This is a genomic window from Streptomyces sp. NPDC055632 (assembly GCF_053618675.1).
On record NZ_JBSHHY010000001.1, the window covers coordinates 543,056 to 599,375 of the forward strand.

Below are 56,320 nucleotides of genomic sequence, written 5' to 3' on the forward strand. Positions count from 1 at the left end.
ACGGGAGCACCTGCTGACCGTGATCGACGGGCGCCGCCCCGGCGACGCCATCCCCTCCGAGCGCACCCTCTGCGCCGCCCTGGGCGTCTCACGGCCCACGCTGCGCGCGGCCGTCGACGAACTGGTCGCGACGGGCCTGCTGGTGCGGGAGCACGGACGGGGGATGTTCGTCGCGCCCGACAAGGTCACGCAGGAACTGGTCGCCGAGGACCGGGCGGCGGGCGTGCCCCGGAGCCGGGGCGACTGGACGAGCACGGTGCTCGACCTGCGCACGGTACGGGCCGGTGCCCGGATCGGCCGGAAGCTGGCGGTCTCCCCGGCGGCGGAGCTGGTGCACGTGACCCGCCTCCGGCACGTCGACGGCGCCCCGATCGCCCTGGAGCACCTGCACGTCCCCGCCGATCTGGTCCCCGGCCTCACCGCCGCCGACATGGAGGGCGGCTTCTACGCCCATCTGCGCGAGCGGCGCGGCATCCGCACGGCCCACGCGGTCCAGTCCATCGAGCCGACCGTCCTGAGCGAGGAGGAGGCCGCCCTCCTCGACGTCCCGGTCCTCTCCCCCGCCCTGCTCTTCGACCGGACCACCTCCGACACCACCGGCCGCCCCGTCGAGTACGTCCGCTCCCTCTACCGCGGCGACCGCTACCGCATCGTCTCCCGCCTCGCCCTGGACACCCGCCTGCCCGACCGCCCGGAGCCCGGGACGGAGCGGACGGGGACGTGGTGGGGGACGGTGGAGTGACCGGCGCGGGGCGGACGGGAGCAGGTGCGGGGGCGGCGGAGTGACCGGCGCGGGCCGGCCGGACGCCGGCAACCGCCCCCGGAGCCGCTCGCGGCGATTTCGCTCAGGATGGTGGCCCGTTTCATACGAGGAAGGCAACGCGGTCGGACCGCCCGGACGGCCGGGGCCCCGGGGCGAGGCCCGGACCCGCCTCCGGTGACCGCCCGGGGGCACCGCGCTCCGGCCCGGGCGGGAAAGCCCCGGTCACCTCGGGGAACGTCCCGCGAGGGGGAGGGCACGCGCCTGCTTCGCTCCCGGTTCATGGAATGTGCGCGGGAAGGATCGTTCCGTTCCGGAGGCGAACCTGTTCTGATTGGTGGTCAGCAACTGTTGGGTGATTGCCGGCCGTTCACGACGGGCAGGTTTGGAGGGTTGTGGGGCGGGCACCGCCCGGCCTCGCGGCCGGGGACGGTTGCCGTCACGTAAGAGAAGGAGGTCGGTCCTCATGACCGTGCGCACCGTCGAACTCCCGCAGCTCTGGATGCCCCACCCGCTGCGGGTGAACCCGTACCTGTCGAACCTGCACGAGGAGAGCGAGACCTGGGCGCGCGAGATGGGGATGCTGGAGGGGCACGGGGAGCTGCCCGGTCACCGGGCCATATGGTCCCGGGACAAGTTCCACGCCATGACCGTCGACCAGCTCACCGCCTGGACCCTCCCCGACGCCTCCCTGCCCGCCCTCCGGCTCAACCACCGGTTCAACATCTGGGCCCTGGCCTGGGACGACTACTTCGCCGCCGCCTTCAAGCAGACCGGCGACCTGCCCGGCGCGCGGCTCTTCACCGCCCGGCTGCACGCCTTCCTGCGGCCCGAGCCCGACGCCCGGCTGCCGGAACCGGTGAACGCCGTCGAGCGGGGCATCGCCGATCTGCAGCGGCACCTCTTCCCGCCCGGCCTCGCCCACTGGCGGCACGACTTCAACCGGGCCCTGGCGAGGTACGTCGACGCGGGCGTCGAGGAACTGGCCAACAGCCGCACCGGCCGCGTCCCCCACCTGATCGACTACGCGCCGTTCCGGCGGGAGAGCTTCGCCGCCCACACCGCCCCCTACTCCGTCGAGCTGGCGACCGGCGCCCGCATACCCGAGCAGATACGGCACAGCCGCACCGTCCGCGCCCTCCTCGACGCCTTCATGGACTTCATGGGGCTCGCGAACGACATCGCCTCCTACGAGCGGGAGGTCCACGAGGAGAACGACGTCAACAACCTGGTCGTGGTCGTCGGGACGTCCCTCGGGATCGCCCTCCACGACGCCGTGCCCGCCGCCCTGAACCTGGTGAACGCCCGGCTGCGGGACTTCGAGCACCTGAGGCGGAACGAGATGCCGCTCCTCGTGCGCCGGGCCGGTCTGGACCGTGACGAGCAGGCCGAGTCGGAGGCCTGGCTCCGGGGGGCCTGCGGGTTCCTCTCCGGGATCCACGCCTGGTACACCGGCGCGCCCCGCTACACCTCCTCCCCGGACGTCCCGTTCCCGGGGTGACGGCGGCGGGGACCGGCCCCGCCGCCGTCACCTCCGTCACGCGGAAGGACGGTCCTACCGCCCGCGCAGCAGGCGCTTGACGCGCGTCCACCACGAGGCGCGGGCCTCGGGCCGGCGCGCGCCCCCGGGCCCGCCCACCGGCATCGGCGGCACCGGCGGGACCCCGTCGCTCCGGACGGGCGGGGCCGGGAGCGGGGCCGGACCGTCGTCGACCCGGGGAGCGCGCGGCGAGAAGCTCACGGGCAGCGCCGTCAGGTGCCGGGCCCAGGTGCTGGAGCGCCAGGCGAGGCTCTCCTCCGGGACCGAGAGGACGATGTCGGGCAGCCGGGTGAGCAGGATGTCGATGCCGGCGTCGGCGATGATGCGGCCGATGTCCTGGCCGGGGCACTCGTGCGTGCCGGCGCTGAAGGACAGGTGCGCCCGGTTGTGGTGGACGGGGGCCGCGGGGTCCGGGCGGATCGCCTGGTCGACGTTCCCGGCGGCCAGGCCGAGGAGGAGCATGTCCCCCGCCTTGATCTCCTGCCCGCCGAGGGTGGTGTCGCTGTTGGCCCAGCGGCCCGGGCACACCATCAGCGGCGGCTCGTCCCACAGGACCTGCTCCACGGCCTCGGGCAGGGTCATCTGGCCGCCGGCCAGCGAGCCGCGGAACCGGGGGTCGGTGAGGACCATCCGCAGGACGTTGGACATGAGGTTGGCGGTCGTCTCGTACCCGGCGAGCAGGATGAGGCGCAGGTGGTGCTTGACCTCCTCGTCGGTGAGGCCGGCGGGGTGGGCCATCAGGGCGGAGGCGATGTCGTGCCCCGGGTGGGCGCGCTTGGCGGCGACGAGCCGTTCGAGGCTCTCCAGGACGAAGGCGTTGCTGGCGAGCGACGTCTCGGTGGCCTTGAAGAGGTCCCGGGCTGCGTGCACGAGTTCGGGCGCGTCCTCGTCGGACATGCCGAGGAGGTGGATGAGGGTGAGCATGGGCAGGTGCTCGGTGAACTGCCCGACGAGCTCCGCCTCGCCCTTCTCGCAGAACCCGTCGATCACCTGGTGGGCGAAGCGGATGATGTGGCGGCGGACCCCCCGGTGGTCGAACTGGCCGAGGCCGGCGGTGAGCGCGCCGCGCAGCCGCTGGTGCTCCTCGCCGTCCGCGCAGACGCAGTCGGGGCGCCAGCCGATCATCGGCATGAGCGGCGAGGTGGCGGGGTCGATCTCGCCGGTCCGCCAGCCGTGCCAGACGCGGGGGTCGCGGGAGAACTGGGTCGGGCGGCTGGCCACGTCGCGGTTCTCCAGGTACCCCAGGACGAGCCAGGCGCGCACGTCGCCGTCGAGCAGGACGGGCGCCACCGGGCCGTGGGCGGCCCGCAGTTCCTCGTACAGGCCCATGGGGTCCGTGGCCGCCGCCTCGCCGTAGAGCCGGGTCGCTCCGCCGGCTCCGGTGGCGGCGTGGGCCGGGCAGCCGGGGGGCGGGACCCGGCCCGCCTGCGCGGTGGCGTGTTCGGCGGGTGGGAAGGTCATGCGGTCTCCTGGGCGGCGACGAGGGTGTGCAGGTAGTCCATCAGCGAGAGCAGGGCGTCGCGGCAGGACGCCCGGTCCCGTGCGTCGCAGGCGACGAGGGGCACGGAATCGCCGAGGGCCAGGGCGGTGCGCAGCTCCTCCACGGGGTACTGCGGGGCCTCCGGGAAGGTGTTGACGGCCACGACGAAGGGGACGCGGCGGTCCTCCAGGCGGGTGATGACCTCGAAGCAGACCTCGATCCTGCGCGTGTCGACGAGGACCACGGCGCCGAGCGCCCCTTCGAAGATGCCGTTCCACAGGAACCAGAAGCGCTCCTGCCCGGGGGTGCCGAAGAGGTAGAGGACCAGCTCCTGGTTGATGCTGATCCGTCCGAAGTCCATCGCGACGGTCGTGGTGTTCTTGCCCTCGGCGCCGGGGTTGTGGTCGATCCCGACGCCCGCCTGCGTCATGGTCTCCTCGGTGGTCAGGGGCGGGATCTCGCTCACCGCCCCGACCATGGTGGTCTTGCCGACGCCGAAGCCGCCGACGATGACGACCTTGACGCCCCTGGCGCTGTGCGGCAGCGGCATGCCGGCGCCGCGCGGGCCGGGAACGAGCGTGTCAGAGTTTGCGTAGTCCATGGATCACCGCCTCCAGTAGGCCGCGTTCGGGATAGGCCGCCACCGGCACGGGCGCGATGGCCTCGACCCGCTCGTTCTCGACGAGTTTGGAGAGCAGGACGGTGACGACGCTGAACGGAAGGCTGAGGTACGCCGAGAGCTCGGCCACCGAGAGCGGATAGGCGCACATGGTGAGGATGGACGCCTGCTCGGGCTGCATCGAGGGGTCGGGTGCGGCCCGCGCCACGATGAGGGTGACCAGGTTGAAGCCCTTGGCCGAGGAACCGGAGCCGCCGGTGATGACGTAGAGCGGAACGGGGTTGCCTTCATTCCAGGGGCCCGGATTCTCCGATGTCACATCGCCTGCCTGACGTCCTGCCGGGGCGGGCTGGTCATGTGCTGGCCGATCCGGGCCACCAGCGTCCGCATGCGGTCGCCGAGGAGTCCGGCGTCCACCTCCTGGTCGGCGAGGACCGCGAGGTAGGCGCCGGGGCCGGCCGCCATCAGGGAGAAGTACCCTCCGTCGGCCTCGATGCCGACCATCCGCGTCGAGCCGTCGCCGTGCGGGAACATCTGCGCGATGGCCCTGGCCAGGCTCTGGATGCCGGAGCAGGCGGCGGCGATGGCGTCGGCGGTGTCGGGCGCGGTGTTCGCCTGCCCGATGCTCAGGCCGTCCGCCGAGAGGACGACCACGTGGCGCACGAACGGAACGCTGCTGACGAGCTCCGTGAGCATCCAGTCCATGTTCGGCAGTGGCTGCATGTTAGTCGACCTCATCTGAAGGCTCGTTGGGGGAAGGGGTGGGTTCGGCGGCCGCTCTCTTCTCGCCGTTGAACGCCTCCCACATCAGGCCCGGCTGGGGGGCGGGCCGGGAGGAGGCCGGTGTGGCGGGGGGCGTGGGGCCCGTCACCACGACCGGGATCGGGACGGGCGACTCGCGCCGCCGCTGCGGGAGGCCGTTGGGGGCCCTCCTGATCTCGCCGGTCTCCGCGGCGAGGGCGGGCGACGGCATGGGCGGGGGCGTCGGCGTGGGTGCGGGCACCGGAGCGGTCCGGGTCGGGCCGCCCAGGGTGCGGTGCGGGCCGGCCGCGCGCCGCTTGGCGAAGTCGTTGGGCCGCACGGCGGGCCGGGGCATCGTGGTGATCAGGCGCCGGGGGACGAGCACGACGGCCCGTACGCCTCCGTAGGCGGAGGTGCGCAGGTGGACCTCGCAGCCGTGCTCGCGGGCGAGGCGGCTGACGACGGGCAGGCCGAGCTGGGTGACCTCGCCCAGGCTGGCGAGCTGGATGGTCCGCTGCGACTGCGCCATGACGCGCTCGACGCGCTGCCGGACCTCCTCGGTGAGGCCGACGCCCCGGTCCTCGATCTCGACCACGATGCCGGAGGGCACCTCGTTGGCGGTGACCTCGACGGGGGCGTGCGGCGGCGAGAACGACGTCGCGTTGTCGAGGAGTTCGGCGAACAGGTGCATCAGCGGCTCGGCCCCGGGGCCGACCACGGCCACCTCCGCCACCGCCTGCAGCTTGACGCGGGGGTAGTCCACGATCCGCGACATGGCTCCGCGCAGGATGTCGTAGAGCGGGATCGACTTCGACCACTGGCGTCCGGGGCGGGCGTCGCCCAGGACCGCGATGCTGGCCGCGAGGCGGCCGATCAGGGCGTTGCGGTGGTCGACGTCCTGGAGGCCGCGGGAGACCACGATGTCGTTGCCGTGGAGGATCTGCATGGCGTGCAGGTCCTTGGCGAGCTGGTGCACGATCGCCTGGACGCGGCGCGCGACCGCCACGAGGGCCCGCTGGGAGGCGTCGCGGGTGTGCTCCTCGGCCTCCACCGCCTCCAGGAGGGTCCGCAGGGCGCCCTTGAGCGCTTCGCTGAACTCCTTGTCGAGGTGCCTGCCGAAGTCGACGGCGCGCAGGATGTCCGAGGCGGGGTCGCCCCTCTTGAGGCGGGCGACGGCCGCGGGCAGGAGTTCTTCGGCGAGCCAGACGGTGGTGGCCCGCTGGTCGGCGAGCCGTCCGAGCAGGGCGGCCTCGCGCTGCTCGTAGTACTTCTCCGCCTCGGCGGCCGCCCGCGTGTGGCGGGCCGCTTCCGCCGCGCGCAGCTGGCGCGCGGTCCCGGCCGAGGTGAGGACCGTCAGGAGCACCGCGGCGAGACCGCACCAGGCGACCGGTGTCCGTATCTGTGCAGGGGAGAGGAGGAGTGCGATCAGGGAGGCTCCCGCCAGAACTCCCGGGGGGAGGAGCCATTCCCGGACGACCGGAGTCGGCCGGGCTCTGGAAATCGAACCTGCACGAACCATCAGGGGGTCCCTAAGAAGTCTGGAATGAGCGGACCGTGGGTGTGGTGCGCCGAAAGGAACGAAGGCGGACCTCATTCGGGCACGTGTACGCGTGCCCCGACGAGAACCCGGCGGGCGGAAACCCGGGGGTTCGCTCCGGGAATCGCGCCGGCGGGCGCTTTTCCTCGCGGCCGTACTCCGTCCACGCACTCACGGCGTTCATGACTCGCTGTGAGCGTGTCGCAACACACCGGTGAGCATAGTCAGTTCGGGTTCTCCGTGTGACGTCGCCGAAAGGACAACCTCCACCGGTCATTGCGGTTGCATAAAGCGACGGACGGCCGTACCTGAAATGCAATAAACCGATCAAATTCTGTCGCCCGATCATCAGGGGGCCGAAGGGGGGTGCCCTGCCGGCCGCCGTCGGATCCGCCGCGGGCATTGACAGGTCCATCTCACGCTCCCATCCTTGAGAGCGCTCTCAAGAGAGTTTCCACGAGCTCGATCCCCCATGGATTCCCCCCACACGGAGTCCCCCCACCTCCGAGGAGCCCCACGTGTCCGCACGTCACAGGCGCACGCGCGTCCGACTCGTCCCCCTTCTGGCGGCCGCCGCGCTGATCGGCACCGGCGTCACCGTCGCCGCCTCCTCCGACCCCGTCGAGGCCGCCGTCCCCACGACCATCCCGCTCACCTTCGCGAACAACTCCGGTCGCGGGGAGCAGGTGTACGTCTACAACCTCGGCACCGAGCTCTCGACGGGCCGACAGGGCTGGGCGGACGCGAACGGAACCTTCCACCCCTGGCCGGCCGGGGGCTCCGTCCCCGTCCCCGCGCCCGACGCCTCCATCGCCGGCCCGGCCAACGGGCGGTCGATGACGATACGGCTGCCGAAGTTCTCGGGCCGGGTCTACTTCAGCTACGGCCAGAAGCTGAACTTCAAGCTGGCGACGGGCGGCCTCGTGCAGCCCGCGGTCCAGAACCCGAGCGACCCCAACAGGAACATCCTCTTCAACTGGTCCGAGTACACCCTGAACGACGCGGGCCTCTGGCTCAACAGCACCCAGGTCGACATGGTCTCGGCGCCCTACTCGGTCGGCGTGAAGCGGCCGAACGGCTCCGTCGCGAACACGGGCCGCCTCAAGCCCGGCGGCTACCGGGGCTTCTTCGACGCGCTGCGCGCCCAGCCCGGCGGCTGGGGCGGCCTGATACAGACCCGCTCCGACGGCACGGTGCTGCGCGCGCTCGCGCCGGGCCACGGCATCGAGGCCGGCGGGCTGCCGGCCGGGGTGATGAACGACTACGTCAACCGGGTCTGGAGCAAGTACTCCACGTCGACCCTGACCGTGACGCCCTTCGCGAACCAGCCCTCCGTGAAGTACTACGGGCGGGTCTCGGGCAACGTCATGAACTTCACCAACGGGTCGGGCCAGGTCGTCACCTCCTTCCAGAAGCCCGACTCGGACAGCGTCTTCGGCTGCTACAAGCACCTGGACGCCCCGAACGACCAGGTGCGCGGCCCCATCTCCCGTACGCTCTGCGCGGGTTACAACCGCTCCACGCTGCTCACCAACCCCAACCAGCCGGACTCCTCGTCGGCCGGCTTCTACAAGGACGCGGTGACCAACCACTACTCCCGCGCGATCCACGAGCGGATGGCGGACGGCAAGGCGTACGGCTTCGCCTTCGACGACGTCGGCGCGCACGAGTCCCTGGTGCACGACGGCAGCCCGCAGCAGGCGTACGTGACGCTCGACCCGTTCGACTAGAGCGCGTCCCCTGATCTGCTCGGTCCGCTTGCCGGTTGACCGGGCGTGTCTGTCCGACCGGTCGTCACCCGTGTGACGCGGGACCGGAACCGGCGCTCCGCCCCTCGTCGAAGAAGCCGGTCCCTCCCCTGGGCGGAGGAGGGGCCGGCTTTCGCGGTCCGCGGGAGGGGCGGGGTCAGGAACGGTCGAGCGCGCGGGCGAGGAAGCGCCGCGTGGCCCGCTCCCGCGGAGCGGTGAGCACCTGCTCCGCCGTGCCCTGTTCCACGATCACGCCGCCCTCCAGGAAGCAGACCCGGTCCGCGACCCGCCGGGCGAAGTCCATCTCGTGCGTGGCCATCAGGATGGTGAGGCCGCGCCCCTTGAGGTCGGCGACGACGTCCAGGACCTCGCCGACCAGTTCGGGGTCGAGGGCGGAGGTGATCTCGTCGAAGAGCAACAGCTCCGGCTCGGTGGCCAGGGCGCGGGCGATCGCCACGCGCTGCTGCTGTCCCCCGGACAGCCGGTCGGGATGTTCGTGCGCCTTGTCCGCGAGTCCGAGGCGTTCCAGGAGCTCACGGGCCGATGCCTCGGCCTTCCTGCGCGGGACGCCGTGGACCTGGCGGGGCGCGAGCGTGATGTTGTCCAGCACGCTCAGGTGCGGGAACAGGTTGTACGCCTGGAAGACGATGCCGATCCGCCGGCGGGCGACGTCGGGGTCCAGCCGGGGATCGGTCAGTTCGCTCTCCCCCAGGTGGACGGTGCCGTCGTCGACGACTTCGAGCAGGTCCACGCACCGGAGCAGGGTCGACTTGCCCGAGCCCGAACCGCCGATCAGGCAGACGACCTGGTGCTCGGCGACGTCCAGGTCGATCGAGCGCAGCACCAGCCGCTCCCCGTACTGCTTGCGGAGGCCACGGATGCGCAGCAGCGGCCCGCTCATCGGCCCGCCCCCGCCCGGGTGCGCCGCACGGCCCGCCGCTGGAGCCGGTCGGCGAAGCGGGTGAGCGGGATGGTCACCGCGACGAACAAGAGGGCCGCTCCCAGGTACGGGGTGTAGTTGAAGTCGTAGTCCGCCTTGATCTGCGCGGCCCGCAGCGCTTCGAGCGGGCCGAGGACGGCGACCAGCGCGGTGTCCTTCTGCAGGGCGATGAAGTCGTTGAGCAGGGGTGGGAGCACGTTGCGCACCGCCTGGGGCAGCACGACGTGCCGCAGGGTCTGCCGCTCGTTGAGACCCAGCGCCCGGGCGGCGTTCCGCTGCGCGGGGTGGACCGAGTCCAGTCCCGCCCGGAACACCTCGGCGACGTAGGCCGTGTAGGAGAGGACCAGGGCGATGACACCGAGGACCCACGGCTCGGAGGGGGTGCCCTGGAGCTGCAGCGCCGGCAGTCCGAAGCCGACGAGGAAGACAAGGAGCAGGGTCGGTACGCCGCGGAAGACGTCCACGTAGACGGTGGCGGCGAGCCGCAGCGGCTGGAGACCCGGGGCGCGGGTCACCCGTACCAGGGCGATCAGCAGTCCCAGGACGAGGATCAGCACCTCGGCGACGAGGAACATCTGGATGTTGAGCCAGAAGCCCCGGAGGAGGTCGGGGAAGGCGGAACGGAGCTCGGCGCCGTCGAAGAACAGGCTGTCGACGCGTTCCCAGCCCGGCGAGGCGACCGCGGCCGCGCCCACGGCCGCCAGGCCGAGCAGGGTGCACAGGAGGGAGACCCAGGTGTGGCGGCGCTTGCGGGAGCGGCGGTACCGCTGCCGCTCCCGTTCGTGGTCGCTGGGCCGGTAGAGGGCGTCGGGCGTCCCGGACGCGTCCGAAGGGGTGGCCGGCCGGTCCGGTGCGGCCGTCTTGCCGATGTCCACGGTCTGCCCGTCAGCGCTTCAGCTCGGGGACGTTCGCCGAGGCGGAGAGCCACTGCGTGGTGAGCCTCGCGAGCGTTCCGTCCGCCTTGAGCTCGTCGAGGGCCCGGTTGACGCAGGAGGTGTACCCGCTGTTCTTCGGCAGGAGCAGGCCGAACTTCTCGGGGGTGCCGCCCGCGTAGCCGAACTGGCCGACGATCTCGCCGTTCTCCAGCTCGGCTCCGGCCAGGTAGAAGACCGTGGGCAGGTCGGTGACGATCGCGTCGATCTGACCGTTCCGCAGCGCGGTGACCTCGTCCTTGGTGGTGCTGAAGACGCTCGGCCGCTTCGAGGGCTTGATCTGGTCGAGCACGGCCTGGTAGCTGGTCGTCGCGACCTGCACGCCGATTTCGGCGTCCTTGAAGGCGCTCAGGGACGTGGCCTTCGCGAACGCGGACCCGTCGAGCGTCAGGATGGCCTGATTGGCCGTGTAGTAACTGGTGGAGAAATCGACGGCTTTCGCGCGCTGCGGTGTGATGGAGATCTGGTTGATGTCGAAGTCGAAAGACTTCTTCCCAGGGGCGTAGGAATGGGCGAAGGGCTCGACGACCCATTTCACCTGGTCGCGTTCGAACCCCAGCTTTTCGGCCACCGCATAGGCCACGGCGCTTTCGAAACCCTTTCCGTTGGAAGGGGTGTTGCTGTCGAACCACGGCTCGTAGGCCGGGGAATCGGTCGCGATGGTGAGCCGGCCGCGCTCGTGGAGACTCGGGCTGTCGGTCGTGCACGGGGAGGCCTTCCCGGCGCCGGCCGATCCGGAGGTGCTCTGCGGCTGGGGCGCGCAGCCGACCGCCGCCAGCGCGACGACGGTGACGGCGGAGAACGCCAGAGATGTGCGGGTACGGGACATCAGAGGTCCTTCGAGGGAAGTCCGGGAAAAGTACGGGAAAGGAGGGCCGGTGCTGTGCGCTCAGCGACACAGATCGGCCGCACAGCGCACGTGGTCCACGTGGCGGCGGCGTACCAGCAGGAGAGTTCCGGACATGCTTTTCAGCATTCCGGTTCACGGAGACCGGCGTCAATCTCGAAGACCACTGCCGGGGTAACGCGTTGATAACATGTCAGCCAGTGAGATGAAAGACTCGGTCGCCTTGGTGCAGGCCGAAGACATCTGCCGCGGAACCGCCGCGGATTACCAGTTCGGCGAATCCGACCCCGGAGCTCCCGACGGTGATTCCGGGTTCGCCGAGCGGGACGTCGGGGAGGCGGTCGTAACAGCGCACCGGGACGTCGCGGCCGTCGAGCCGGTTGCGCACGAGAAGGCTCTCGGCGGTGTCGTAGCCGGGCAGGTCGGCGGCCGGGCGGTCCAGCTTGCAGTTGCCGAAGTTGTCGACGACGGCGATCCGTACGTCGTCGTCTACGGGCGGGCGCACTGCCGACGCCCGGCCGGGGACGGGGTGGCCGTCCACCAACCAGCGGGCCAGCAGGGGCGCGTACCACAGGCTGCGGAACTGGGTCCGTACCATCTCCTCGATCTCGGCCGTCGTCAGCTCGGCCCAGTCGCCGGCGGCGGCCTCCAGCACCTCGCGGACGTCGGTGACCCGCACCTCCGTCAGGTCCAGGTAGGCCGCCAGCGGGGCGAGGACCCGCTGGTTCAGGGTGCTGACGACCAGGTGGTCGCCGTGGCGGAAGGAGCAGAAGGGCACGCCGTTGGGCCAGTGCCCGTCCCTCGGCGCGATGTTGACGAGCACCACGACCGGGCGGCTCGGGCCGCCGATGAGGTCCGTGGAGCGGAGCAGGTCGAGCAGGGTGAGGGCGGCGGCGCCCTCCGGGTCCGGTCCACCGAGCGGCAGGACGGTCGGCGTGGAACCGAAGAGGGCGGCGATCCTGGTGGACTGGCGGGCGAGGGCGTTGGGGTCGGAGCAGTCGGTGAGGGAGACGACCGGGGGAAGGGTCATGGCGGTACTTCGCCCTTCTGACGGGAGAGGTGCGGTGGGAGTGGAGGTCGAGGTCCGGCTCGCGGACTCGGTGGCCGGGTCCGGGAAACAAAAAACGGACCCTCCGTCTCCGGAGGGTCCGTCGCGTCCTGCGCGCACACGGCTTCGCTAGCGAAGCGCCTCCGGGGGCGGGGGCATCATTCGCATCATGGCGAGGGTGGCGGTGTGCTGCATGGGCCGGACGATAGCAGAAGCCCCGACCGCCTCGGTCGCCTTTCCACATGGTGGACGAGCTGTTCCGGCAGCTCGGCGAGGGGGCGTCTGCCGTGACCGCGGCGAGCCGCATCCGGCGAGCGACTCGACGGCGGACCGCCCGGGGCGGGGACCCCCACCATGCCCTCGTCCGTCCCTGCCGGGGGCGCCGGACCGCCGCGTCGACGTCGGCGATGCGCCGTGGACGTGCTCCTCGCAGGACGGACTCCAAGCCGCGGAAGCCCGCACGGCCGGCCGGGGAGGTCGGTCGTGCGGGCTTCCGTGTGACGGGCGGGAAGGTCAGGGCGTCATCTCGTACGCGCCCGAAAGCGCCTCGACGCGCTGCCAGACGCGGCCCGAGCGCGCCTCGTCGACGACGGGGCGGCGGACGGCGCCGAGCGCCCAGAGCTGCTGCTGCTCGGTCGCCGAGTCCTTGCCGTGCAGCTCGACGGCGTGCGCGGAGAAGTCGCGGACGAGGACGGCGAACAGCTCGTCGAGCACGTCCTCGTCGAGGCCGGTCAGGGCGGCCTGCTCCAGGACCAGCTGCCCGTGGACGACGAGCGCGAAGAGCTGGCCGACGGCGAGGAGGAGGTCGAGGTCGCGGCTCTGCTCCTCGTCGGGGGCGGCCTTGAGGACGAACTCGCAGAGCGCGTCGGCCTGTTCGCGGAAGCGGGCGACGTTGGACACGTGGGCGTACGCGTCGTAGGCGGCGCGCCAGTCGTGGAAGCGGACCGAGCCGAGGCCGCGGGCCGGGCCCTGGCGGAAGAGGAACGCGTCGTCGGACGCGTCCAGGCGGGTCGGGACGGGCTCGTACGCGACCGGGTCGAGGAGGTGGTTGCGCAGGAACTTGAGGATCAGCGCCAGGTTGACGTGGACGGTGCCCTCCAGCTTCGGCAGGCCCCGGATCTCCACGGCCGCCTCGGCGAAGTAGTTGTCCTTCTCGAAGCCCTTGGCGGCGATGACGTCCCACATCAGGTCGATGACCTTCTCGCCCTCCGTGGTCACCTTCATCTTCGTCATCGGGTTGAAGAGGAGGTAGCGGCGGTCGTCGGGACCGGCGGTGCGGAAGTAGTCGACGGCCCGGTCGCTGAACAGCTTCATGCCGACCAGCCGGACGTACGCGTCGGTCAGCTCGCGCCGCACGTGCGGGAAGGCGGTGACGGGGCGGCCGTACAGGATCCGGTTCTGCGCGTGGGTGACGGCCTCGTACATCGCGTGCTCGCAGATGCCGATGGAGGCGGTGCACAGGTTGAACTTGCCGACGTTGACCGTGTTGAGGGCGGCGTCGAAGGCGGCGCGGCCGGTGTGCAGGACGTCCTCGGCGGCGACCGGGTAGTCCTCCAGGCGGAACTCGCTGACGTACTTCGAGGAGTCGACGACGTTCTTGACGAGGTGGTACGCCTCGTGGCGGCTGTCGGCGGCGAAGAAGACGTAGCCGTCGGGGCCCTCGACGTCGGTGCGGCGGCCGAAGACGGAGACGAGCCCGGCGGCGTTGCCGTTGCCGATGTAGTACTTGGAGCCGGTGGCGCGGAAGCCGCCCTCGCCGTCGGGCGTGAGCAGCATGTCCGTGGAGTAGATGTCGGCGCCGTGGGTCTTCTCCGAGAGGCCGAAGGCGAACACCTCGCCCCGGGAGAGGAGTTCGGCGGCGCGGGCGCGGGCGGCGGCGTTGTCGCTCTGCCAGACCGGGCCCAGGCCGAGGATGGTGACCTGCCAGGCGTACCAGTAGTCGAGGCCGTAGAAGCCGAGGATCTCGTTGAGGGCGGCGATGCGGGCGGTGTCCCAGCGCTTGTCGCCCTCGTCCTCGCCGGCGGCGGAGGACGGGGTGAGGAAGGTGGCGAAGAGGCCCTCCTCGGCGGCGAAGGCGAGGAAGTCGCCGAGCCAGGCGCGGGTCCGGTAGTCCTCGATGAGCCGGCGCTTGCCGCGCGCCTCGAACCAGTCGACGGTGGCGCGCAGGAGCCGGCGGGTCTCCGGGTCGAAGTGCGCCGGGTCGTAGGTGTGCGGGTTGAACAGCAGCGGGTCGGCCATGACGTCCGCCTTTCCGGCTCGGGTGAGGGGTGAGGGTGGTGGTGAGAGGTGGTGCGGGAGGGGCGCGCGGCCCCGGGGTCAGCGCCCCGCTTCGAAGCGGGCGAGCGTGGCGAGGACGTCGTCGAGCCAGGCGATCATCATCCGCTCGTACGCGATGCCGCCCCGCAGCACGACGTGCTGGAGCTCCCGCTCGGCGTCGAGCGGGGCGTCCGCCGCCCGGCCGTCCGCGCCCGGCTCCCCGAAGTCGCGGGCCTCGCCCGCGAGGTAGTGGGCGAGGCGGTCCGCGTGCGCCTTCCGGTGCCGCTCGACCTCGCCGGTCAGCGCGGCCGGGTCGTCGAAGGCGGCGCCCCGGATCTTCACCGCGAGGTCGTGCCGCACGCTCTCGGGCTCGATCGGCTCGCCCAGCCACGCGGAGAGGGCGTCGCGGCCGAGGCCGGCGACGGAGTACTCCTTCTTGTCCGGGCGGCCCTGCTGGGGCACGTCGCGGACGTCGATCCAGCCGTCGCTCTCCATGCGCTTGAGCACGCGGTAGATCTGCTGGTGGGTGGCGGTCCAGAAGTATCCGATGGACCGCTCGAAGCGCCGGGCCAGCTCGTAGCCGGATCCGGGCTTCTCGAGCAGGGAGACGAGGATCGCGTGGTCGAGCGCCATGCCCCCGATCTTGCTATGCAACGAGTTGCATAGCAAGGCCGTCCGGGGCCGGTGAGACGCGGCTCACCTCCGGGTCCGCCCCTCCGGAGTTCACACCCCCGTCATACGCGGCCCTTGCCGCCCGCTCGAACGGTCGTTCATGATCTGCGCCATGCCAGCAGACGTCCGCGCCGCTTCCGGGCCGGTCCCGCCCCTGCCGCGCCGGGTGCGCGTCGGGTACGGGCTCGGCTCCCTGTGCACCGGCACCTTCGCCACCGTGCCCGGCCTGATCCTCCTGTACTACCTGACCGACGTCCTGGCCGTGCCCGCCGCCGTCGCCGGCTTCGCGGTGTTCCTGCCCAAGGCGTGGGACGTCCTCGTCAATCCGTTCGTCGGCGCCCTCTCCGACCGCAGCCGGCTGCGCGGCGGGCCGCGCCGGCCGTTCCTGCTCCTCGGGGCGTGCACCCTCCCGCCGCTCTTCGCGCTGGTCTTCGCCGCGCCGCCGCTGCGGGGAGCGGCCGCCGCCGGGTACGTGGCCGTCCTGTTCCTGCTCGCGGCCACCGCGTACGCCGTCTTCCAGGTGCCGTACGTGACGATGCCCGCCGAGATGACGGAGGACCCCGCCGAACGCGGCCGGGTCCTCGGCTGGCGCGTCGGGTTCCTGGGCGTCGCGATCCTGCTGTCCGGCGCGCTGGCCCCGGCGATCGCCCACGCCGACGGCGACGGCCCGGCGGGCTACCGGGTGATGGGGGTCGCCGTCGCCGGGCTGCTCGCGGTGGGCATGTTCGGGGCGTGGTTCACCACCCGGTGGGCGCCGGTGGCGGCCCGCGGCGAGGCCGAGCCGTCGCTGCGGGCGCAGCTCGCCGCCGCCCGCTCGAACCGCCCGTTCCTCTTCCTGGCCGGCATGTGGACCCTCCAGGCCCTGGCCGTCGGCGTGATGCTCGCCGGGGTGCAGTACTTCGCCACGTACACCCTGGGCTCGCCCACCGCCGTCACCCCGCTCTTCGCCGGTCTGATCGGCCCGCTCGTCCTGGTCATGCCGCTGTGGACCCGGCTCGCGCGCCGCTCCGGCGCGAAGACGGCGCAGTGGTGCGCGTCGCTGCTCTTCGTCGCCGGAGCGCTCCTCCTCTCCCTCACCCCGGTGGCCGGAGCGGCCGTCGGGTACGGCGCGGTCGCCGTCGTCGGCGTCGCCTACGCGGGGCTCCAGCTCCTTCCGCTGACCATGCTCGCGGACACCCTGGCCGCCGACGCGGTCCGCACCGGCCGACAACGCGCGGCGACCTTCACCGGTCTGTGGACCGCCGCCGAGACACTGGCCTTCGCCCTGGGCGCGGGGGTGTTCGCGCTCGTCCTGGCCGCGACCGGGTTCCGCTCCTCCGACGCGGAGCACCGGGCGGCCCAGCCGGAGGCGGCGCTCACCGGCATCTCCCTCGGCACGAGCCTGCTGCCCGCCGTCCTGGCCGCCGCGAGCCTGTGGCTGCTGCACCGCTACCACGAGGCCCCCTCCGCGGCCGTACCCGCCGTACCCGAACAGGCTGCCCCGCAGCAGGAAGTGAAGGCCCGCCGTGCCGACTGACCCCGTGGTCCCCGCCCGTTCCGCCGCCGAGGTCCTCGCCGAGCTGCGCGGCCTGCGGGAGGCCGACGCGCCCACCCGGGGCGGCCGGACCTTCGCCTACGTGTACGACGCCGGGGTCGAGGGCCTCGACGAGCTGGCCGCCGCCGCGTACACGTCCTTCGCCACGGTCAACGGCCTCGACCCGACCGTCTTCCCGAGCGTGGCCCGCCTGGAGAACGACGTGGTGGGGGCGGTCGCCGCGCTGCTCGGCGCGCCCGGCGCCCAGGGCACCTTCACCAGCGGCGGCACGGAGAGCATCCTGCTCGCGGTGAAGGCGGCCCGCGACCACGCGCGCGCGGAGCGCGGGGTGACGGCTCCTCAGCTCGTGCTGCCGTCCACCGCGCACGCCGCGTTCCACAAGGCCGCGCACTACCTGGGCCTGGAGGCGGTCGTCGTCCCCGTCGACCCGGACACCTTCCGCGCCGACGCCCGCGCGATCGGTGCGGCGGTCACCGACCGCACCGCCCTGGTGGTCGCCTCGGCCCCCTCGTACGCGCATGGGGTGGTCGACCCGGTGGCGGAGATCGCGGCGGCGGCCGCCGGGCGGGGCGTGCTCTGCCACGTCGACGCCTGCATCGGCGGCTGGCTCCTCCCCCACCTGCGGCGCGCCGGGCGGAAGGTGGAGCCCTTCGACCTGTCGGTGCCCGGGGTGACCTCGCTCTCCGTCGACCTGCACAAGTACGGGTACGCCGACAAGGGCGCCTCCGTCGTCCTGTACCGGGACGCCGGGCTGCGGCGCCACCAGTACTTCGCGCACGCCGGCTGGCCCGGCTATCCGGTGGTCAACCCCACGGTCCAGGGCACGAAGTCCGGCGGTCTGCTCGCCCAGGCGTGGGCGGTCCTGCGGTACGTCGGCGAGGACGGCTACACGGCTCTGGCCGGGCGGGTCGCCGAGGCCTCGGACCGGCTCCTGGCCGGGCTGCGGGCGATCCCGGGGGTACGGGTCCTCGGCGACCCGGCCGCCGGGCTCGTCTCCTTCACCGTCCTGGACGGCGCGGGCGGACCGGACCTGAGCCTGCTGCTGCACCTGGCCGACGAGATGCGGGGCCTCGGCTGGTACCTCCAGCCCCAGCTCTCCTTCGACGGCCTGCCGCCCAATCTGCACCTGACGCTGACCCCGGCCACCGCCGGCCGGGTGGACGCCCTGGTCGAGGACCTCGGGACCGCGCTCGCCGCCGCCCGCGCGCTGCCTCCCCTGACGGCCGATCCGGCGCTCGTCGGATTCGCCGCGCGGCTCGACCCGGCGGCGCTCGGCCCGGACGAGATCGCCGCCGTCCTGGCCTTCGCGGGGCTCGACGGCGACGGGGGCCTGCCCGCCCGGACGGCACCGGTGCTCGTCCTGCTCGACGCGATGCCGGGGCCGCTGAAGGAGCGGCTGCTGGCGGAGTTCGTCGGATCGGTCTTCCGCGTCTGAACGTTCCACGGGCGGCGGGGCGGCGGCTCGGCATGCACACCCGGTGGTCCGGGGCGACCATCGATGTATGGCTGGTAACCCGACGGCCACGCGGGCAGGCTCCGCCGCCTCGCGTGCGCCCCGCCAGAAGCTGGCGCTCGCGGCCATGCTCTTCGCGGTGTCGATGACCTTCATCGACCAGACGATCGTCTCGATCGCCGCCCCGAACATCACGGCCGAGCTGGGCCTCTCCGCCTCCGGGATGCAGTGGGTCGTCAACGCCTACCTGCTCTCCCTCGCCGCGTTCTTCGCGCTCGGCGGACGGCTCTCCGACATCTTCGGGCACCGCAGGGTCATGCTGACCGGCACGCTGCTCTTCGTGGTCTCGTCGGCGCTGTGCGGCTGCGTGCCGTCCGGAGACTTCGCGCTGACCTGGCTGATCATCTTCCGTGCCACGCAGGGCCTGGGGGCCGCGCTGATGTTCCCGGCGGCGCTCGCCGTGGTCATCGCGGTCTTCCCGGTGGAACGGCGCGGCCGGGCGCTCGCCCTGTTCTTCGGGCTCTCCGGCGCCCTGACCGCCATCGGCCCGCTGCTCGGCGGCTGGCTGACCGCCTGGACCTGGCGGGCGATCTTCTGGGTGAACGTGCCGGTCGCCGTCGTCGCGATCGTGCTCACCGTGCTCGCCCGGGTCCCCGAGAGCCGCCGCCGCGAACGCCTGGACGTCGTCGGCGCCGTCCTGGTCGCCGTCGGCATGGGCCTGGGCGTGCTGGGCTTCCAGCAGGCCTCGTCCTGGGGCTGGAGCTCGGTCGCGACCTGGGCCTGCGTCGTCGGCGGCATGGTGGTCCTGGTCCTGTTCTACGTCTACGAGAGGCGCACCGCGCAGCCGCTGATCAACTTCGACGTCTTCCGGGACCGGGCCTTCACGATCGACAGCCTCGTGCTGTTCTTCGCGATGCTCGCCTTCGTGCCGGTGTTCTTCTTCGCGTCGGTGTACGCCCAGGTGTCGCTGAGCGCCTCGCCGAACCAGGCCGCGCTGTTCCTGCTGTACTTCTTCATCGGCTTCGGCATCGCCTCCCAGTGGGGCGGCAAGATCCTCGACAAGCGGGGCGCCCGCCCGGCCATGAAGATCGGCTGCGCGCTCGGCGCGGTCGGCTTCTACCTGTGGGCCCAGAAGCTGACCGACCTGTCGATGCACGACCAGTGGCCGTACGCGGCCATGGCGGGCGCCGGCATCGGGTTCCTCCTCGCCCCCGCCTCCACCGACGCCGTCAACCGCTCCATCGGGGCCTCGTACGGCGAGGTCACCGGCATCACCCAGACCGTCCGCAACTACGCGGCGGCCATCGGCATGGCCGTCTTCAGCACCGTCCTCGCGCACGTCTCCGCGAACCGGATCACCGACACGCTCACCGAGCGCGGTCTGCCGCCGGCCGAGGCGGAGGCGACGGCCGGGAGGGTCGCGGAGGCGGTCACCGGCCATCCGGACGGCCGGGCGCCCACCGGGGACGGGCCGATCGCCAAGGCGCTCCAGGGCGCGGGCGACGCGATCCGGATGGACTTCGCCGAGGCGAACCAGTGGGTCTTCTACGGCATGGCGATCGCGCTGGCCGTGGCCTTCCTCTTCGCCCTGGCGCACCCGGGGACGCGGGTCACCGGGAAGCCGCCGGAGGAGTGAGGCCCCCGGGGCCTACCGGGCCGCTCCGGGGAAGCGGAACTCGGTGCGGCGCCGGCCGGTGGTCCCCGGCTCCAGGACCGCGCTGGGGTAGGCGGGGCGGTTGGGGGCGTCGGGGAAGTGCTGGGGTTCCAGGCACACCGCGCCGTGGCGGGGCAGCGGGCGGCCCTCGGGGTCGGTGAGCGTGCCGTCGAGCTGGTTGGCGGTGTAGACCTGGAGCCCGGGGGCGGTCGTCCACACCTCCATCGCGCGCGTCCCGCCCGGGGCGGCGAGCCGCGCGGCCCGGCGCGGCGCGGCGGACTCCCCCGCCTCCCCTCCGGACAGCGCCCAGCAGTGGTCGTAGCCGCCGGCGCGGCGGACCTGCTCGTCCCCGTCGGCCAGGACGCCGTCGCCGAGGCGGCGCGGGGAGACCAGGTCGAAGGGGGTTCCCGCGACGTCCGCGACCGGGCCGAGGGGGATGCCGTCGGGGTCGACGGGCAGGTATCCGGCCCCGTCCACCCCGAGGGTGTGGTCCAGGACGTCCCCGCCGTCCGCCGCCAGGTTGAAGTACGCGTGGTGGCTGAGGTTGACGACCGTCGGGCGGTCCGTGGTGGCGGCGCAGTCCAGGGCGAGGGTGCCGGCGGCGTCCAGCGCGTACACGGCGGTGACGTCGAGCGCGCCGGGGAAGCCCATGTCGCCGTCGGGGCTGTGCAGGCTCAGCCGCAGCCCGGCCGTGTCGCCGTCGGTGAAGGGCTCCGCCCGCCACACCCGGGCGTCGAAGCCCTCGGGGCCGCCGTGCAGGGCGTGGCCCCGGTCGTTGACGGGGATCTCGTGGGCGGCGCCGTCGAGCGTGAAGCGGCCGTGGGCGATGCGGTTGGCGTAGCGGCCGATCAGCGCCCCGAGGTACGGGCTCTTCTCCGCGTACCGGTCGAGCGAGGGCAGCGACAGGACGACGTTCGCGGTGCGGCCGGTGGCGTCGGGGACGCCGAGGGCGTGCAGGACGCCCCCGTAGGTGAGGATCTCCGCGTGCACGCCGGAGGGGGATTCGAGGCGCCAGAGCGCGACGTCCTCTCCTTCCGGGGTGGTGCCGAACGGCCGGTGACGGACGGTGGGTCGGGGCATGGGGAGTCCTCGGGACGGGTGGGCAGGAAGGTCGTGTCGGTTCGGGAGCGGGGCGGACGGGTGCGGGACCGGCGGGGTCAGTCCGCGTCCCCTCCCCCGCGGGGCGGCGCGACCGTGTGGGCGCCGCCGGTGGATTCGCGGACCGCGAGCCGGTAGCCGGGCCGGATGCGGCGGGGCTCGGTGACGGTGCCGCCCGCGAGGCGTTCGACGAGCCGGTCGACGGCGTGCCGGGCGATGGCCTGCTTGTCCGGACAGACGGTGGTGAGGCCGATCGCGCCGTAGCGGCTCTCCTCGATGTCGTCGAAGCCGACCACGGCGATGTCCTCGGGGACGCGCAGGCCGCGTTCGGCGAGGGTGCGCATCGCGCCGAGGGCGATCAGGTCGTTGTACGCGAAGACGGCGTCCGGGCGGGCGCCCCGTCCGAGGAGCTCCGCCATGGCCGCGGCGCCGTCGCCGCGCCCGTAGCCGTCGGTGGCGACGACCAGGGTCTCGTCGGGCTCGACGCCCGCGGCGGTGAGCTCCTCGCGCCAGCCGCGCAGGCGCAGGTGGGCGGGCTGGCGCTCGCGGCCGGTGCGGGAGCCGAGGAAGGCGATCCGCCGCCGGCCGAGGCCGAGGAGGTGCCGGACCGCGCTGCGGGCGGCGGCCACGTTGTCGATGGCGATCTGGTCGTACGGCGCCTCGTACTCGCGCTCGCCGAGGAGCACGAGCGGCGAGGTCTCCTGCCGGGCGAGCAGGTCGTCGTTCTCCAGGTGGATGGGGCTCAGGATGAGGCCGTCGATGACGTGGGAGCGGAACTCCTGGCAGACCAGGAGCTCCCGCTCGCGCAGTCCGGCGGTGTGGTCGACGAGCACGGTGTAGTCGTGCTGGGCGGCGGCGTCGATGACGGCGCCCGCCAGCTCGGCGAAGTACGGGTTGCCGAGCTCGGGCACGGCGAAGGCAATGATGCCTGTGCGGCCCTTGCGCAGGTGCCGGGCGGTGAGGTTCGGACGGTAGCCGAGCTCGTCGATGGCCCGCTGCACCTTGGCGCGCATCTGCGGGGTGACGTGGGGATAGTTGTTCACCACGTTGGACACGGTCTTGATCGACACGCCGGCCCGCTGCGCGACGTCCTTGAGGCTGACGCCCACGGAACTCCTCTGGTTCGGCTCTGACCGGGCGGACCGGTGGTCCGGGTGGTCCGGGTGGGGTTGTCTCCGGCGTCAGAGCGTTCTTCTGCTCCGTGAAACGTACCGCTGCGCCACGACGACCAGGATCAGGAAGCCTCCGCTGACCACCGACTGGTACGAGGAGTTCAGCGAGCCGATCTGGTTGATGAGGTTCTGGATGACGGCGAGCAGCAGGACGCCCCACAGGGTGCCGCTGACCGAGCCGGCGCCGCCGACCAGGAGCGTGCCGCCGATGACGACGGCGGCGATGGCGTCGAGCTCCATGCCGGTGCCGATGATGGTGACGCCGGAGGAGAGCCGGGCCGCGTTGAGGGCTCCGGCGAAGCCCGCGAGCAGACCGCTGAGCACATACACCGTCACCTTGGCGCAGGCGACCGGCAGTCCCATGAGGGTGGCCGCGTCGCCGCTGCCGCCGACGGCGAACAGGGTCTGTCCGAAGGAGGTGCGCTGGAGGAGGACGCCGCCCGCGCCGAACAGGGCGAGCGCGACGAGGATCGGGTACCCGAAGCCGAGGACGCTGCCCTGGCCGAGTTCGGCGAACGCCGAGCCCTTGGGCACCAGATGGGTGGTGGCGCCCTCGTCGGTGAGGGCGAGCAGCAGCCCGCGCGCGCCCAGCAGGGAGGCGAGGGTCACGATGAAGGGCGCCATGCCGGCGCGGGCGATGAGCAGGCCGTTGAGCAGTCCGATCGCCCCGCACACCACGAGCGGGACGAGGAGCGCCGGCAGCAGGCCCCACTGCGAGGCCCAGGCGGCGAGGACGCCGCCGAGGGCGAAGACGGAGCCGACGGACAGGTCGATGCCGCCGGTGATGATCACCAGGGTCATGCCGAGGGCCACGATCGCGAGGAACGAGGCCTGGACGAGGACGCCGCGGGCGTTGTCGAGGGTGGGGAAGGTGGGGTACGCGAAGGAGGCGATCAGCACGACGAGGAGGAGGACGGCCAGCACGCCCTGGCGCTGGACCAGGGAGAGGAGCCGCTCCGCGGCGGAGACGCCGGTGGCCGCGCGGTCGGTCTTCGCCGCGCCCGCGGGCGCGGGGGCGCCCGTCCCCGGCGCGGTGGGGGAGGAGGTGGGGTTCATCGGGATCGGCGCTCCCGTGCGACGTAGACGGCGGCGATGATGATGGCCGCCTGGGCGATCTGGGCGGTGGAGTCGGGCAGGTCGTGCTTGACGAGGGTGGCGCGCAGCAGCTGCATGAGCAGGGCGCCCGCGACGGTGCCGAGGACGCGGACGGAGCCGCCGCTGAGCGGGGTCCCGCCGACCACGACGGCGGTGATGGCGGAGAGTTCCATCAGGGTGCCGAGCGAGGACGGGTCGCTCGCGGTGAGACGGGCGGTGGCGAGGACGCCGGCGAGGGCGGCGAGCACCCCGCACAGGACGTAGACCCCGGTCAGGACGCGCTTCACGGGCAGGCCGGCCAGGGTGGCGGCGGCGCGGTTGCCGCCGATGGCGACGACCTGGCGGCCGAAGGTGGTCCGGTGGACGAGGAGGGCGACGGCGAGCGCCAGGGCTCCGGCGACGACCACGACCAGGGGGACGCCGAGGAGGCTGCCGGTGCCGAGGGCGAGCAGGTCGGGGTTGACGATCTGCTTGAGCTGTCCGTCGGCCATCACGAGCGCGAGGCCGCGGCCGCCGACGAACAGGGCGAGGGTCGCGACGATGGGTTGCAGCCCCACCACGGAGACCAGGGTGCCGTTGACCGCGCCGACGAGGGCGCCCGCGAGGAGGGCGACGAGCAGGGCGGGCACGAGTCCGTAGCCGAGGTAGAGCGGCAGCAGCGCCGTGGCCAGGGCCATGGCGGAGCCCACGGACAGGTCGACGCCCTCGGTGCCGATCACCAGGGCCATGCCGAGGGCCACGATGACGATCGGGGCGACCTGGACGAGCTGGGTGCGGAGGTTGTCGGCGGTGAGGAAGTGGTCGGTGAAGAGGGCGTTGAACAGCAGGAGCGCGGCCACGGCGGCGTACACGCCGTACTCCTGGAACCATGCGGCGGCGTTCGGCCGGGTCCCGGCGGCGCGGGCCGGCGCCGCGGTGGCCTGGGTGGTCATCGGGGGTCCTCCTCGGCGGCCGGGGCGCCCGGTGCGGTGGGTTCGGGGTTCTCGGTGGTCTTCGCGAGCGGTACGGGGCCGGGCCCGGGCCCGGCTTCTTCGGCGGGTGGTACGGGGTCGGGGCCTTCGGCGGACGGCGTACGGCCGGTGTCTCCGGCGGGTGGTACGGGGCCGGTGTCTCCGGCGGGTGGCGCGTGGTCGGCGAGGGCCGCGAGCAGGGCCTCCTCCGACACGTTCTCGCCGACCAGTTCGCCGGCCGCGGCGCCGTTCCTGAGGACGACGATCCGGTCGGCGCCCTCGACGAGCTCCTCGATGTCGGAGGAGATCAGGAGGACGGCGAGACCCTCCTGCGCGAGTTCGTCGACGAGGGCCTGGACCTCGGCCTTGGCCCCGACGTCGATGCCCCGGGTGGGTTCGTCGAGCAGCAGGACCTTCGGTTCGAGGCAGAGCCAGCGGGCCAGGAGGACCTTCTGCTGGTTGCCGCCGGAGAGTTCGCCGACCTTCTGCTCGGGGCTGGACGCCTTGATCCGCAGCCGCTTCATGAAGACGTCGACCACCCGGTCCTGCCGCTCGCGCGAGACGATGCCGGCGCGGGAGAGCCGGGGCAGGGCGGCGAGCACGATGTTCTCGCGGACGGACAGGCCGGGGACGATGCCCTCGGCCTTGCGGTCCTCGGGGAGCAGGCTGATCCCGGCGCGGATCGCGCTCGCGGAGGAGAGCCGGCCGAGCGGCGTGCCGCCGACGCTCACCCCGCCCGCGTCCAGGGGCAGGGCGCCGGCCAGGGCCTTGGCGGTCTCGCTGCGGCCGGAGCCGAGCAGGCCACCGAGGCCGAGCACCTCGCCGGGGTGGAGGTCGAGGGAGACGCCGTCCAGCTGGTGGCGGCGGGTCAGGCCGGTGGCGGTCAGGACGGGTTCGCGGGTGATGTCGTGGCCCTCGGCGCCGAAGCTGGTCACGCCGTGCCGGCGCACCTCGGAGATCTCGCGGCCCAGCATCATGGAGACGAGCCGCACGCGGTCGAGTTCGGCGAGCGGGCCGGTGTGGATGTGCCGGCCGTCGCGCAGGACGGTGACCCGGTCGCAGATCCGGTAGAGCTCGTCCATGCGGTGGCTGACGTACACCACGGCGATGTCGCGCCGGCGCAGGTCGTCGATGACGCGGAAGAGGGTCTCGACCTCGCGCGGTTCCAGGGAGGAGGTGGGCTCGTCCATGACGACGACGTGGGCCTCGACGGAGACCGCCCGGGCGAGGGCGACCATCTGCTGGGTGCCGATGCCCAGGGTGTTCAGCGGCCTGCGGGGGTCGACGGCGACACCGAAGCCGCCGAGGAGTTCCGCGGCTTCGGCGTGCATCCGGGCGAAGTCGATGAGGCCGAGGCGGTTCTTGGGCTCGCGGCCGAGGAAGATGTTCCGGGCCACGCTCATCAGCGGGACCAGGTTCACCTCCTGGTAGATGGTGGAGATGCCGGCCTCCTGCGCCTCGGAGGGGCGGGCGAACCGCGCCGGCCGTCCCGACAGGAGCAGTTCGCCGCCGTCCGGGCGGTGGACGCCGGTGAGCACCTTGATGAGGGTGGACTTGCCGGCGCCGTTCTCGCCGACGAGGGCGTGGGTCTCGCCGGCGCGGAGGGTGAACGAGACGTCGTCGAGGGCGACCACGCCGGGGAAGCGCTTCCCGACGCCGCGGGCCTCCAGCACCGTCGGCGCGGCCGTCGCCTCGGCCCGGGACGCGGCCGTGGGCGCGGTGCCGTTCGCCGCGGACGCCGGCGTTTCGGGGGGTGCCATGAACGTGGCCTTCCGAAGAGGGGTGGTGAAGGGGGTGGAGTCGGGGCCGCCCCGGTCGCCGCGCGGCGGTGAGCGAGACCGCCGCGGGCGGGGAGGCGGGGCGGCCCCGCGGCCGGGCGGAGGCCCGGGCCGGTGGGCGTACGGACCGGGCCGCGGTTCCCGCCGGAACCACGGCACCGGCCCGTACGGATCGGGGGGTGCCGACCGTGGGTCGGTACCGGTCGCACGTCGGTACCGGCTTCGCGCCCGTACCGGTCGTGCCGTTCCCGCCGGCCTCGCGTCAGTACGCTCCGCCGAGGGATTCCTTGGCGTTGGCCGGGTCGTAGGAGCGGTCCGAGATGATGACGTCCTCGGGGATGCCCTCGCCGGCGTAGAACTTCTGCGCGGTGGCGAAGGCCAGCGGGCCGAAGCGCGGGTTGGACTCGATGACGGCGTTCAACTCGCCGTTGGCCAGGGCCTGGACGGCGTTGCGGGTGCCGTCGATGGAGACGATCCTGACGTCCTTGCCGGGGGCCTTGCCCGCCGCCTTGAGGGCGGTGACGGCGCCGAGGGCCATCTCGTCGTTCTCGGCGTAGACCGCCGTGATGTCGGGCTTCGACTGGATGAGCTGCTCCATGACCTGCTGGCCCTTGTCGCGGGCGAACTCGCCGGTCTGCTGGGCGACGATCTCCAGGCCGGGGGCCGTGGCCTTCACCTGGTCGACGAAGCCCTTGGTGCGGTCGGTGGTGACGCTGTTGCCGGAGGAGCCGAGCAGGATCGCGACCTTGCCCTTGCCGCCGGTCGCCTTCACCATCGCGTCGGCGGCCCGCTTGCCCTGCTCGACGAAGTCCGAGCCCAGGAAGGCCAGGTAGTCCTTGCAGGCGGTGGCGTTGATCTTGCGGTCGATGGTGAGGACGGGGACCTTCTTGGCGGCGGCGGCCTGGAGGGCGGGCTCCAGGCCGTCGGAGTTGAGCGGGGCGACGATGAGGAACTGGGCGCCCTGGGCGAGCATGTCCTGGATGTCGCTGATCTGCTTGGAGAGCTGGGACTGCGCGTTAGTGGTGAGGAGCTTCTTGACGCCGACCTTGGCGGCCTCGTCCTTGATGGACTGCGTCTCGGCGATGCGGAAGGGGTTGGCCTCCTTCTCCGACTGGGAGAAGCCGACGACCGCGTTCTTGAGGTCGAGCTTCGGCGCGCCGTAGGAGGTGAGGGTGCAGCCCTCTCCGGCGGCGGCGGACGCGGTAGGCGTCTGGACCGTCTGGGCGCCCTGGCCGCTGTCGCCGCCCGCGTTGTCCGCGGTCTCCGACTTGGCGCAGCCGGAGAGGGCGAGCGCGGCGGAGGCGACGACGGCGCAGGCGACGGAGAGGGTGCGGGTTCTCTTCGAAAGGGTCGGCGAAAGGGTCATCGGGAGGACACTCCTTGGCGGGGGACAGCACCGCCGAGTGGCGTGCGGTCGCGCGGGGCGGGGAGAGGAGCCGGTCTGCCGCGATGGGCCGGCGGACCGTTGGTGCGCAGCCTCGATCCACCCGGATCAAGGCTCTGAGCTGGGAGGACAAAGGCTCGGAGCAGCCGTTCGTCAGGTCGGCGGCTCCGGCTTTACAACGTTATAACCGCGTCCCGGCGAGCACGGCAAGGGGCCGGGACGACGTTTCCGGAATGCGTCCCCGCGGCGAAGCGGCCGTAACGGCCCACGGGGTGACGGACCGTCGGCGCGGCCTCCGCACGAGGTCTGGACAGCCTCCGCACCGCGTGCTGTCATTCCGCTGCACACGATTTTCCAACGTTGGAATGACGGCCGTCCGCTCCCGCCGGCGCCCCCGTGCCGGGGCGCGGACCGGCCGTACGCCGTCGTCCCCGGCCCGTCGGCGCGAGCGCGCGGCGACCGGCCGGACCACCCGTGCCCCGAGACGGACACGCGGCACCACCGGAGTGCCTCCGGTGTCACGCCTCCCCCGGGCCCGGCTCCGATTCCCCTCTCCACGAGGAAAGACTCGATGACACGACGAAACACCCGCCCCCGAACCGGAATGGGGGCGCTGCTCACCGCGGCGGCCCTGGTGCTGTCCGTCGGCGCCCCGGTCTCCACCGCCTCGGCCGCGCAGCCGGCCGGAGCCTCCCCCGCGTCCGCCTCCTCCCCCGTCGCCCCGTCCGCTCCCTCTCCGTCCGCCCGTGACGCCGCCGTCGAGGTCCACGGTCTGAAGGGCGAGTACTTCAGCATGTCGGCGCCCGGCGCCCGGGACTTCGCCGAGCTCGGCGGCGTCTCCCTCGACCCGCGGATCGACTTCTCCGGCCTGACCGGCACGTTCCAGTCGCTCACCGGCCGGTCCGAGCACACCACCGCCCGCTGGACCGGCCGGATCGAGGCCCCGGTCACCGGCGACTACACCTTCCACGGCATCGGGGACAACGGCTTCCGGCTCTTCGTTGACGGCGAGCCGGTCATCGACCACTGGGTGCCCGACTGGGACCGGGAGCAGACCGGCGCGCCCGTCCACCTGAAGGCCGGCGAGAAGCACGACTTCCGCCTGGAGATGTTCCAGGACGTCGGCGGCGCGAACATGTTCCTGCGCTGGTCGACGCCGACGATGCCCAAGCAGCTCGTCCCGGAGTCCGCGTTCACCCCGCCCGCCGGCTTCGAGGTCTACCCGGTGGAGCCGACCGTCCCGGCGGACGGACGCCAGGTGCGGCTGCGATTCGACCACCGGGTCGGCGGCCTGGAGAAGGTGGCGGACCACCTCACCGTCGAGGCCGACACCACCCCGATGCCGGTCGAGCGGGTCCGCGTCGCCCCGGGCGACCGCAACAGCGTCCTCGTCGACCTCGCGGAGCCGATCCAGAAGGGCCAGCGGGTACGGGTGGACTACGACGGCCTCGGCGGGCTGAGGAACGGCACCGAGACCGTGCCCCGGATCCTGCGGTGGGCCGCCAACGCCTCCACCCACCGGCTCACCACCGAGTGGGGCGACCGGCTGGACGAGAAGAACCCGCTGCCGGAGTACCCGCGCCCCCAGCAGGTGCGCGGCAAGTGGAAGAACCTCAACGGACCCTGGCAGTTCACCGGAGCCGGGGCGGACGAGACGCCGGTCTTCGGCAAGGACCTGGACGAGCGGATCACCGTCCCGTTCCCGGTCGAGTCGCAGCTCTCCGGCATCGAGCGGCACGAGGACCACATGTTCTACCGGCGCCTCGTGGACGTGCCGAAGGGCTGGAAGGTCGGAAAGGCCGGCAAGGGCGACCGGCTGATGCTCAACTTCGGCGCCGTCGACTACCGGGCCCGCGTCTGGGTCAACGGCAGGCAGGTCGCCGAACACACCGGCGGCTACAACGCCTTCAGCGCCGACGTCACCGACGCCCTCAAGGCCAAGGGCCCGCAGGAGATCGTCGTCGCGGTCACCGACACCGGCGGCCCCGACCAGCCGACGGGCAAGCAGTCCACAAACCCGGGCGGCATCTTCTACACCCAGTCCTCGGGCATCTGGCAGACGGTGTGGATGGAGCCCGTCGCCGCCGTCTCCATTGACAACGTCGTCACGACGCCGGACATCGACACCGGCAGCCTCGCCGTGAAGGTCGAGTCGGGCCGCGCCTCGGCCCGCGCGCGCGTGGAGGCCGTGGCCCGGGACGCCCGGGGCAAGGTCGTCGGCCGGGTCCACGGCCCCGCCGACCGGGAACTGCGCCTGCCGGTGGCGAACCAGCGCCTGTGGAGCCCGGACGACCCGTACCTCTACGACCTGGAGGTACGGCTGACGGACGGCAGGTCGTCCGACCGGATCGACAGCTACTTCGGCATGCGGAAGATCGCGGTCGAGAAGGTCGGCGGCTTCCCCAAGCTGGTGCTCAACGGCAAGCCGGTCTTCTCCCTCGCCACCCTCGACCAGGGCTTCTGGCCCGACGGCCTCTACACCCAGCCCAGCGACAAGGCGCTCGCGTTCGACCTGGAGGCCCACAAGAAGCTCGGCTTCAACGCCGTGCGCAAGCACATCAAGGTGGAGTCGCCGCGCTGGTTCTACCACGCGGACCGGCTCGGCCTCCTGGTCTGGCAGGACTTCGTCTCGGGCAACCTGACCGGCGACACCGGCCACCGGGCCTTCGTCGACCAGGGCCGCGAGATGATGCGCCAGCACCACAACTCCCCGTCCGTCATCGGCTGGATCGTCTTCAACGAGGGCTGGGGCGAGTGGAACCGGGAGGAGACCGGGCGGATCGCCGAGGCGGTCAAGGCGGCCGACCCGTCCCGGATCGTCAACGCCCACAGCGGGGTCAACTGCTGCAACTCCAAGGGCGACTCCGGCAAGGGCGACGTCCTCGACCACCACGACTACAACAACACCGACGCCCCCTACCCGGACCACCGGATCGCGATGGACGGCGAGCACGGCGGCTTCACCCTGCGCACCCCCGGCCACATGTGGCCCGGCGCCCCGACCGTGATCTACAGCGGCGTCGCCGACAAGGAGGCGCTGACCCGCACGTACGTCGAGAACACCGAGAAGTTCTACCTGGAGGCCGCGGGCGCCGAGCTGTCCGGCTCCGTCTACACCCAGATCTCGGACCTGGAGAACGAGCTCAACGGCCTCTACACGTACGACCGCCGGGAGATCAAGGTCGACCCGGTGCGGGTCCGTGAGATCAACCGCAAGGTGATCGCGGCGGGCGCGGCCGCCGGGCAGCGCGCCCCGCTCAAGGGCGGTGCCTCCTGGTCCCTGGACGAGGGCGCGGGCACGACCGCGCGGGACTCCGGGCCGCAGAACCGGCCGCTCACCCTGAACGAGGGCACCGCGTGGGGCCCGGGCGTCGACGGCGGCGCGCTGAGGTTCGACGGGAAGGGCCACTTCGCCCAGACCGACGGGCCCGTCGTCGACACCACCACGAGCTACACCGTGTCCGCGTGGGCCACGCTCGACGCCCTGCCGGGCAACTACGCGACCGTGGTCAGCCAGGACGGCCGGCGCCGGGAGAACCCCTTCTACCTCCAGTACGGGCAGGGCACCTTCGCCTTCAGCACCCCGGGCGGCAACCGGGCCCGGTACGCGACGACGCCCGAGCTCGGCCGCTGGTACCACCTGGTGGGCGTGCGGGACGCGGCGAGGAACGAGATCCGGCTGTACGTGGACGGCTCGCTCGTGGCGACGGCGGCCTCCGGCCCGGCGGACGTGAGCACCGGCCCGCTCGCGGTCGGACGGGCCCGGTGGGGCGGCGGGAACGTCGACTTCTGGAACGGCTCGGTCGACCGGGTGCAGGCCTTCGACAGGGCGCTCTCCTCCGAGGAGGTGACCGCGCTGCACACGGCCGGGAAGCCGTAGCCGGCACATGAGGGAGCGGGTCCTCCCGGGCGGTGGCGCCCGGGAGGACCCGCTCTTCTCGTTCAGCGGGGCCCGTCAGGGCGCCCAGGGCGCCTCCAGGGTCCAGCCGCTGTCGGCCGTCAGCGTCTGCGGGCGGTCGAAGCCGCCGCTGCCGGCGCCCGAGGCGATGGACACCGCGGACTCGAAGTGGCGCAGGTACGCGCCGGGGACGTTCAGCGACTCGAAGGTGACGCCGGTCCCGCCGACGCCCGGCCGGGCGCAGAAGGTGGCGTCCTGCCGGAAGAGCGCGGAGCCGTCGTCGGCGGCGGTGCGCACCCGGCTGTCGGCGTGCCGCAGGAACCGGCCCGGGTAGTTCACCGACTCGAAGGAGTAGCAGGACGAGTCGGCGAGGCCGCGCCGCACGGTGAACGTGGCGTCCTGCTTGAGCAGGGCGGCGCTGCCCGCGCCCACGACCTCGGTCCAGGCCAGGCTGTCGGCGTGGCGCAGGTAGCGGTCGGTGTGGCCCCAGGTGGTGACGCGCAGCGAGCGCCGCACGTCGGTGGGGAGGAGGACGGAGCTGCGCCACAGGGCGGGCTCCGCCGTGTTCCAGGTGGCGTCCGCCGCGAAGGAGGAGGCCGAGTCCCAGGGGTTGGGGCCGCCGCTGCGGGCCAGGTACACGGCGTCGGCGTAGTGGCGCAGGTACGCGCCGGGGAAGTTCAGCGACTCGTACGAGGTGCCGCCGGCCGCGAGTCCGGTGCGGGCGCACCAGGTGGCGTCGGCCGCGAACGGCCCGCCCGTGTCGGCGTCGAGGCGCACGCGGCTCGCGGAGTGGCGCAGGTAGCGGCCGGGGAGGTTGACGGACTCGAAGGAGTAGCAGCGCGGGTCGGCGAGTCCGGCGACGGTGCGGAAGGAGGCGTCCTGGCGGGCCCCGTCGGCGGAGGCGCCGGTCAGCACGTCGGTGCGGGCCAGGGAGTCGGCGTGCCGCAGGTAGCGGTCGGTGAAGCCGGGCGTGGTGACCCGGAAGGAGCGCACGTGGCCGAGGGTGTGGCCGGGTGTCGCGTTGAGGTTGCGGGAGGCCGCGATCAGGGAGCCGTGGGCGGCGCGCAGGGCGGCGGTGTCGACCTTCTGGACCCGCCGGTCGTAGGTGAGCAGTCCGTTGTACTCGCCCTCGACGTCGGTGATCTCGGTGTAGACGTAGGCGGAGACGCCCTTGGTGGTCATGAGCGCCCGCACGTCGCGGACCATGCCGGTGTACCGGTCGTTGAGCTGGGCGGCGCTGAAGACCTGCTCGTAGGCGAAGAACTGCCCGTTGGGGCTGTACTCGTGGCCGGGCGTGCGCAGTCCGATGCCGCCGAACTCGCCGAGGACGGAGATCCGGGTGGCCGAGGGCCGGGGGGCGTCGGGGCCGGTGTAGACGTGCCAGTCCATGATGTCGCCGTTGCCCGGGTCGCCCTTGGAGGCGCAGCAGTTGTAGCCGCTGTGGGAGTTCATCAGGCGGCCGGGGTCGTAGTTCTCCAGGTCGGTGGTGACCCGGCGGGTGTCGTCGAGGTTCCACTCGCCCCAGCCCTCGTTGAACGGGACGTAGGCGACGACGGCCGGGGAGAACCGGTGCTCGTCGACGATCTCGCGGGCCTCGGTCTCGAACTGGGCGATCTGCGCCGGGGTGCGGTTGGCGTCGAAGGCGGGCGTGGAGGGGATGTCCTGCCAGACCAGGAGCCCGAGCCGGTCGGCGTGGTAGTACCAGCGGGCGGGCTCGACCTTGATGTGCTTGCGCACCATGTTGAAGCCCAGGTCCTTGTGCTTCTGCAGGTCGGAGGCGAGGGCGGCGTCGGTGGGCGCGGTGTAGAGGCCGTCGGGCCAGAAGCCCTGGTCGAGGGTGCCGATCTGGAAGACGAACTCGCCGTTCAGGGTGGGGCGCATGACCCCGTTGACGAGCTTCTTGCCGATCTCGCGCATGCCGAAGTAGCTGGTGACGGTGTCGACGGCAGCGCCCGAGGCGCCCAGGAGGGTGACCTTGAGGTCGTACAGGAAGGGGTCGTCGGGCGACCAGCGGCGGGCGTTCGGCACCGGTACGGAGAACTCGGTGAAGCCTCCGGTGGCGGTGCCGACCACCTGGGTGCCGTTCAGGGCTTCGGCGCGGACGGTGTGGCCGCCGACGTCGCCGCGGGTGAAGACCCTGACCCGTGCGGTGTTGGTGGCCAGGTCGGGCCTGATGTCGACGGAGAAGATCGACGAGACGGGGGTGGGCTCCAGCCAGACGGACTGCCAGATGCCGGAGGTGGGCGTGTAGAAGATGCCGCTGGGGTTGTTCACCTGCTTGCCGACCGGCTGCTTCTCACCGCGCCCGTCGGTGGGGTCGTAGACGCGGACGACCAGTTCGTTGGAGCCGGCGCGGAGCTGCGGGGTGATGTCGACCTCGAAGCGGTCGTAGCCGCCCTTGTGGCCGGTGACGCGGGTTCCGTTGACCCAGACGGTGGCTTCGTGGTCGACGGCTCCGAAGTGGAGCTGCACCCGGCGGCCCGACCAGTTCTGGGGGACGGTGAAGGAGCGCTTGTAGAACATCAGGTCGCGGTTGTCGTTGCGCATGATCCCGGAGAGGGCGGACTCCACCGGGTACGGGACGAGGATGCGCTCCGGCAGGGTCTGGCCGAGCGGCGGGGCCGCGTTGCGGTCGACGTTCCCTGCGCCGTCGGTGGGCGGGTTGAGGAACTCCCACTCGCCGTTCAGGGACTGCCAGTCGGGCCGCGTCATCTGGGGGCGCGGGTACTCGGGCAGGGGGTTGGTGGTGGACACCTGAGAGGTCCACGGGGTGGTCAGGGGCGGCGTCTTGGGGACGACGGCGGCGGAGGCTGCGGTGGTTCCGGTGAAGAGCAGACCTCCCGCCATCGTCAACAGGGCCGCCAGGCAGGCGACGACGCGTCGCATCGGATTCCTCCTGGGCAGGACGGCGCCCGGAGTCCTCGCACGTGCCGGGGCCGTCCGGCCCGTCGGCGTGCGGGATTCCGTGCGGAGTTGACGAGCGGCTCGGACGAGGGCCGTCCGGCGGAACAAGGGCGGACGGGCCCGAGGGGCGGAGCGCCCCGGTCCTCGGCGGCGGACGAGGTGGGGAGGAACCTAACAGGAAACAGTTCTCAACGGAATCACCCAGCAACCGAGAGGAAACAAACAATTTCCTTCGCGTCGCCTCACGGCGCGAGCGCTTCCATATTGACATGCCCATAGCCAGCCGGGATGCTGCGGACGCTGGATTACATCGATGTAAACCGTGTCGGCCGGACTCACCGGGAGCCACCATGCAGCGTGCACGACGCCCCTCCGGCGTACTCGTCCTGGCTCTGTCCCTGCTCTTCGCCCTGGTCGCGGCCCTGCCCGGGGCCGCTCCCGCCGAGGCGGGGCAGACCTCGCTGCGGGCCGCCGACCCGAGCGTCCTGCGGGTCGGCGGCACCTACGTCGCGGTGCAGTCGACCGGCAACGGCATCGACGTGCGCCAGGCCTCGTCGACGGCCGGGCTCGCCACCGCGCCGGCCCGCCGGATCTGGACCGACGCCCGGAACCTCGGCGAGGTGTGGGCCCCGGAGATCGTCCGCGACGGCGGGCGCTACCACGTCTACTTCACGGCCGGCCGGGGCGCCGCCCACCGGATGTACGCGATCAGCTCCGCGAGCCCCGACAGCGGGTACACGGCGGAGACGAAGCTCGCCCTGCCCGACGACAAGTGGGCCATCGACGGCACCCTGTTCACCTTCGACGGGCAGCGCTGGTTCGTGTGGTCCGGCTGGGCCGGGGACACCGATGTCGAGCAGAACCTCTACATCGCCCGGATGAGCAGCCCGACCACCCCGACCGGGGCGCGGTACGTCATCTCGCAGCCGCGCGAGCCCTGGGAGCGGGTCGTCGGCAACCCGTACGTCAACGAGTCCCCCGAGGCGATCAAGGACCCGAACGGGCAGCTCCACGTCGTCTACTCCGCCAACGGGAGCTGGAGCGACCGGTACTGCCTGGCCGACCTGCGGCTGCGGGCCGGCGGCGACCCGACGCACGTGTGGGACTGGTACAAGTCGAACGGCTGTCTCTTCGGCTCCCACCGCGACGCCATGATGTCCGGCTGGGACCCGACGCTGCGCGTCGACGGCCCCGGCCACCACAGCTTCGTCCTGCTCGACGGCGACATCGCCACGAGCCCGCCGGCCGGTCCGACGTTCCCGCTGATGTTCCACGCGGTGCCGAAGGGGACGCCGTACTCCTGGGAGAACCGCTACTGGTACACCGGCGGCTTCTGCTGGTGGGGCGGCACCACGTACCGGCGGGCGAACGTCCCCGGCGCGAACACGGACACCGGCTGGAGCCTGAAGTTCTTCGAGTGACGGGCTCTCCGGGCCGCGGCCACCCCGAGCGGTTCGCTCGGCACGGCCCCCTCGCCCCTCCCCCGCATCCGGAGTCCTCGCCCGCACCGAAGTACGGGTGGGGTCCACGAACCGGTCCGGGGGTGAGGAGGCGGCATGCGCATCGACGGGAAGCGCGTCCTGGTGGTGGGGGCGACCGGCACCGTCGGCGGACTCGCCGCGGAACGGCTGACGCGCCTGGGGGCGTCGGCGGCGCTGGCCGGCCGCGACCGGAAGCGGCTCGCCGGGGCGTCGGAGGCCCTGGGCGGAAACCCGTACCACGCCTTCGAGGCCTACGACCTGGGTGCCTGTGAAGCACTCGCCCCCTGGGCCGCCGAGGTCCTGGGCGGCCTCGACGCCGTCGTGGTCGCCCTGGGGGTGGCGGGTTTCGGAGCCGCCCGGGACCTGCCCGAGGCTGCCGCCGAGCACCTCGTGGCGGTGAACGCGCTGGCCCCCATGGCGATCGTCCGAGGGGCCCTGCGCGTGCTGCCGCCGGGTGGCGCCGTCTCCGTCGTCACGGGGGCGATCGTCGACCGGCCGATGTCCGGCACCGCCGACTACACCGCCGCTAAGACCGCGCTCGCCGCGTGGCTCGGCGTCGCGGCCCGCGAGTCGCGGCGCGCCGGGGTGGCCGTCCTGGACGTGCGCATGCCCCACCTGGACAACGGCTTCGCCGACCGCGCCGTGGTCGGCACCCCTCCGCCCCTGCCCGGGGGCGCCGCCGCGGCCGGCGCGGTGGAGTCGTACCTCGTGGCCCCGCTCCTGGAACGCCTCGGGAGCGGCGGCGGGCCCGCGCACGCGGGCCGGACGGGAGCGGCGGGAGGTGCGGGACGATGACCGGGGACTTCTCCGCCGGGGGCGGTCGCGGTGGGCCCGCCGTCCCGTCCCCGGTCTGGCGCGAGGCGCCCGACGGGGGCCTCACGGCTCCGCGCCGCTGCGCCCATCTGAACGCCCCGGCGGGACCGGGCGCCGTCCCGGGGGCCGTGTGCGCGGCGTGCGCGGCGCGGGGCCGGGCCTGGCGGCGGCTGCGGTGGTGCGCGACCTGCGGGTACGTGGGGTGCTGCGACAGCTCCCCCGGGGCGCACGCCCACGCCCACCACCTCGCGACCGGGCATCCGGTGGCGGTGTCCCTCGCTCCGGACGAGGACTGGGCCTGGTGCTTCGCGGACGAGCTGTTCCTGGTGCCGGTGACGGCTCCCCCGGGCGCGGCCCCCTAGGGACCGTTTTGTCGATCATGTGTCGAGCCGGACGAGGGTGCCGACGAGGGTGACGGCGGCGAGGTAGCGGTCGGGACGCTTTCGTAGCGAGTGGCGATGCCGCGCCGTTGCTTGAGCCGGTGGAAGCACCGTTCGACTGACGGTCCCTGCCTGGGTGCAGCCATTGCGGTTGCCCGCGGTGACCACGAAGGCCAGAGGCCGGCCCCGGCCGTCGCAGGCGGGGTGGAGTCTGCTGGTCAGCCCGCCGTGGGAGCGTCCCGGGCCGCGTTCTTCGAGCCCCCTTCGGCGGCCGCGTGCTGGTGGGCCCGCACGATGGTGGAGTCGATCGCGACCAGCCGGTCCACCTCCGCCCGCGACCGGGCGGCGGTCAGCAGGCGGTCGAAGGTGCCGTCGGCGGCCCGGCGGGCGAACCGCCCGTGGACGGTCTGCCACGGGCCGAACCGCTCGGGCAGGTCCCTCCAGGGCAGACCGGTGCGGAACTCGAACACGATGTCCTCGAGCACCTGGCGGTGATCCCGCCACCGGCCACGAGCCCGGCCCGCGGGCGGCGGCAACGGCGCGATCACCGCCCACGCGGCGTCAGGGATCTCCTCGTCCCTCCCGACCGGACCAACGGTCCGATGATCGGAAAGACGCCTCCTAGGGCCTCTGCCGGGGGATCGGGGCGCTGCCCCGGCCGTGATCCGCCGGACGGGCCCCGAGGGCCTTGCGCCCGGGAAGGGCCGGTCGGCGCGAATTCAGGTCACGCCGGTCAGCGTGGCGTAGACGACCGTGTTGGCCCGGTAGCCGGTGTCGCCGGACCAGTCGCCGCCGCAGGTGATCAGCCGCAGCTCCGGACCGCCGGAGCCGCCGTAGACCTCGTCGTCGGGGAAGCGGTCCTTGGCGTACTCCTCCACCGCGTCGACCGTGAAGAGGGCCGTGCTGCCGTCCGCGCGCTCGACCGCGATCCCGGCGCCCCGCGTCAGGGCGCCGAGCCGGTGGAAGACGGCGGGGCCGGTGGGGGTGTCCAGATGGCCCGTCAGGACGGCCGTCCCCGCCGAGCCGGGCGGGGTCCCCCGGGCGTACCAGCCGGCGAAGGCCGGGAGGTTCGGCGGGGGCGGCTCCAGCTTTCCCTTCTCGTCCAGTTCGAGGCGCATCAGCCGGGCGTCGACCCCGATGAGCGGGATCAGGACCCGTACCGGATCCGACGCGGGGAGCGGCTCGGCGGCGGGCCCGGGGCGGTCCGGGGCGTCCGCCCCGGCGGCCCGCGCCTCCCGTGGCAGGACCCGGGCGGCGGGCGGCGGGGCGTCGTGACCGGCCGTCGCGTCGACGAGCAGCAGCGCCCCGGCGAGCACGGCCCAGACCGGCGACGGGACGTACCGCGGGCGCGGGCCGCCGGACCGCGTCAGGCCCGGTTCCCCGCGCCCGCGGCGCGCCGGCGCATCCCGAACGCTCCGGCCGCGACGGCCGCGCCCGCCAGGAGCCAGCCGAGGCCGGACTCGGCCTCCTCGCCCGCGGCCCCGCCGAAGCCGGCGTCGACGGCGCCGTTCGGGCGGCCGGAGACCCGGTACGTGGCGGTCATCTTCTTCCGGGGCGGGCACTTGAGCGTCACGGTGTCCGTACCGGAGGAGGCGTCCTTCGGCAGCCGGAACTCACCCGTCAGGACGCCCTTCCGGTCGCCAGGCAGGAGGTGGAACTTCCCGCCCGCCACGGACTCGCCCTTGCCGTAGGTCTCCTTGCCGCAGGCGGTCGTGCTGACGGTGACGGTGTCGCCGGGGGAAGCCGTCCCCGGGGTGACGCGGACGTCCCCCGAAGCGGCGGCTTCGCCCTCGGCGGCCAGGGCGGTGGGGGCGGGCAGGACCAGGGCGCCGACGATCAGGACGGCCGTGGCACCGGTACGGGCGAGACGCATGTTTTCTCCTCGGACGGAGCGGTTTCCGCCCGGCTCGTCCGCGCGGCTCCTGTGCTGTGCTCCGAGCACGAGGGAAAGGCCCGCCGTCGATCATCGCAACGCGAGCGGCGCCCGGGGATGTCGCCCGGTCGGCCGCCCGGCCGCCGTCCGCGCCGCCGTCGTCGCAGGTCACGGCGGTGGAACCGCCGTACCGGAAACGCCCGTGTCCGAGGGGCGAACGGGTTAGGGCCCGTCCGGCCCCGATCCACCGGACCGGTCCTGGGGCGGGCGCCGGAGGCCGCGCACGACGGACGGGACGGGCCCCAAGTGCTGACGGCGCATCACGTGGCTTCCGTCCGGGCGGGCGGCGTTCGGGGGACGGGCGGCACGGCCGGGTGATCAGCAGTGGCGGGGTGGTGGGCCCGCTCATAGCTTCGCGGTATGACAAGACGACAGATCGCCCTCGTGGCATGCGCCGTGGCCGCCGTGACGACGGGTCTGGGCGCCGTCCCGCCCACCGCCCCCGAGGCCTCCGCCGCCTCCCGGACCGTGCACCGGGTGAAGCCCGGCGAATCGATCCAGAAGGCCGTGGACGCCGCGCGGCCGGGAGACAGCATCGTGCTCGCCCCCGGCACCTACCGCGAGAGCGTCACCATCACCACGTCGAACCTGACCCTGCGGGGCTCGACGGTCTTCCCGACCGTCGTCGTGCCCGGCAAGGCCGCCACCGGGGCGTGCGCCGAGGCCGGCCACGGCATCTGCGTGACCGGCACCGCCCAGCGCCCCGTCGAGAACGTGACCGTGCGCTCCCTGACGCTTCGGAACTTCGCCCGGAACGGCCTGTGGGCCTCCGGCACCGACCGGCTGACGGTCCGGGGCGTGACCGCCGAGAAGAACGGCAACTGGGGCATCGCCCAGGAGCGCTCCGTCCGCTCCGTGCTCATCGGCAACACCGCCCGCGACAACGGCGACGCCGGCCTCTTCGTGTCCAACACCACCGACACGGAGGAGGGGGCCGTCGACGCCAAGGGCACGCTGATCAGCCACAACCGCCTGTCCGGCAACCGCATCGGCCTCACCGTGCGGCGGTTGCGGAACGTCACCGTCGACCGCAACGAGGCGACCGGCAACTGCGCCGCGGTGTTCGTCGTCGGCGACGAGTCCACCCCGCGCGCCGGGGCGATGAGCCTGCGCCGCAACCACATCCACGCCAACAACAAGTACTGCCCCAAGACCCCCCGCCTGCCCTTCCTCCAGGGCTCGGGGATCGTCCTCACCGGCGCCGAGGAGACGCTGGTGGCCGAGAACAGGATCGAGGACAACAAGGGCACCTCGCCGCTGTCGGGCGGCATCGTGCTCTTCAAGAGCTTCGTCGGCGCCCTCAACGAGCGCAACGAGATCCGCGACAACGTCGTGCTCCGCAACGGCACGGCCGACCTCGCCAACCGCGACACCGGCAAGGGCAACACCTTCCGCGGCAACACCTGCGAGGTCTCCGAGCCCGCGGGCATGTGCTGACCCCGCTCCCCCTCCCCCCACTCCCCCACGGCACGACAGAGAAGGCAAGGCGACAGATGACGACCGTTGACCCGGTGAGGACCCTCGACCCCGCTCCCCCGCCGCCCATGCGGCTGCGGGAGCTCGTTTTCGGAGCGGCGTGCGCCGCCGCCGTGCGGGCCGCCGCCCGGCTCGGCGTGGCGGACGCCCTCCAGGACACGCCCGCGAGCGTGGAGGACCTGGCGGAGGCGGTGCAGGTCCAGCCGCGGACGCTGCGCCGGCTGCTGCGCGCCCTGGCCTGCCAGGGGATCTTCGCGGAGCAGCCCGACGGCGCCTTCGCGCACACGGAGATGTCCCGGCTGCTGCGCGAGGACGACCCGCACAGCCTGCGGTACATCGCGCTGTGGTGCACCGAGCCGTGGACGTGGGACGTCTGGCCGAGGCTCGACGAGGCGGTGCGCACCGGCGGCAGCGTCTTCGAGGACGTGTACGGCAGGGAGTTCTTCCCGTACCTCAACGAGGACGCGCCCGAGTCCGCGTACGTGTTCAACCGGGCCATGACCACGTCGAGCCGGCAGTCCGCGCAGGACGTGGCCGACCTGCTCGACCTGGCGGGCGCGGCGTCGGTCGCGGACATCGGCGGCGGCCAGGGGCACGTCCTGGCGAGCCTCCTGGAGCGGCACCCCGCCCTGGAGGGCACGCTGCTCGACCTGCCGGGCGTGGTGGGGAACGCCGATCCGCGCCTGCGGGCGGGCGGCGCGCTCGCCTCCCGGGCCCGGGTCTTGGCCGGGGACTGCCGCGAGGACATCCCGGTCGAGGCCGACGTGTACGTCCTCAAGAACATCCTGGAGTGGGACGACGACAGCACCCGCAGGGCGCTGGCCAACGTCCGGCGGGCGGCCCGGCCGGGCGCCCGCGTCGTCGTGATCGAGAACCTGGTGGACGACACGCCCTCGATGCGGTTCACGACGGCGATGGACCTGCTGCTGCTCCTCAACGTCGGCGGTGCCAAGCACACGCGGGAGAGCATGCTGGAGCGGCTGAGGGACGCGGGGCTTGTCGTCGGCGAGGTCCGCCCGGTGAACGCCTACCTCCACGCCTTCGAGTGCACCGTCCCCGTCTGACCGGGGCGTCCCCCTCGTGACGGGGGAAAGTCCGAGGCCGCCGGCCCCGCTTCTCGCGGGGCCGGCGGCCTTCGGGTTTCCCGTGCCTCGGGACCGGTCAGGAGGCGGGGTCCCGCTCCCAGCGGTAGAAGCACTGCGCCATGGCGTCCCTGGGGCTGCGCCAGGTCTCCGGGTGGTACGCGCTGACGTACGTCGCCAGGCGGTCGCTGACGTCCCGGAACTCGGGGTGCCCGGTCAGCTTCGCGATGGCGGGCGCCGGGTCCCGCTCGGACTCGATGAGGTGCAGGTAGACGTCGTCGCCGAACTGGAAGAGGCTGCGGCGGGAGACGCCCACCAGGTGGGGCAGTTCACCGCTGTCCGAGGCGGCGAACACGTCGGCGATCGCCGGCGCCGAACCGGGCGCCATGCGGGCGACGATCAGGGCGTGGTGCATCGGGCGTCCTTCCTGGGACGGCTCAGTCGGAGAGGACCGGGGCGGGCCGGCGCTCGCGGGCGGCCTGCTCGATGCGGTCCCGGATGAGGGCCATCTGGGTGCGGGAGTTGCGGTTGATGTTGTCGGTCATCCAGTCGTCGTCGACCGGGGCGTCCGGCTTCATCGCGAAGTCCTGCACCCAGCGCATGTGCACGCCGGCCGGGGTCTCCTCGTACTCCCACCGGATGTTCATGTGGGCGAAGGGGCCGGTCTCGACGCGGCGGGCGGTGACGGTGCGCCGCGCGCGGTCGGGGGTGCGCTCCGAGACCCAGCTCCAGACCTTCCCGGACTCGTCCGGGTGCATGGTCAGGCGGAAGGTCGTCGTGTCGCCCTCGCGGGAGAGCACCTCGACGGAGGCGTACTCGCTGAAGAGGTCGGGCCAGTTCTCGAGGTCGTTGGTGATGTTCCAGACGAGGTCGAGCGGGGCGTCGACGGTGATGCTGTTGTCGGTGTGTCCTGACACGTCAGACTCCGGTGGTGAGGGTGCTGTTGACGAGGCCGAGGAAGTCGGCCGGGGTCTTGCTGCGCTCGGCGTCGGGCGGCAGCGCCACGCCGTGGCGGTTCTCCAGCTCGCCGACGATGCCGAGCAGGCCGAGCGAGTCGACGCCGAGGGCGCTGAAGGGGACGTCCGCGGCGTTGCGGAGGTCCTCGGGGGCGACGGTGACGCCCGCCGACTGCTTGACCAGCGCGGCCAGCTCTTCGAAGGTCAGTTCGTTGATGCTCATGTGCGTTCTCCTTCTTCCGTCCGGTCCTACCGGGCGGTCTCGTCGCCGCGGCGCACTACCAGCGCGGCGTTGGATCCCATGAGGCCCCTGCTGAGGACGAGGGCCGTCCGCAGGTCGGCGGGGCGGGCGCGGGACACCACCAGATCGATGTCGTGGCAGACGTCGAACACGTTCGGGGTGGGGGGCACCAGGCCGTGTTCCATCGCGAGCACCGCGGCCGCGACGTCCAGGACGGGGGCTCCGCAGTAGGCGCGGCCGATCCCGGTCTTGGGCGCCGTGACGGGCACCCGGGCGGCGTGCGGGCCCAGGGCGTCGGCGAGTGCCAGCGCCTCGGCGCGGTCCGCCTCCGGCACGCCCAGGGCGTCGGCGAACACGACGTCGATCTCCTCCGGGGCGCAGCCGGCCTCGTCGAGGGCGACCCGGATCGCGCGGGCGAGTCCCTCCCGGGACTCGGCCCAGCGGGAGGCGCCGGTGAAGGTGGCGCCGTGTCCTGCGACGACGGCCCGGACGGGCGTCCCCCGGTCCCGGGCGCGGTCCTCGTCCTCCACGACGAGCACGGCGCCGCCCTCCGCCGGCACGAAGCCGGAGGCTCCGGCGGTGAAGGGGCGGTAGGCCCGGTCGGGCTCCTCGACGGTGCTGAGCTCGGGGTAGCCGAGCTGGCACACCATCGAGTACGGGGCGAGGGGGGCCTCGGCGGCGCCGACGACCACCGCGCCCGTCCCGCGCCGTACGGCCCTGGCCGCGTGGGCGAGGGCGTCCAAGCCGCCCGCCTCGTCGCTGGCGACCACGCCGCACGGCCCCTTGAAGCCGCTCCGGATGGAGATCTGGCCGGTGCTGGCGGCGTAGAACCAGGCGATGGACTGGTAGGGGCCGACGAACTTGGAGCCCTGGCCCCACAGCTTCTGCAGCTCCCGCTGGCCGAACTCGCCGCCGCCGGACCCGGCGGCCGTGACCACCCCGATGGAGAAGGGGTCCTCGGGAGCGTCCCGGCCGAGGCCGGCGTCGTCGAGGGCGAGCGAGGCCGCCGCCATGGCGTAGTGGCTGAACCGGTCGGTCTGGACGAGGAAGCGGTCCTCGATGAGGGTCGAGGCGTCGAAGGACCGGACCTCGCCCGCGACCTTGAGGGGCAGGTGCTCGCACCCCTCGCGGGTGATGCGGTCCAGGACGCCGATGCCCTCCTGGACGGACTTCCAGTACGTGTCGGCGCTCAGTCCGTTGGGGGCGATCACCCCGATGCCGGTGACGACGGCGCGCCTGGGCTGCTCCGTGCTCATCGTGTCCTCCCTGCCGGCTCCGTCAGGAGCACGGCGGACTGGAAGCCGCCGAAGCCGCTGCCGACCGAGAGCACGTTCCTGAGCTTCCGGGGGCGGGCGGTGCGCGGCACGTAGTCCAGGTCGCACTCGGGGTCGGGGACCTCGTAGTTCGCCGTCGGGGGCACCACCTGGTGCTTGAGGGCGAGGACGCAGGCGGCCACCTCTATGGCGCCGATCGCCCCGAGCGAATGTCCCACCATGGACTTGATGGAGCTCATGGGGGTGTCGTAGGCGTGGGCGCCCAGGGAGCGCTTGACGGCGGCGGTCTCGTGGCGGTCGTTCTGCCGGGTGCCCGAGCCGTGCGCGTTGACGTAGTCGATCAGCGTGGGGTCGAGCCTGGCCTGGTCGAGCGTGCTGTCGATGGCCCGGGACATCTCCAGGCCCTCTCCGGTGAGACCGGTCATGTGGTACGCGTTGCCGTAGGTGGCGTAGCCGCCGATCTCGCAGTAGATGTGCGCGCCGCGGGCCCGGGCGTGCTCGTACTCCTCCAGGACGAGGACCGCCGCGCCCTCGCCCATGACGAAGCCGTTGCGGCGGTCGTCGAAGGGCTTGGAGGCGTGCTCGGGGTCGTCGTTGTCGGGCGAGGTCGCCTTGATGGCGTCGAAGCAGGCCATGGTGATCGGCGAGATCGGCGAGTCCGACGCCCCGGCGATGCAGACGTCCGCCCGGCCCTCCTGGACGGTGTGGAAGGCGTAGCCGACGGCGTCGAGGCCGGAGGTGCAGCCGGTGGAGACCGTCTGGACCGGGCCGCGGGCGCCGAAGCGTTCGGCGACGAACGAGGCGAGCGTGCTGGGCGAGAACGCCAGGTGCAGCTTCGGGTCGGCGGCGCGGTGGTCCACGTCCCACCGCTGTCCGCCCGCGCTGACCAGGACGTAGTCGTGTTCGAGCCGGGTGGTGCCGCCGACGGCGCTGCCCAGGGAGACCCCGATCCGCCACGGGTCCTCCGTGGCGGTGTCGAGCCCGGAGTCGCGGACGGCCTCCCCGGCGGCGACCGCCGCGAACTGGATGTACCGGTCCGCGTGGAGGCTCAGCTCGGGGTCGAGCCCGTGCGCCAGCGGGTCGAAGTCGCACTCGGCGGCGATGCGGGAGCGCAGGCCGACCGGGTCGAACAGGGTGATGCCGCGGGTCGCAGTGCGGCCTTCGGCGAGGAGGTCCCAGAACGCCGCCGCTCCGGTGCCGCCCGGGGCGACCACGCCGATCCCGGTGACAGCCACTCGCCGGTTCACTCGATGGCCCCGGTGCGTTCGGGGACCTGGCCGGGGCCGCCCACGTTCAGCTGCGGCCCGGCGGCGGCGAGCTCGGCCTCGTCGGTCACCTCGGTGTCGACGTGGCCGAGGCTCGGCCGGGGCGCGAGCGGGCCCAGGTGGAAGACCATGCGGGCCTCCCGGTCGCCGACGTTGCGGAAGCGGTGCCGCACGCCGATGGGGACCAGGAGCCCCTGGTCGGGCCGGAGCGCGTACGTCTCGCCGTCCAGGTCCACTTCGAGGGAGCCGGAGACGACGTACACGAACTCCTCGGAGTACGGGTGGTAGTGCTCGCCGATGCGCTCGCCGGGCTGGACGATGGCCAGGCCCATGAAGCCGCTGGTGGAGCCCACGGCGGCCGGCGTGAGCATGGCCCGCAGATCACCTCCGCGCCTGCGGTTGGGCTCTGTCTCGTCCAGGCTCACGATGAGGGGCTGCTGGTGGGGCATGGTGGGTACCTCCGGGTGGGGCGGTGACGTCCGGGCGGGGTCGCGGCCGTCGGTCAGGAGTCCGCCGAGGTGCGGTCGGTGACGGGCAGCATGTCGGCGTGCGACAGGAGCCGGTTGATGTTGCGGTCCGTCGTCAGGGAGCCCTCGACGCCGATCGCGGCGCCGTCCAGGAGGGCTTCGAGCTCCTCGGCCTTCCCGGGGCCCTTGAGGCCGAGGGAGGCGACGGGGTCGAGGTCGAGGTCGCCGGTGATGTCGACGAGGCGCACCACGATGTCGTCGCGGTGGAAGACGGTGCTGCCGTGCACCGGGCTGCCCGGGTCGTCGGCCGCGGCGGCGTCCTGGTGGGCGAGCAGCTTGGCGAGGTCCATCCCGCGGCCCTCCCGGGCCGGGTAGTACAGCGCGTGGCGCCGCAGGCCGGCCGGGGCGGGGCGGTCGGCGACCACGTGGTGCACGGCCGGCAGCGCGGCCCGGGTGAAGAAGACGCGGGCCGACTCGGGGTCGGTGAGGTCCCGGTCCTGCTCCAGGTACGGGTTGAGGGCCTCCTCGACCGCGCGGACCTCGGGCTGGCGGGCGACGTGGCGCAGGGCCGCGAGGAGGTCGCCCTCGACCTCCACGGCCCGCACGACGCGGTTGCCGTGCATGAAGAGGGAGGTGCGGCGCAGCCGGGTGTTCTCGTCCACCTGGGCCCGGGGCGAGTCGTAGCCGGAGAGGATCTCCGCGACCTTCGACTCCGAGCCCGGCTTGACGGTGAAGGTGAGGGCGTGGCGGGCCACGCCGTCGCCCTCGCGGGCCGCGACCCGGAGGCCCGCCGGCGCCGCGTCCTCCGCGAGCGGCCGGCCGCCGCCGGTCTCCCGCAGGACGCTGTAGCGCATCGACCGGGTGTCCCGGACGCAGCTGTGCATCGGCTTGACCACCTCGACGTGGTCCTCGCTGTTGACCCAGGCGAGGAAGGGCGGGGCGCTCTCCCACTCGCTGGTGATGAGCCACTGCGAGGGGTTCTCGATGGACTGGCAGAGCTGGTCGCTGATGTGTCCGGGGACGGCGGCGACCTGCTTGCGCATCAGCTCGTACGCTTCGAGGAACTGCTGCTGGGCCCCTTCGTACAGGTCGAGCAGCAGGATCACGCGCAGCCTGGAGCCGTCGAACGCCGATTGCGAGACACGTGCCGAAACGGTCATCCGGCGCACCTCTTCTCTCTTCGGGAGTTTCCTTGGGTGGCTTCTTCGAGGCCTTCCCGGGGATCTGCTTCGGGGAAGCCGGGAGGGGACCGCCGTGCCGAGGGGGCAGGGGTCGTCATGTGCCGATCGTCGGCGTGCCTCCGCGAGTCGCGCGACTCCCACGGTGCGGATGAGTGAACCGCGCGTCATTCGGGTGCCCCGGACGCGCGAAGCGGTTTCCGGAGGGCATGGATCTCCATCCCACCCCCGACTCGCGTCACAGGTGACGCTGGAGGCACTCGATGAACCGATTCGAAGGGTCCGGCGAGGTCGTCGACACGTCCGTCCTCATCGTCGGCGGCTCTCTGGTCGGACTGTCCGCGTCGTTGTTCCTCGGCCGTCTCGGCGTGCCGCACGTGCTCGTCGAGCGCCACGCCGGCACCTCGGTGCATCCGCGCGGGCGCGGCAACAACGTGCGCACGATGGAGCTCTTCCGGGGCGCCGGAGTGCGCCGGCGCGTCCGGGACGCCGCGTCGGTCCTGGCGCACAACAACGGCATCCTCCAGGCGCCGAGCCTGGTAGGGGACGCCGGCGACTGGCTGTTCAAGGAGGTCGACCCCGGCGGCGGCCTCGCCCGCTTCAGCCCGGCCGAGTGGTGCCTGTGCAGCCAGAACGATCTGGAGCCCGTCCTCCGGGAGGGCGCCGCCGAGCTGGGCGGGGACCTGCGGTACGCGACGGAGCTGATGTCCTTCGAGCAGGACGCCGAAGGAGTGACCGCGCGGGTCAAGAGCCGGGACACCGGCGAGCACACCACGATCCGCGCGGAGTACCTCGTCGCGGCGGACGGTCCGCGCAGCCCCGTGCGCGAGCTGCTCGGCATCGGGCAGAACGGGCCCGGCGACCTGTTCCACAACGTGAGCGTCACCTTCGTCTCCCGCGGTCTCGCGGGCGTCGTCGGCGACCGGCGCTTCATCGTCTGCTACCTGACGGACCCGGGGGCCGACGGGGCCCTCCTGCCGGTCGACAACGAGGAGCGCTGGGTGTTCCACGCGCCCTGGCACCCCGAGCGCGGCGAGACCCTGGAGGAGTTCACCGACGAGCGGTGCCGGGAGCACATCCGCCGGGCCGTGGGCGTGCCGGACCTCGACGTGGAGATCACCGGCCGGGCCCCCTGGCACGCCGCCGAGCGGACGGCCGAGCGGTACGCGGACGGGCGGGTGTTCCTGGCCGGCGACTCGGCCCACGAGATGCCGCCCACCGGGGCGTTCGGCTCCAACACCGGCATCCAGGACGCGCACAACCTCGCCTGGAAGCTGTCCGCCGTCCTGGACGGCTGGGCGGGACCCGGCCTGCTCGCGTCCTACGACGCGGAGCGCCGGCCGGTCGCGGAGGCGACCAGCTCCCGCGCCTCGTCCCGCTCGGTCGAGCACAGCCACCCGGGGTACGCGCCCGACCCCGGCATCGGCCCGGCGGGCCGGAAGGGCGGCATCCTCAGCGTGGTCCTGGGCTACCGCTACCCGCGGGGCGCGGTCCTGGGCGCCGACGAGTCGCTGCCGGTCGTGCCCGAAGGGCTGCGCCTCGCGGGCGAGCCGGGGACCCGGTCGCCGCACCTGTGGCTGGACCGGGCCGGTGAGCGGATCTCCACCCTCGACCTGTACGAGCGGTTCCCGGTGCTGCTGAGTTCGGCGGGCGGCACGGGCGCGTGGCACGCCGCGGCGGCCCGGGTCGCGGAACGCCTCTCGGTGCCGCTCGACTCGTACCGGATCGGTGACGGGCCGGACGCCGATCTGGTCCAGGAGGCCGGTGCGGACTGGGCGGAGTCGCACGGCGTCACGGCGGGCGGGGCGGTGCTCGTCCGCCCCGACGGGTTCGTGGCGTGGCGCTCCGAGGGACCGGTGGAGGATCCCGAGACGGAGCTGCGGACGGTCCTGGCGACCCTCCTCGACCTGGCGTGACCCCGAGAGGCTCCCTTCCCGCCCGGTGTCCCCGGGCGGGAAGGGGGCCTCGTCGTCGGCGGCGCGGGGGCTCCCCCGCCCGCGCCGCCCGTACGGAACCGGTCAGGGCCGGTCAGGGCCGGTCAGGATCGATCGGTACGGATCAGAAGCGGTCCGAGCGACCGGGGAGGCCGGGGAGGTCCCGGGGCGCCGACGGCGCGAGCCGCGGGGCGTCGGTCTTCCGGCCCTCCGGGGTCCGGCAGGACACGTCCGCGGCCGGCAGCCGGCCCGTCACCAGGTAGGCGGTGCCGATCGCGTCGGCGCAGGACCCGGAGCCGTAGACGCCGTGGCCGAGACCGTCGAGGACCGTGACCATGCGGGAGCCCTTCAGGGCCCGGCGCATGCCCTGCCCGCTGACCAGCGGCGTCTGGGGGTCCCACTCGTTCTGCAGGACGAGCGTGCGGACGGTGTTGTCGATCCTCGTCGCGGGCTCCGCGCCCTTCCCCCAGAACGCGCACGGCTTGATGTGGGACGCGAAGTCGCCGTACAGCGGGTACTTCGCCTTGTCGCGGACGGCGTCGCGGCGGTACCGCTCCGGGTCGCGCGGCCAGGCGCGGGTGTCGGCGCACACCACGGACCAGAAGAGCGCGTCCCCGTTGTCGGCCGGGACGTCACGGGCGAAGGACGGCGGGACGGGCGCGGTCGGCAGGCCGCGCCGCGACGGCGACGCGCTCGGCGCCGGGGTCTTGCCGGCGGCGGCCTCCTTGAGCATGACGACCGTCTCGGCGGCGTCCGTCACGTAGAAGAACATGGCCCGCCAGGAGCGGATGTCGTCGCCGGACACGAGCACGCCGTCGACGGGTATGGGTGTGCGGTTCGCCCCGGCGACCAGGTCCCAGAACGTCTTGCGGACCTCGGCCGGGGTCCGTCCCAGCCTGTACGTGGCGTTCCTCGCGGCGGTCCACTCGGTCCACCGCGTGAACGCCGGCTCCGAGCCCTCCGCCCACACCTGGATCATGCCCCGCCAGACCCGCTCGGGGTCGACCGCGCTGTCGAGGACGAACCGGTCGGTCCGCTTCGGGAAGAGCTGCGTGTAGACGGCGCCCAGGTAGGTGCCGTAGGAGTAGCCGAGGTACGAGATCCTCTTCTCGCCGAGCACGGCGCGGATCACGTCCATGTCCCGCGCGGTGTTGCGGGTGCTGAGGTGCGGCAGCACGGCTCCGTTCGCCGCCCGGCACTTCTCGGCCACGGTCCGCGCCCACCGGACGTCCTTGTCGAACGTCGCGGCCTTGTAGGGGCGCTGCCAGTTCAGCTCGTCGTCGTTCAGGCCACAGCCCACCGGGGAGCTCTGCCCGACGCCCCTGGGGTCGAAGCCGATCAGGTCGTACCGCTGCTTCACGGCGTCCGGGAGCTGCGGCCCCAGGTAGACGGGCATGTCGAGCCCCGTGTTGCCGGGGCCGCCCGGGTTGAGGAGCAGGACGCCGCGCCGGTCCTCGGCGCTGGTCGCCCTCGTCCGGGAGATCTCGACGTCGAGCTTCCTGCCGTCCGGACGGCTGTAGTCGAGCGGCACCTTGATCGTCGCGCACTCGTAGTTCGCCGGCCCCTCGGGCTCGCAGCGCTTCCAGCGCGGCTTCTGCCGGGTGTACTGCCCGAGGGGATCGACGGCGGCCGCCCGGGGCTCCGGGGCGGCCCCGGAGGCGGAGGCCGGGGCGGGCGTGAGGGCGGGCAGGAGCGCCGCGGCGACGCCCATGGCCACGAGGGATGCTGTTCGCCTGTGTCTCACAGTGGGTCGGATCCTTGCGGGAGGCGGGTGATTCGGTCTCATGCACCCTTGCTCACAAGGGAGTTGGGCGAATCCTCCGTCCGGGCACCGTTGTGTCCGACCTCAGGAGGAGGACACGGCGCGGCGCGTGGTGCCCGGGGCGGAGAACGCGGTGTGCGGTTCGCGCGTCCCGGGCCGCCGCGCGGAGGGAGCGACGGCCCGGGACGCCACGGACTCGGGGCGTCACAGGCGCAGGGCCACCGCGGCATGGTGGCCGTCCGGGACGAGGACGTCGGCGAGGAGCCATCCGGCCGGCGCGGCGGGGACCGGGCCCGAGCCCACGTAGTCGGCCGACGGGTCGGCGCCCAGGCCGACGCCGAGCCCCTTCAGATAGGCCTCCTTCCTGGTCCACACCCGGGCGAACGCGTCGGGCCTGCGGGCCGGGGCGAGGGCGGCGAGCTCCGCCGACTCCGCCGGGTGGAGCACCTCCCCCGCCTCCGCGACCGTGTGCGGGGGCGGCACCCGCTCGATGTCCACCCCGACCGGCGTGGACGCGAGGGCGATCAGGCTCAGTCCCTCGCAGTGGGAGAGCGAGAAGTGCAGGCGCCCGTCCGGCAGGACGGGGCGGCCGTGCGGCTCGCCGCAGCAGGGGCACGGCGCCCGGGCCACCGACACGGCCCGGGGCGCGATCCCCAGCTGGGCGCCGAGCAGACGGCGCAGCCCCGCGTGGGCGCACAGGTAGGTGGCCCGGTCGCCGGGCCGGCGGAACTCCTCGGCACGGGTCAGCTCCGTCCCGTCCAGGACGAGGGACGCGTACCGGCCGACGGTCTCCCGGTGCGCCTCGGTGGCCACCAGCCAGAGCTGGGGCCGTGCCGGGCGGAGGCCGGGGAGCACGGGCAGGGCGGCGGTGAGGAGCGGCAGCGCGGCGGGGACCAGCGGGCCGCTCGCCGGAGGCGGGGCGGGTGGGGGTAGGAAGGGGGTCGGGGGTGGAAGGACCGGCTGGATCATGTCTGCCTCACACGGAAGTGACGGTGGACTCCGGTGCGGTACGGGCACGGGCGTCGGCGCGCGGAGCGGCCGGGTCCGTGTCCTTCCCGCTGTCGCTGTCGTCGCTGTTGCCGCCGCCATGGCCGCTGCCGCCGCCGCGCAGGGCGAGGGCGGCGGCGATCGGGGAGAGGAGGGCGAGGCCCGCGCAGAGCAGCCAGGTGCCGGTCACCCCGAGGTGCAGCGAGACGGGGGTGAAGACGGCCAGGGAGAGGGGCGCCGCGCCGATGCCGGAGAGCGTGAAGGTGGACATGGCGGCGCCCATCCGCCCTTCGGGGACGGCCTGCTGGTAGGCGGTGATGAGGGCGGGCCCGTTGAGGCCGGAGAGGAGTCCGACGGCGCCGGCCGTGGCGGCGAGGACGGGGGCGGTGGGCACGAGCGCCATGGCCGCCATGCCGGCCGCGAGACCGGTTCCGGTCACCACGAGCTTGGCGTGGACCGGGATGCGGTGGGCGAGGGCCGCGCCGAGGGCGGCGGACGCGAGCGCGCCGGCGCTGAAGGCGGCCAGGACCAGGGCCACGGCGCCGATGCCCCAGCCCCGTTCGACGGCGCGCAGGGGCAGGGCGACCTCGGCCGGCCACAGGAACGCCAGGTCCATGCAGAAGCAGGCGACGAACATCCACCGCAGGCGCGGGTGGGCGGCGAGGAGGCGGAAGCCGTCGCCGGACCGGGCCAGGAGGGAGGGGCCCTGCGGGGCGCGTTCGGGGCGGGCCATGCCGTGGGTGACGTGGGCGGCGCAGCCCAGCCAGACGGCGCAGCCGATCGCGGCCGCGGCGACGGCGCCGGGCAGGCCGCCGGCGATGACGAGCCAGGCCCCGAGCGGAGATCCGGCGATGGGGGCCAGGCGCAGCACCATGGAGAAGAGGGAGTTGGCGCGGCCGAGCTGCTCCTGGGTGGCGAGTCGGGGCAGCAGGACCCCGGAGGCCGGTCCGGTGAGGCCGAGCAGGGCGCCGTCGACGAGGGCGATGGCGATCAGCGGCCACAGGCTCTCGGTGGTGGCGGTGACGAGCGCCCCGGCCGCGAGGACGGCGACGCGGACGCTCGTCGCGCGGAGCAGGACGGCCCGGGGGCCGAGCACGTCGGTGAGGGCGCCGCCGAAGAGGAGCAGCAGGGCGCGCGGGAGGGTGGCGGCGAGGGTGACGGCCGTGACGGCGCCGCGGCCGCCGAGCTGGACGGCGGTCCAGCTCATGGCGATCAGGAGGGCGAAGCTGCCCGCCTGGACGGCGGCCTGACCGACGACGAGGCTGCTGACGCGCGGCCAGTCGACGAAGGGCTTGGCACCGGGCGGCGCGGGAGGGGCGGGGGTCGTCGTTCCCATGGGGTCGGCTTTCTGTCGTCGGGGGGCGCGGGGCGCGTGCGGGACGCGTGCGGGACGCGTGCGGGCACGCGGATGTGCGGACGGGGCGGAACGGGTGGGCTCCGGGCGGGGCGGTATGCGTGGGCCGGGCGCGGGAGGCGGTCGGGGGGCCGGGGGACGGTCGGGGGTCGGGGGCGGGGGGCGGTCGTAAAGCCAGGGGGGCGGTCGCGGGGCCGGGGCGGCTCTGCCCTGGCGGGGCGGGGCCAGGTTGGAGTGGGTGGGTTGGAGTGGGTGGATTGGAGTGGGTGGGTTGGAGTGGGTGGGTTGGAGTGGGTCAGCGCGGGGACGTGCGGGACGAGTCGGGCGGGCGGATCGGGACGTGGACGCCCGCCGTGTCGCCGCGGAGGCCCGCCGCGACGGCGAGGGCCACCGCGCGGTCGGCGGCCCGGCGCACCGCGCGCCGCCGGCGCGGGCCCCGGACGGCGGTGCGGGGGGTGCGGAGTTCGACGCGGCCGCCGAGGTGGCCCCGGCCCGCCTCCGTGAGGGCGCGCTGCGCGCTGCGCCGGGCCGCGGCGGCGGCGCCCTCGTCGGGGGCGGTCACGGCGATGCCGGGGAGCTCCCGTACGGAGAAGCGGGCGTGCACGGTACAGCCGCCGCCCCGCGACCGGCGGGCGGTCACGGCGTCGCCCCGGCCGGGAGGCCGGCGGGGTGACCGGCGTGGGGGCCGTCGGGCCACCACAGGTCCTCGGGGCCGAGGGCGGTGACGGCGTACTTGCCCAACGCACTGACGAGCAGACGCAGTTCGAGGGCGATGCTCTCGACGAGACGCTCCAGGCCGCGCTCGGGGTCCTCGTCGACGGCGACGAGGGCGGCCCGGCCGAGGCCGGCGGCGGTGGCGCCGAGGGCGAGGGCACGCAGGACGCGTCCGCCCTCCCACATGCCCCCGCTGGCGAGGAGGCAGCCCGCGGGGCGTCCGATGCGGCGCAGGCATTCGGCGAGGGGCAGGCCGACCTGGTCGAGGAAGACGCCCGGGGCCCAGCCGGTGCCGCCCTCGGCCCCGTCGACGGTGACGGCGTCCGCTCCGGCGGCCCAGGCGGTGCGGGCGGCGTCGGCGATGTCGCGGCCGGGGTGGAACTTCACCCAGGTGCGGGCCTTGGGGAAGTTGTTGCGCATGAAGCGGAGCTGCTGGCGGAGGATCTCGTCGGTGAAGGTGCCGGGGGTGGCGCAGCGCAGTTGGCGCGTGCCCTCCGGGTCGAAGACCTGGCGCACGGTGAAGCGGCGGGCGAGCTGCTCGGCCTCGGCCCGGTCGACGACGGTCATGCCCCCGAGGCCGGGCTTGGCGCCCTGGCCGGTCTTCAGCTCGAAGGCGAGGCGGCCGGTCTCCAGGAGGGGACGGATGGCGGGGTCGCTGTAGAGGAGGTTCCAGACCTCGGAGTCGGCGTCCTCGGTGGACTGCTGGACGACGACGCCGCCGGTGCCGTCGGGCGCGGCGTCGAGGTAGGCCTCGATGCGGGTGAGGAGGGCGGACCGGGTGGCGTCGCCGGCCCGGCGGTAGCCGTGGACGGGGATCATGTTCTCCCCGATGACCATGGGGATGCCGAGGCGGGCGGCCTGTCGGCTCGCGTGGACGGCGAGGTCGCCGCTGCCGGCGCGGGTGGAGCCGAAGGCGGACAGGTAGAGGGGCAGCCGGGCGGTGAAGCCGCCGGTGCGCGTGGTGAGGTCGACGTCGGTGAACTCCGGTTCACGGGCGAGGTCGATGAGCTTCTCCAGGCGCTCGGGCATGAAGACCGGCGGAACGATGCGCGCCCGGTCGAGGGCGTCCCCGGAGCCGGAACCGGAACCGGAACCGGAACCGGGGCCGTGGCCGGTACCGGGCCCGTCACCGGCACCGCTCGGGCCGAAGAGGCGCGTGCCGTACGCGGCGGGGTCGGGGAACACCTCCGCGGTGCCGCCCCGGGCCCGGGCGCGTACGGACTCCTCGGGGAAGCCGGGGGCGTCGAGGCCGGTCACGGGGCTACCGCCCCGGGGAGCTTCGGGTAGGCGCTGACCTGCCAGAGGGCGTCGAGCCCGGTGAGGAAGCGGACCAGGCGCTGGAGGCCCATGCCGAAGCCGGCGCTGGCCGGGATGCCCTCGCGGGCCTCCTTGAGGTACCAGGCGTACTTGGCGGGGTTCTCGCCGCTCTCCCGCATGCGGGTGACGATGGTGGCGTAGTCGGACTCGCGCTCGCTGCCGGAGACCAGTTCGCCGTAGCCGTGCGGGGCGATCAGGTCGAAGTTGCGCAGGATGCCGGGGCGTTCGGGGTCCTCGCGGTCGTAGAAGCCCCGGGAGCCCTTGGGGTAGTCGTCGACGAAGAAGGGCCGGTCGCTCTCCAGGGAGAGGATCCGCTCGCCGGTCCAGTCGATCTCGCCGTCGGGGTTCTGCGGGTGGCCGGCGGCGAGGAGGCGGGCCACGGCCTCGTCGTGGGTGCGGACGTCGTACTTGCCGGCGCGGACGTCGGCGAAGTCGCCCTCCTGGCGCCCGAGTCCGGTGAGGAGCTCGGGGACGGTCGTCCAGACGTGCTCGGCGACGTGGGTGAGCAGCCCGGCGGCGACCTCCTGGGCGTCCTCGCGGCTCGCGCCGGCGATCTCGACGTCGATCTGGTGGAACTCGACGAGGTGGCGGCCGGTGGTGGCGGTCTCCTCGGGCTCCACGCGGACGTTGGGGGCGATGTAGAAGAGCTTCGGGAAGCCGCGCAGGGAGGCCTGCTTGTAGAGGATGGCGCTGGTCATCAGCTTGTAGGGGTGGCCGTAGTAGTCGACGTCCAGCGCCTTGGCGCCGCGGCCGCCGGGGTCGGTGACGGGGCCGACGAGCGGCGGCAGGAGCTCGGTGAAGCCCCGGCCGTACAGGAAGTCGCGGGCGGCCCGGAGGGCTTCCTGCTGGACGAGCATGGCGGTCCGCAGCCGCGGCGAGCGGAGGTGTTCGCCGAGCGGGGGCGGCAGGGGCGGTGCGGTCGGCGCGTCGGCGGGGAGGGGCTGGTCCATGGCGGGGCTCCTGTTCGTGGTGGGTGCGGGTGGGCCGGGCGGTGGGCGTTCAGACGGTGAGCGGGGCGGCCCGCGGGCGGTCGCAGCCGTCGCCGTCTCCGTCCTCGTCGCCGTCGTGCCGCCACGGGTCGTCGTAGCGGCCCGCGACGTGGTGGAGGGCGGTGAGCAGGCCGTCCGCCGTGAGGGGGGTGGCGTCGGCCGCGGGGTCGGCGGGGATCGGCATGGCTCCGGTGCGGGCCCAGCGGAGCCGCCCGGCGGGGTCGATGAAGCCGCGGGAGCGGCCGGGGTTGTCGGGGTGGAGGCAGAACGGGACGTCGAGGAGTCCCCGGGCGAAGGCGGCCGGGAGGGCGCGGGACAGGTCGGGGTGGAGGCCGAGGACGGTCTCGATCAGGGTGCGGGCCTCCTCGTACACCTCGCCGCCGGCACCTCCGTACACCTCGCCGCGCGCACCTCCGTACACCCCGCCGCCCGGGCTCGTCCCGGGTTCCGGTGCCGGGGGTCCGGCGAGCGCGGCGGCCGCGGCGGCGGTCTCCAGGGCGCGGACGTTCTCCTCGACGGTGGGGATGCGGTGCGCCTCGGCGGCGGTCTTGACGATCAGCCGGCCCGCCCCGGAGCGCACGGCGAGGCGGGCGGACGCCTCCAGGAGGCGGGTGGCGCCGCGTTCGGTGCGGGGGAAGACGCCCATGTAGGTGTAGAGGACGACGTGGTGCTCGACG

At 73.4% G+C, this 56,320-nt stretch carries 48 protein-coding genes and 1 pseudogene (2 of these 49 cut by a window edge); 13 read left to right on the forward strand and 36 right to left on the reverse strand.

Annotated elements, in window-relative coordinates:
• Positions 1–742 carry the 3' portion of a GntR family transcriptional regulator gene (locus ACWGSR_RS02280; protein ID WP_376232249.1) on the forward strand. Its footprint begins 23 nt before the window's first position, so 742 of the gene's 765 nt are visible here — the last part of the coding sequence; its start codon lies off the left edge, out of view; its stop codon occupies positions 740–742.
• 484 nt (positions 743–1,226) lie between these two features.
• Positions 1,227–2,261 carry a terpene synthase family protein gene (locus tag ACWGSR_RS02285; protein WP_376232250.1) on the forward strand — a complete coding sequence of 345 codons (1,035 nt, stop codon included), beginning with the start codon at positions 1,227–1,229 and terminating at the stop codon, positions 2,259–2,261.
• A gap of 54 nt (positions 2,262–2,315) precedes the next feature.
• On the opposite strand, the gene ACWGSR_RS02290 is transcribed toward ACWGSR_RS02285, so the two are convergent.
• From ACWGSR_RS02290 to ACWGSR_RS02310, 5 genes are read right to left on the reverse strand one after another with little or no spacing between them, the layout of a single operon-like run.
• Entirely contained in the window at positions 2,316–3,761 is a 1,446-nt protein-coding gene (locus ACWGSR_RS02290; RefSeq protein ID WP_376232251.1) for a cytochrome P450, read from the reverse strand.
• Positions 3,758–4,381, reverse strand: coding sequence for a GTP-binding protein (locus ACWGSR_RS02295; RefSeq protein WP_376232252.1), 624 nt, complete (start codon positions 4,379–4,381; stop codon positions 3,758–3,760). Before ACWGSR_RS02295 ends, ACWGSR_RS02290 begins: the two co-directional genes overlap by 4 nt.
• A complete protein-coding gene (locus ACWGSR_RS02300) occupies positions 4,362–4,718 on the reverse strand; it encodes a DUF742 domain-containing protein (RefSeq protein ID WP_376232254.1) in 357 nt (118 codons plus the stop codon). Before ACWGSR_RS02300 ends, ACWGSR_RS02295 begins: the two co-directional genes overlap by 20 nt.
• Positions 4,715–5,122, reverse strand: a complete 408-nt coding sequence (locus ACWGSR_RS02305) for a roadblock/LC7 domain-containing protein (protein ID WP_234352165.1) — start codon at positions 5,120–5,122, stop codon at positions 4,715–4,717. Before ACWGSR_RS02305 ends, ACWGSR_RS02300 begins: the two co-directional genes overlap by 4 nt.
• Position 5,123: 1 nt before the next feature.
• Positions 5,124–6,503, reverse strand: a complete 1,380-nt coding sequence (locus ACWGSR_RS02310) for an ATP-binding protein (protein ID WP_453563053.1) — start codon at positions 6,501–6,503, stop codon at positions 5,124–5,126.
• 692 nt (positions 6,504–7,195) lie between these two features.
• Here ACWGSR_RS02310 and ACWGSR_RS02315 point away from each other — a divergent pair.
• Positions 7,196–8,407: a glycoside hydrolase family 64 protein gene (locus tag ACWGSR_RS02315; RefSeq protein ID WP_376232256.1), complete on the forward strand. Its 1,212-nt coding sequence runs from the start codon at positions 7,196–7,198 to the stop codon at positions 8,405–8,407.
• Between the two features lie 175 nt (positions 8,408–8,582).
• Here ACWGSR_RS02315 and ACWGSR_RS02320 read toward each other — a convergent pair whose 3' ends face one another.
• The 6 genes from ACWGSR_RS02320 to ACWGSR_RS02345 all read right to left on the reverse strand — a co-directional run bounded on the left by ACWGSR_RS02320 (position 8,583) and on the right by ACWGSR_RS02345 (position 15,081).
• On the reverse strand, positions 8,583–9,326 hold the full coding sequence (locus ACWGSR_RS02320) for an amino acid ABC transporter ATP-binding protein (protein WP_376232258.1): 744 nt from the start codon (positions 9,324–9,326) through the stop codon (positions 8,583–8,585).
• Positions 9,323–10,234, reverse strand: a complete 912-nt coding sequence (locus tag ACWGSR_RS02325; RefSeq protein WP_453563106.1) for an amino acid ABC transporter permease — start codon at positions 10,232–10,234, stop codon at positions 9,323–9,325. The genes ACWGSR_RS02320 and ACWGSR_RS02325 overlap by 4 nt, the downstream gene beginning before the upstream one ends.
• A 16-nt stretch (positions 10,235–10,250) precedes the next feature.
• Complete coding sequence (locus ACWGSR_RS02330) at positions 10,251–11,126, reverse strand: ABC transporter substrate-binding protein (RefSeq protein ID WP_453563055.1); 876 nt, start codon at positions 11,124–11,126, stop codon at positions 10,251–10,253.
• A 211-nt stretch (positions 11,127–11,337) separates the two neighbouring features.
• Positions 11,338–12,174: an SAM hydroxide adenosyltransferase gene (locus tag ACWGSR_RS02335; RefSeq protein ID WP_376232262.1), complete on the reverse strand. Its 837-nt coding sequence runs from the start codon at positions 12,172–12,174 to the stop codon at positions 11,338–11,340.
• Positions 12,175–12,705: 531 nt separating this feature from the next.
• The gene (locus ACWGSR_RS02340) at positions 12,706–14,430 is read right to left on the reverse strand and encodes an acyl-CoA dehydrogenase family protein (RefSeq protein ID WP_376232264.1); all 1,725 of its coding nucleotides are present in this window, start codon (positions 14,428–14,430) and stop codon (positions 12,706–12,708) included.
• Positions 14,431–14,508: 78 nt separating this feature from the next.
• On the reverse strand, positions 14,509–15,081 hold the full coding sequence (locus ACWGSR_RS02345; protein ID WP_453563056.1) for a PadR family transcriptional regulator: 573 nt from the start codon (positions 15,079–15,081) through the stop codon (positions 14,509–14,511).
• Between the two features lie 151 nt (positions 15,082–15,232).
• Between ACWGSR_RS02345 and ACWGSR_RS02350 the strand changes: the two genes are divergently transcribed.
• The 3 genes from ACWGSR_RS02350 (at position 15,233) to ACWGSR_RS02360 (ending at position 19,743) form a co-directional block, all read left to right on the forward strand.
• A complete protein-coding gene (locus ACWGSR_RS02350; protein ID WP_453563057.1) occupies positions 15,233–16,636 on the forward strand; it encodes an MFS transporter in 1,404 nt (467 codons plus the stop codon).
• Positions 16,626–18,089: a pyridoxal phosphate-dependent decarboxylase family protein gene (locus ACWGSR_RS02355; protein WP_453563059.1), complete on the forward strand. Its 1,464-nt coding sequence runs from the start codon at positions 16,626–16,628 to the stop codon at positions 18,087–18,089. The genes ACWGSR_RS02350 and ACWGSR_RS02355 overlap by 11 nt, the downstream gene beginning before the upstream one ends.
• 67 nt (positions 18,090–18,156) lie before the next feature.
• Complete coding sequence (locus tag ACWGSR_RS02360) at positions 18,157–19,743, forward strand: MFS transporter (RefSeq protein WP_376232269.1); 1,587 nt, start codon at positions 18,157–18,159, stop codon at positions 19,741–19,743.
• Positions 19,744–19,755: 12 nt separating this feature from the next.
• Here the strand turns inward: ACWGSR_RS02360 and ACWGSR_RS02365 are convergent, their stop codons facing one another.
• The 6 genes from ACWGSR_RS02365 to ACWGSR_RS02390 form a co-directional block, all read right to left on the reverse strand.
• Positions 19,756–20,841: an aldose epimerase family protein gene (locus ACWGSR_RS02365; protein ID WP_453563060.1), complete on the reverse strand. Its 1,086-nt coding sequence runs from the start codon at positions 20,839–20,841 to the stop codon at positions 19,756–19,758.
• Between the two features lie 77 nt (positions 20,842–20,918).
• Positions 20,919–21,968 carry a LacI family DNA-binding transcriptional regulator gene (locus ACWGSR_RS02370; RefSeq protein ID WP_453563062.1) on the reverse strand — a complete coding sequence of 350 codons (1,050 nt, stop codon included), beginning with the start codon at positions 21,966–21,968 and terminating at the stop codon, positions 20,919–20,921.
• A 72-nt stretch (positions 21,969–22,040) separates the two neighbouring features.
• Complete coding sequence (locus ACWGSR_RS02375; RefSeq protein ID WP_453563063.1) at positions 22,041–23,087, reverse strand: ABC transporter permease; 1,047 nt, start codon at positions 23,085–23,087, stop codon at positions 22,041–22,043.
• Positions 23,084–24,058 carry an ABC transporter permease gene (locus tag ACWGSR_RS02380; protein ID WP_376232277.1) on the reverse strand — a complete coding sequence of 325 codons (975 nt, stop codon included), beginning with the start codon at positions 24,056–24,058 and terminating at the stop codon, positions 23,084–23,086. Before ACWGSR_RS02380 ends, ACWGSR_RS02375 begins: the two co-directional genes overlap by 4 nt.
• A complete protein-coding gene (locus tag ACWGSR_RS02385) occupies positions 24,055–25,836 on the reverse strand; it encodes an ATP-binding cassette domain-containing protein (RefSeq protein ID WP_453563065.1) in 1,782 nt (593 codons plus the stop codon). The genes ACWGSR_RS02380 and ACWGSR_RS02385 overlap by 4 nt, the downstream gene beginning before the upstream one ends.
• 280 nt (positions 25,837–26,116) lie before the next feature.
• A complete protein-coding gene (locus ACWGSR_RS02390) occupies positions 26,117–27,220 on the reverse strand; it encodes an ABC transporter substrate-binding protein (protein ID WP_453563066.1) in 1,104 nt (367 codons plus the stop codon).
• Between the two features lie 589 nt (positions 27,221–27,809).
• Between ACWGSR_RS02390 and ACWGSR_RS02395 the strand changes: the two genes are divergently transcribed.
• Positions 27,810–31,118: a LamG-like jellyroll fold domain-containing protein gene (locus ACWGSR_RS02395; RefSeq protein WP_453563068.1), complete on the forward strand. Its 3,309-nt coding sequence runs from the start codon at positions 27,810–27,812 to the stop codon at positions 31,116–31,118.
• Between the two features lie 75 nt (positions 31,119–31,193).
• On the opposite strand, the gene ACWGSR_RS02400 is transcribed toward ACWGSR_RS02395, so the two are convergent.
• Together ACWGSR_RS02400 and ACWGSR_RS02405 are read right to left on the reverse strand one after the other, a co-directional pair.
• Positions 31,194–31,652 (reverse strand): AbfB domain-containing protein, encoded by a 459-nt coding sequence (locus ACWGSR_RS02400; protein ID WP_376232299.1) that lies wholly within the window; start codon positions 31,650–31,652, stop codon positions 31,194–31,196.
• Between the two features lie 36 nt (positions 31,653–31,688).
• Positions 31,689–34,022 (reverse strand): annotated as a pseudogene (locus ACWGSR_RS02405) (AbfB domain-containing protein); the annotation flags it as partial.
• A 368-nt stretch (positions 34,023–34,390) separates the two neighbouring features.
• On the opposite strand from ACWGSR_RS02405, the gene ACWGSR_RS02410 reads away from it, so the two are divergent.
• The 3 genes from ACWGSR_RS02410 to ACWGSR_RS02420 all read left to right on the forward strand — a co-directional run bounded on the left by ACWGSR_RS02410 (position 34,391) and on the right by ACWGSR_RS02420 (position 36,696).
• Complete coding sequence (locus tag ACWGSR_RS02410; protein ID WP_376232285.1) at positions 34,391–35,461, forward strand: glycoside hydrolase family 43 protein; 1,071 nt, start codon at positions 34,391–34,393, stop codon at positions 35,459–35,461.
• A gap of 135 nt (positions 35,462–35,596) precedes the next feature.
• A complete protein-coding gene (locus tag ACWGSR_RS02415; protein ID WP_453563070.1) occupies positions 35,597–36,316 on the forward strand; it encodes an SDR family NAD(P)-dependent oxidoreductase in 720 nt (239 codons plus the stop codon).
• On the forward strand, positions 36,313–36,696 hold the full coding sequence (locus tag ACWGSR_RS02420; RefSeq protein ID WP_453563071.1) for a UBP-type zinc finger domain-containing protein: 384 nt from the start codon (positions 36,313–36,315) through the stop codon (positions 36,694–36,696). Before ACWGSR_RS02415 ends, ACWGSR_RS02420 begins: the two co-directional genes overlap by 4 nt.
• Before the next feature lie 236 nt (positions 36,697–36,932).
• Here ACWGSR_RS02420 and ACWGSR_RS02425 read toward each other — a convergent pair whose 3' ends face one another.
• Genes ACWGSR_RS02425 through ACWGSR_RS02435 form a run of 3 tightly spaced genes read right to left on the reverse strand, consistent with a single transcriptional unit; the run spans position 36,933 to position 38,587 of the window.
• Entirely contained in the window at positions 36,933–37,433 is a 501-nt protein-coding gene (locus ACWGSR_RS02425; protein WP_453563107.1) for a transposase, read from the reverse strand.
• Positions 37,434–38,030 carry a class F sortase gene (locus ACWGSR_RS02430; protein WP_453563073.1) on the reverse strand — a complete coding sequence of 199 codons (597 nt, stop codon included), beginning with the start codon at positions 38,028–38,030 and terminating at the stop codon, positions 37,434–37,436. It abuts the gene before it with no gap.
• A 50-nt stretch (positions 38,031–38,080) separates the two neighbouring features.
• The gene (locus ACWGSR_RS02435; protein ID WP_376232289.1) at positions 38,081–38,587 is read right to left on the reverse strand and encodes a sortase; all 507 of its coding nucleotides are present in this window, start codon (positions 38,585–38,587) and stop codon (positions 38,081–38,083) included.
• A gap of 420 nt (positions 38,588–39,007) precedes the next feature.
• On the opposite strand from ACWGSR_RS02435, the gene ACWGSR_RS02440 reads away from it, so the two are divergent.
• Both ACWGSR_RS02440 and ACWGSR_RS02445 read left to right on the forward strand, forming a co-directional pair.
• A complete protein-coding gene (locus tag ACWGSR_RS02440) occupies positions 39,008–40,084 on the forward strand; it encodes a right-handed parallel beta-helix repeat-containing protein (protein ID WP_453563075.1) in 1,077 nt (358 codons plus the stop codon).
• A gap of 56 nt (positions 40,085–40,140) precedes the next feature.
• Complete coding sequence (locus ACWGSR_RS02445; RefSeq protein ID WP_453563077.1) at positions 40,141–41,187, forward strand: methyltransferase; 1,047 nt, start codon at positions 40,141–40,143, stop codon at positions 41,185–41,187.
• A 97-nt stretch (positions 41,188–41,284) separates the two neighbouring features.
• On the opposite strand, the gene ACWGSR_RS02450 is transcribed toward ACWGSR_RS02445, so the two are convergent.
• Genes ACWGSR_RS02450 through ACWGSR_RS02480 form a run of 7 tightly spaced genes read right to left on the reverse strand, consistent with a single transcriptional unit; the run spans position 41,285 to position 46,568 of the window.
• Complete coding sequence (locus ACWGSR_RS02450; RefSeq protein ID WP_062757670.1) at positions 41,285–41,620, reverse strand: TcmI family type II polyketide cyclase; 336 nt, start codon at positions 41,618–41,620, stop codon at positions 41,285–41,287.
• A gap of 22 nt (positions 41,621–41,642) precedes the next feature.
• Positions 41,643–42,122: an SRPBCC family protein gene (locus tag ACWGSR_RS02455; RefSeq protein ID WP_376247021.1), complete on the reverse strand. Its 480-nt coding sequence runs from the start codon at positions 42,120–42,122 to the stop codon at positions 41,643–41,645.
• Position 42,123: 1 nt separating this feature from the next.
• Positions 42,124–42,384 (reverse strand): acyl carrier protein, encoded by a 261-nt coding sequence (locus ACWGSR_RS02460; RefSeq protein ID WP_366372766.1) that lies wholly within the window; start codon positions 42,382–42,384, stop codon positions 42,124–42,126.
• 26 nt (positions 42,385–42,410) lie between these two features.
• On the reverse strand, positions 42,411–43,658 hold the full coding sequence (locus tag ACWGSR_RS02465) for a ketosynthase chain-length factor (protein ID WP_376247019.1): 1,248 nt from the start codon (positions 43,656–43,658) through the stop codon (positions 42,411–42,413).
• A complete protein-coding gene (locus tag ACWGSR_RS02470) occupies positions 43,655–44,923 on the reverse strand; it encodes a beta-ketoacyl-[acyl-carrier-protein] synthase family protein (protein WP_376247016.1) in 1,269 nt (422 codons plus the stop codon). The genes ACWGSR_RS02465 and ACWGSR_RS02470 overlap by 4 nt, the downstream gene beginning before the upstream one ends.
• Positions 44,920–45,390: a cupin domain-containing protein gene (locus tag ACWGSR_RS02475; RefSeq protein WP_366372763.1), complete on the reverse strand. Its 471-nt coding sequence runs from the start codon at positions 45,388–45,390 to the stop codon at positions 44,920–44,922. Before ACWGSR_RS02475 ends, ACWGSR_RS02470 begins: the two co-directional genes overlap by 4 nt.
• Positions 45,391–45,443: 53 nt before the next feature.
• Positions 45,444–46,568 (reverse strand): SchA/CurD-like domain-containing protein, encoded by a 1,125-nt coding sequence (locus ACWGSR_RS02480; RefSeq protein WP_453563079.1) that lies wholly within the window; start codon positions 46,566–46,568, stop codon positions 45,444–45,446.
• Positions 46,569–46,849: 281 nt separating this feature from the next.
• Between ACWGSR_RS02480 and ACWGSR_RS02485 the strand changes: the two genes are divergently transcribed.
• Positions 46,850–48,502, forward strand: coding sequence for an FAD-dependent oxidoreductase (locus ACWGSR_RS02485; protein WP_453563081.1), 1,653 nt, complete (start codon positions 46,850–46,852; stop codon positions 48,500–48,502).
• A gap of 142 nt (positions 48,503–48,644) precedes the next feature.
• Here ACWGSR_RS02485 and ACWGSR_RS02490 read toward each other — a convergent pair whose 3' ends face one another.
• From ACWGSR_RS02490 to ACWGSR_RS02520, 7 genes are all read right to left on the reverse strand, one after another.
• On the reverse strand, positions 48,645–50,264 hold the full coding sequence (locus ACWGSR_RS02490) for an alpha/beta hydrolase (protein ID WP_453563082.1): 1,620 nt from the start codon (positions 50,262–50,264) through the stop codon (positions 48,645–48,647).
• Between the two features lie 222 nt (positions 50,265–50,486).
• A complete protein-coding gene (locus ACWGSR_RS02495) occupies positions 50,487–51,251 on the reverse strand; it encodes a 4'-phosphopantetheinyl transferase family protein (RefSeq protein WP_453563084.1) in 765 nt (254 codons plus the stop codon).
• A 7-nt stretch (positions 51,252–51,258) separates the two neighbouring features.
• A complete protein-coding gene (locus tag ACWGSR_RS02500; protein WP_376246860.1) occupies positions 51,259–52,605 on the reverse strand; it encodes an MFS transporter in 1,347 nt (448 codons plus the stop codon).
• A gap of 313 nt (positions 52,606–52,918) precedes the next feature.
• Positions 52,919–53,263, reverse strand: a complete 345-nt coding sequence (locus ACWGSR_RS02505) for a hypothetical protein (protein WP_453563086.1) — start codon at positions 53,261–53,263, stop codon at positions 52,919–52,921.
• Entirely contained in the window at positions 53,260–54,594 is a 1,335-nt protein-coding gene (locus ACWGSR_RS02510) for a glutamate synthase-related protein (protein WP_453563087.1), read from the reverse strand. The genes ACWGSR_RS02505 and ACWGSR_RS02510 overlap by 4 nt, the downstream gene beginning before the upstream one ends.
• The gene (locus tag ACWGSR_RS02515) at positions 54,591–55,604 is read right to left on the reverse strand and encodes an asparagine synthetase A (protein ID WP_453563088.1); all 1,014 of its coding nucleotides are present in this window, start codon (positions 55,602–55,604) and stop codon (positions 54,591–54,593) included. Before ACWGSR_RS02515 ends, ACWGSR_RS02510 begins: the two co-directional genes overlap by 4 nt.
• Before the next feature lie 49 nt (positions 55,605–55,653).
• Positions 55,654–56,320, reverse strand: partial view of a methylaspartate mutase gene (locus ACWGSR_RS02520; protein WP_453563089.1) — the end only. The gene runs 734 nt beyond the window's last position; 667 of the gene's 1,401 nt are visible here — the last part of the coding sequence; its start codon lies off the right edge, out of view; its stop codon occupies positions 55,654–55,656.

What these genes read in the sequence shown, in the direction of transcription:
- ACWGSR_RS02285 (WP_376232250.1), top strand. Translation starts at nt 1,227, where the DNA reads ATGACCGTGCGCACCGTCGAACTCCCGCAGCTCTGGATGCCCCACCCG.
- ACWGSR_RS02290 (WP_376232251.1), bottom strand. Translation starts at nt 3,761, where the DNA reads ATGACCTTCCCACCCGCCGAACACGCCACCGCGCAGGCGGGCCGGGTC.
- ACWGSR_RS02295 (WP_376232252.1), bottom strand. Translation starts at nt 4,381, where the DNA reads ATGGACTACGCAAACTCTGACACGCTCGTTCCCGGCCCGCGCGGCGCC.
- ACWGSR_RS02305 (WP_234352165.1), bottom strand. Translation starts at nt 5,122, where the DNA reads ATGCAGCCACTGCCGAACATGGACTGGATGCTCACGGAGCTCGTCAGC.
- ACWGSR_RS02320 (WP_376232258.1), bottom strand. Translation starts at nt 9,326, where the DNA reads ATGAGCGGGCCGCTGCTGCGCATCCGTGGCCTCCGCAAGCAGTACGGG.
- ACWGSR_RS02330 (WP_453563055.1), bottom strand. Translation starts at nt 11,126, where the DNA reads ATGTCCCGTACCCGCACATCTCTGGCGTTCTCCGCCGTCACCGTCGTC.
- ACWGSR_RS02335 (WP_376232262.1), bottom strand. Translation starts at nt 12,174, where the DNA reads ATGACCCTTCCCCCGGTCGTCTCCCTCACCGACTGCTCCGACCCCAAC.
- ACWGSR_RS02340 (WP_376232264.1), bottom strand. Translation starts at nt 14,430, where the DNA reads ATGGCCGACCCGCTGCTGTTCAACCCGCACACCTACGACCCGGCGCAC.
- ACWGSR_RS02345 (WP_453563056.1), bottom strand. Translation starts at nt 15,081, where the DNA reads ATGGCGCTCGACCACGCGATCCTCGTCTCCCTGCTCGAGAAGCCCGGA.
- ACWGSR_RS02350 (WP_453563057.1), top strand. Translation starts at nt 15,233, where the DNA reads ATGCCAGCAGACGTCCGCGCCGCTTCCGGGCCGGTCCCGCCCCTGCCG.
- ACWGSR_RS02360 (WP_376232269.1), top strand. Translation starts at nt 18,157, where the DNA reads ATGGCTGGTAACCCGACGGCCACGCGGGCAGGCTCCGCCGCCTCGCGT.
- ACWGSR_RS02365 (WP_453563060.1), bottom strand. Translation starts at nt 20,841, where the DNA reads ATGCCCCGACCCACCGTCCGTCACCGGCCGTTCGGCACCACCCCGGAA.
- ACWGSR_RS02375 (WP_453563063.1), bottom strand. Translation starts at nt 23,087, where the DNA reads ATGAACCCCACCTCCTCCCCCACCGCGCCGGGGACGGGCGCCCCCGCG.
- ACWGSR_RS02380 (WP_376232277.1), bottom strand. Translation starts at nt 24,058, where the DNA reads ATGACCACCCAGGCCACCGCGGCGCCGGCCCGCGCCGCCGGGACCCGG.
- ACWGSR_RS02385 (WP_453563065.1), bottom strand. Translation starts at nt 25,836, where the DNA reads ATGGCACCCCCCGAAACGCCGGCGTCCGCGGCGAACGGCACCGCGCCC.
- ACWGSR_RS02390 (WP_453563066.1), bottom strand. Translation starts at nt 27,220, where the DNA reads ATGACCCTTTCGCCGACCCTTTCGAAGAGAACCCGCACCCTCTCCGTC.
- ACWGSR_RS02395 (WP_453563068.1), top strand. Translation starts at nt 27,810, where the DNA reads ATGACACGACGAAACACCCGCCCCCGAACCGGAATGGGGGCGCTGCTC.
- ACWGSR_RS02410 (WP_376232285.1), top strand. Translation starts at nt 34,391, where the DNA reads ATGCAGCGTGCACGACGCCCCTCCGGCGTACTCGTCCTGGCTCTGTCC.
- ACWGSR_RS02415 (WP_453563070.1), top strand. Translation starts at nt 35,597, where the DNA reads ATGCGCATCGACGGGAAGCGCGTCCTGGTGGTGGGGGCGACCGGCACC.
- ACWGSR_RS02420 (WP_453563071.1), top strand. Translation starts at nt 36,313, where the DNA reads ATGACCGGGGACTTCTCCGCCGGGGGCGGTCGCGGTGGGCCCGCCGTC.
- ACWGSR_RS02435 (WP_376232289.1), bottom strand. Translation starts at nt 38,587, where the DNA reads ATGCGTCTCGCCCGTACCGGTGCCACGGCCGTCCTGATCGTCGGCGCC.
- ACWGSR_RS02440 (WP_453563075.1), top strand. Translation starts at nt 39,008, where the DNA reads ATGACAAGACGACAGATCGCCCTCGTGGCATGCGCCGTGGCCGCCGTG.
- ACWGSR_RS02445 (WP_453563077.1), top strand. Translation starts at nt 40,141, where the DNA reads ATGACGACCGTTGACCCGGTGAGGACCCTCGACCCCGCTCCCCCGCCG.
- ACWGSR_RS02450 (WP_062757670.1), bottom strand. Translation starts at nt 41,620, where the DNA reads ATGCACCACGCCCTGATCGTCGCCCGCATGGCGCCCGGTTCGGCGCCG.
- ACWGSR_RS02460 (WP_366372766.1), bottom strand. Translation starts at nt 42,384, where the DNA reads ATGAGCATCAACGAACTGACCTTCGAAGAGCTGGCCGCGCTGGTCAAG.
- ACWGSR_RS02465 (WP_376247019.1), bottom strand. Translation starts at nt 43,658, where the DNA reads ATGAGCACGGAGCAGCCCAGGCGCGCCGTCGTCACCGGCATCGGGGTG.
- ACWGSR_RS02475 (WP_366372763.1), bottom strand. Translation starts at nt 45,390, where the DNA reads ATGCCCCACCAGCAGCCCCTCATCGTGAGCCTGGACGAGACAGAGCCC.
- ACWGSR_RS02480 (WP_453563079.1), bottom strand. Translation starts at nt 46,568, where the DNA reads ATGACCGTTTCGGCACGTGTCTCGCAATCGGCGTTCGACGGCTCCAGG.
- ACWGSR_RS02485 (WP_453563081.1), top strand. Translation starts at nt 46,850, where the DNA reads ATGAACCGATTCGAAGGGTCCGGCGAGGTCGTCGACACGTCCGTCCTC.
- ACWGSR_RS02495 (WP_453563084.1), bottom strand. Translation starts at nt 51,251, where the DNA reads ATGATCCAGCCGGTCCTTCCACCCCCGACCCCCTTCCTACCCCCACCC.
- ACWGSR_RS02500 (WP_376246860.1), bottom strand. Translation starts at nt 52,605, where the DNA reads ATGGGAACGACGACCCCCGCCCCTCCCGCGCCGCCCGGTGCCAAGCCC.
- ACWGSR_RS02515 (WP_453563088.1), bottom strand. Translation starts at nt 55,604, where the DNA reads ATGGACCAGCCCCTCCCCGCCGACGCGCCGACCGCACCGCCCCTGCCG.